The following is a 57,671-nucleotide window of genomic DNA, read 5'->3' as shown; positions in this document are numbered from 1 at the left end:
CAATACTTCGCATGCATATTTATTTCATTTTCGTCTACAATGTAGTGCGTCACATTGTCTTTATATTGAACGAAACTATACTCTGCTGTATCCACTAATGTCACACTTTCAAAATAATCTTTATTCAATTGAGATAGGATACTAGATACAATTTGTTTTCCCATACTATCATCTACACTATAAATCATTAAATGATCATTCACCGCAATATCATGAGCTACTACTTCTACATTTGCAAAATCAAGCCCCATTGGAATTCTTCCTGCTTGTAGAGCTTTTGTAACGTCTTTATTTTTACGATACGTAGCAATATCAATCACTTCTGGCATCATTGGAATTGCCTTCGGACGTTCTCCATCCCATTCTCGATCCATATCATTTGCTTCTTGTTGTAATAATTGAATTTGTTGTAGTTCATCTTCTGCTTTCGTAGGTAATGCAGCCTGGAATAATGTAGGAGATTCTAATTTTATTAACGCTCTTCCTGCTGTTTCTTCCACTTTTATATCAGATCTCCCTACAATACTAGCTACTTCACTCTGATCAATCATATATAGACAAGTTTGGATTTTAATATTATTGTACAATTGAATTCTAAGTGCGTTTTGTCGTCCTGCACTTATTAAAGTATGAATTCCTAAACTAGCACCATCTCGGACAATTTGCATAATTAGCATTTCAAAGCTCTCATAGAATTTTGCTTCTTTTACTGCATCATAATTATCGATTGCAATAATAATATGTGGTATTTCTTTCCCACTTGCCTTTTCATACATTTCAATACTCGCAACGTCATATTCACTTAATAATCGTTTACGATTTTTCAGTTCTTGAGTTAATCTTTCAACAAACTTTAAACATTTTTCTGATTCGTCAATTGTAATCGTATCCGCTACATGAGGTAATCCTTTTAAAGGTAGAAGACCATTTGTTCCAAGGTCCACTAAATACACATGCAAATGCTCCGGACTATGCTGACGAGCTACATCCATAATGACTGATTGTAAGAATGTTGATTTTCCGTAGCCTGGGCTTGAGAAGACCGCTACGTGTCCGTCTTTACTAATATCTAATGTTAATGGTGTTTGTGATTGTAATTCAGGCTGATCTAGTAGACCAACTGTTGCTTTTAATGGTTTCTTTTCTTTCGTCCATGCTTCTTTGAACTGAATAGCGTGTAAGTCTTGTAAATATACGCTTTCTGGAAGTGGTGGTAACCACGGTCTAGCTAACGCTTCAATTTCATTTACTTCTGCGTAATCATGAATGTAGTCAATAACAGCATCCAGTTCAGATGGTACGCTTATTACTTCTTTACTACTACCAAGTCCACTTAAATCTTCACTTAATATTTCATATTGTCCTAGATCATTTATTGCATAGATTGTTGCGTCTAAATGTTCTTTATCCTCTTTGTTTTCTACATAGTCTGCTCCGCTCCAAGCCGATTGGAATAGTTCATAAATTTCATTATTCCCAACTTGTAAGTAAGCACGTCCAGGTAATGTAATTTCAGCAGCATCTGGTGTTTTTAAAATTTCATTACTATCCGACGTATTTTGAACTTTTAGTGCTAGTTTGAATTTCGAGTTACTCCAAATTTGATCATCTACAACACCACTCGGTTTTTGAGTAGCTAAAATTAAATGAATTCCGAGTGAACGCCCAATACGAGCTGTTGAAACTAACTCTTTCATAAATTCTGGTTGTTCTGACTTCAATTCCGCGAATTCATCACTAATTAAAAATAGATGTGGCATTGGTTCACTTACTAAGCCTTCTTTATACAGTTTTTGATACTGATTAATATGGTTGACATCATTTTCTCCAAATAATCGTTGTCTTTTTTGTAATTCGGCTTTAATTGATGCGAGCGCTCTCATACTTTGTGCTCCATCTAAGTTTGTAATTGTTCCTAATAAATGCGGTAAGTTTTTAAATAAATTCGCCATACCGCCACCTTTATAGTCAATTAGTAAAAAGGCAACTTCGTAAGGATGGAAATTGACTGCTAGAGATAAAATATACGATTGTATAATTTCCGACTTACCTGAACCGGTTGTACCTGCTATTAAGCCATGTGGCCCGTGAGCTTTTTCATGTAAGTTTAAGTTTACGATATCTTCTTTACCACGTAATCCAAGTGGCACAGCTAAAGATTTATGTGCTGCATTTTTCTCCCAGCGCTTTGTGATATTCAGTTCTTTTATTTTTTCAACACCGTACATTTCTAAAAATGTTACGCTTTCTGGAATACTATTTTTTAAGTTTTGCAAATGATTTAACGGTGCTAGCGCTCGTGAAACATCTTCTAAATTGAAACCTTTCGGTACGTGATTTAGTTTAAATTGACGGTTAACAAGCTCTCCTTGTTCTAATATGATGTTTCCTTGCTTTGCATCTCTTATATCTATTACCGTTTTCACGTGTTCCGGTAAACTTTGCATAACATCTTGTACGAAAACAAGTGATACACCTAATTGACTCGGATCATCATTAAAGAATTCCATAACAACATGGTCTAGTATTAGTTTTTCATCTGTAATGAGAACGACATAGTGCGGTGCAAAATACATTTTTTCATTAGTTGAACTCTTTTCGTCTAGTTTTAATTTTCGTTCTTTCAATATTTGATATAAACTATTTAACACTTGATCACGACTACGATCATGATATACAAATCCACGTACATTTATATCGCGAACACTTCCATGAGGTAACCAGCGCATCCAATCCCATTTTTCTTTTTCTTCTTCAGGAAAAATAGTAATAAACTGCAAGTCATAATAACTATGGAATATCGCCGTTTGTGCAACTAATAATTGTAATTGCTCTAACACTAAAGAGCGTTGGCCAATATAACCCACTGGTCCATTCATTAAATCTGTTACAACTGGTACATCTTCCAATGAAAGATAACGTTGTCTTAGTTCACGTGCTATATCAATTAATTCATCTTTCGTTTGACTAAATTCTTCTTCATTAAACTGAATTTCAAAACTCGTATTAGCTTGCCCTGTACCAACGCTAAATGTTAAGAAATCATGATGTTGCATTGTTTTTTCATAAATACGTGGATTTACTTGAACAGCCATATTACGTATAACCTCAACATTTGGATTATGATAATGTAATGCATGACGCTGTTTTTCACTTTCTGCATGTAAATCTTTCGTTTTTTGTTTTATATACTCTCTATAGCTTTTATCACGTTCAACGATGTCGATTTTATATTGCTTTAAATTTTTTATATAAGATGTGACAGAAACAATGATCGTTACTAATGTCATTGCAATGGATGCGATAATAAACATTCCATATTTCATAAAGATAGCAAGTAATACTGTTACGACAATCATGACAAGGGCAGGTGCAATAATTCTCGCCAAATGCTCAGTCGGTTTTGACGGCATGCTTGAAGGTTTTGCAATTGTCATTTTCTCTTCTGGTTCACGGTAAATAATACGTGGTGAACGATGATAGTCTGGATAACCACTTTGATAATTCGTTTCTGATTCTACTAAAATAGGTAACGTAGATTTCACTTTATCTTCTGAAGACAATACTTGAATATCTTCACTGCCTATCTCCACTAAAACGCCATCAAAATATAATTGGTCTCCTGCTTCTAACATAGCGCTATCTTTTAGCCTTGTATAATTATGAAATACTTCCCCGTCGTATACGTTCACTTTAAATGAATCGTGCAGCGTTTCACGAGATAGCATTATATCTACACTACTACCGGTAATAGAAATATCATCATAACTGTTTTGACTGAATGTAAGAGAATGCTTTCTTCCGATATCAAACACTTTAGTTGTGCCAACAATAGATATAAAGATTTTCAAGCTCACATCTTTCGTTTTTCCAATCTCAAATTCCTTATTGAATTCTATTAATTGATTTTGTATCATCCAAGCGTTTACTTCATTATTCCACTTTAACTCTACTTCTTGTTCTAAACTTGGATTCGTAATATCATTTGTCCACTCTTTTCCAATCGACACTATTGATTGCTCAGTTGGATGTAATGTGCACTTATATATTTTGTCTCCATAAGTCAATACTAATAGTTGCTCCATGCGTGTTCACTGCTCCTTTTCAACTGTCTCATCAAGTGCTTTCTTACTCTTTTTTCTCTGTGTCCGACAAATTTTTATCGCTGGATGTATTGCCATATTTCTTTTCATATTCATTTAATTGTTGTTCATATGTTTTTTTCTTTTGATCACGCTCTTCTCCTGACAAGTCCGGATTATTTTTCAACGCATCCATTTGTTGAAGAAGGCCGTACATAATAAGCTGCGGATCATCAAGGGTTTTAGCTAAATCTAATGATTTATCAAAATCACCTTTTCCGTTATACATCCAATAAAGTAAATACTTTTCATCACTTTTCAAACTAATGTTTTTCATAACCGCCTTCTTTTGATTTTCAGGCATTTTTTCAGCTGTAATGTATGCAAATGCTAACTCATATTTAGATGCAATTGGTAATGATTCAAATTCTTCTTCATTTAATTGCGTAATTACTTTGTCATAATCAGTTGCTATGAAATTCGCATTTGCTTCTAATAATTTATTTTGATAAGGAATTTTTATAAAAGTGAAATATATTAAAGGAGCAGCTAAAACAACTGTCGCCGCTATGAAGGAAAAAGCTAAATATTTAAATGATTTGTAGCTCTTTTTATGTACTAACTGCATATTTTTTTCTGTTTTTGTTTGTTCCTTCTCAAAGCTGTCATCAAGAAATTGCAGTAATGCATCTATACTTTCCATTTGAGAAACTGTCTGTTCAAATGTTGTTTCTTTTGCATCTTTTAGTAACCCAGCATACAAATCATCAAAATTGTGCTTTTGGGAGAATAAAGCGATAATTAGACACTTATATTGTGTTAAAAATTGCTCTTCTAACAACGGGGTTGGTGGAACAATATCTCGAATTCCTCTATGTATAATACTTGGCATTAAATTAGCATTAAAAACTATATTGTCTGGATGTAAAAAGAACGTGATTCTTTTATTTAAATATTTATGAAACTGCGCAACATTTCGAAGTAGTCTTAATTTCTCATTTCTTCCAAAACGGCTAAGATTGTCCCACTTATATAATTTTTTATCTACTTGATATAGAAACGTAAACATATCATCCGTTTCTTCTATTGTTAATGGTACAAATTCAGATGATACGCCCGTAATTATATCGAATTGACGGAAGTCTTTTATACGTGTTTGAGATTTGGTCATCTCCAATTTCCAATTTTCTTTTTCTATTTGAAATTGATAGTTCATTGCATCAATTTGAATTATTTTTTCCGTCATGTTTATCCTCTTCTCCTTTTCTTTATAACCCGTAATAACTTATTTTCAAATAAATATAAGTAAAAAAATTTTTTATAAAACTTGTAAAATATCTCCATTTGTTATTTGGTGATCGATTAAACGATCATTATCTGTTAAAACAATTGACTTATTCTTTACTTTAATTACAAAATGTGAACCTTCATGATTCTCCACATTTAGCGTATCTAATAAATTTTTCAATAAATATTTAATAGATTGATGATTCGGAATACGTAAATCATATGTATTTCCATTCCATTTACTAAAATCTACCGTTACATTAATATGCGTTTGTATCGCCATTACTTTACCTCCAACTTTTGCGAAGAACCGTATAAATACCGATGCAAATAAGTACAATGCCACCACCAAATAATAATATGATTGTTGTACCAATTGGCTTTTCGTTCATTGTTTCATTACTCGCTACTTCATCTGCACTTTTTCTCACAACGTATTCACTGCTAAACAAACTATTTTTCATATCTTTCACACTATTATTTTCTTTTTGTTTTATAAAAAGAGAATCTCGTAAAGCTTCCATATCTTTTTGTTCTTTCTTTTTCTTTTTCTGAATTTCTTCTTCTATGTCTTTGCTAAATAACTCAATTGATGCTTTATCTAATTCTGTTTCCTTATGTTCTTCTTTATTTTTTTCTTGGTCGCTTTCTTCAATTCTATCCACTTTAAACTTAATCTTCCCATCATCACCAAGATAACTGTCCGCCGCGCTCCTTATCGGTAGCGCGACAAACAGTAAAAGGATAGAGAGAAATGATAACTTAGCTACTATGCTCCATTGTTTGATCATTTACTTCTTTTTCCTCCCATTTCTTATGCCATACAAATAGATTACTAACTAACCCTATAATGGCAATTACAAACAATACGATAAAAATAACTTTCCCCGTATCTTTACCGCTAATAAAATCATTTAGAAAACTTTCTATATACTGAAGCGGTGAAAATTGACGTACCTTTCCAACTGACGACATTTGATCTACTTTACTTCCAACTGCTTCAGTTAAAAATAGGTACATACTTAAAAATACTAATAGGATAAACATCCCTACCATTTTTATTTGTCGCAATAAGTATGTTGAAACCAATACAAACGCCATCATAATAATTGTGATAAACGCAATCCATAGTAAACTTTGATCCTGACCAAACTGTAAAAGACGTCCAGAAATGATACCTATACTAATTCCTTCCACAATTGATATACCGAATGCTACTACTGTAGTTGGTACATTCATATCAATTAATGAGAATTTCTCTTCAAAATGATCTGATTGCGTTCGTTTCTTTTCTTGATTCGCAATTGCGTATGCTGTAAATAACGCAACAATAAAACAAGTTAATACGATTAAATATGGTGTAAAAGCATTACCAGCTACAATGACTCCATCATTTTGTTTTTGAACTGGGCTAGATAAAAATTGATATAACATTTCATTTTGGCGATCACCAATTCGGCTATTAGCCAAAATTTTAGTAAAGTTTTTGGAGAATGTTTTATCATCTTCCATTTTCTTTGTAAAGTCATTTAATAATGAATCAGCTTTTGAAACAATTGTCGTTCCGCTGTCTTGAATTTCTTTTGCTTGTCCATTAATTTGATCAAATGTTTTATAAACATCGTCTGAAGTTGCTAAACTATGCTTCGAACTCTCGACCAATGATTGACTTTGTGACATTAATGATTTAATACCAGAATCTAACGATAAAACAGCTGTTTGCTCACCAGTATTATTTGTTGTTAGCACTTGCTGTTCTTCAACTAGCTTTAAGCTACTCTCACGCCATTTCGCTAAACCTTTTAAATATTCCCCTAAATTTTCATTCATACTAGTTGCTTGTTGCGTCGTTACATTTAATTTCTCTGCTAGTAACATTGAATTTTGATCCGCACTCGTAATGAATTGTTGATAAGAGTCTATTTTTTGCTTTAAACCTGTCATATCTTGCTTAACTTCTGCCGTAATACCTGATGAAACAAGGTTTGAAATTAAATCAATTAAGCTTTGTTTATTTAATACATAGTACAAAGATTGTTCAGTTGCAATTGTATCTAAACTTCCCTCTTCTAGCTTAGGACCTACATCTTGCGTTCTTAAATCAATCCCATAATACATTTCGTATAAACTAATTAAACTTTGATAACTTTCAACTGTATCTACTGCTTCTTTTATTAATACACTAGATATATTTTTTGTTAATTCTTCTGATTTTTGATGTACAACTTGATTCGTTGTACTTTCAATAACTTTACCGTTATCTGTTCCCGGTTCGCCTCCTGGATTTCCTCCGGTTCCGTTGTCTGTCCCCGTTCCGCCTCCTGGGTTTCCTCCAGTTCCGTTATCTGTTCCCGTTCCGCCTCCTGGGTTTCCTCCGGTTCCGTTATCTGTTCCCGTTCCGCCTCCTGGGTTTCCTCCAGTTCCGTTACCTGTTCCCGTTCCGTCTCCTGGGCTTCCTCCGGTTCCGTTATCTTTCCCTGTTCCGCCTCCTGGGTTTCCACCATTATTCCCTGTTGTGTTTTCCATTTTTTTGATAATAGGCTTTTTAGCATTGTGTACTAACGGCATTATGCCATACTGTGATTTATGAACCACATTTTCCACCTTGCTGTTTTCAGTTTGTGTTCCTTTATCTTCTTTTTCAGGACTAGTTTCTTTTTTATGAGTCCCATTCAATTCCCACTGCCACATTACAGGAGAGAAAACATCTATATTGATGTTTGGATCTTTTAACTTTACATGCAAGCTAATCTTTATATCCCCTTCATTACGAGGAGGTATTGTAATTTCTCCTAATTCGCTTTGAAGAAATTCACTTGTACGATCCACATCATCAATATACAAAGCTCCTGTACTTCCATCTAGTTTAAATTCTTCTGGAATATTTATCTTCAAAGTTTGTGAAGATTCCATTTTAATTATTTTCGCCGTATCACTAAATGTAATTCCCTCTGTATAAAGTTTATCCTTTACTTCTTTAATAGCGTTTCCTAAAGAAATTTTATTTACAGGATCATAATTAAAGTTATTTTCTTTATTATATTTATTTGTAAATTGGATTACATTTTGCAGTTGTAATTTCGTTGTATCTGGCAAATCACTTTGAACGATTTCTTCCATGTTTAAACTAGGTAATTTTACAATTAAATTTTCGATTTGTTTCTTTATTCGAGCGTCTGGTTGTTTCATTAATGTATTTATAAAGATCTCTTGCTTTCCATCGTTCGACATAGATTGCTTTAACTTTTTAATTACAGTCTCTTGAATATCACTTTCTAACTTTCCTGCAAGTTCTGTATCATATTCTGACACTTGTTTTTTTACATCTGTTAAATGTTTTTGAATTGCTGAAGCATCAGCTAAAATATTTGGTTCTTTCTCTGAAAGCGTAAATTGATTTGCAATCACTTTATTAGCAGATTCCAATGCACCTAACTGCTTTAAAACATCGCCTGTATTCAATTCACTCATGTATTGATTAAATTGACTCGTAAAATTATTCGCTAACAGATTGTTATCAGTTTGCATTTTTTGGAAGTTGTTAAACCCTTCTAAGTAAGTATTGTTAGATTTATTCCCTTCCTCTAACACTTGACCGAAACCTTTTAAAACATCTTGAAATCCTTTAAAACTATTAACAGAAACCCCAGTATAATCTTGCACTGTTTTAAATTGATTTGTGTAATTTGCTAAAGGACTATGTACATCTTTTTTGTACATAGTTGTTTGAACGTTTCCTTTTTCAATTATTTTACCTATATTATCTTGTGCACCTTGCAACTTAATGATAATACTTGCAAAATAAACGTCGATGATTTGCTTGTTGAAATCTTCTAAAATTGTAGACGCCGTATTCTCAGCCTCAGCTTTCAAATCGTTATTCCCAGTTGCATTTACTTTGTAGTTTAACGTTAATTTCTCTGGTAGTTCTGAATCAATCGCAACTGCTTTCCTAGAAAAATCGTTTGGTATAACAATCATCATGTTGTAATTATTATTTTTCAAACCATTTTCTGCTACTCCGCGACTAACTACGTACCATTCTTGTTTCGTATTTTTATTTACATTTTTAACAAATTGATCTCCAAACGCTATTTTATTGCCCTCAAATACAGTGCCCTGATCTTCATTTACCAACGCAACTGTCATTTTTGGTGTAGTATTCTCATTAGCTTTCTTAACATTTTGATTTAATGCTAAATAGGAGACCCCTGTTGATAGTACAAGAGCTAAAATAATAAACAACAAGATGCTCCATCTGAACTTTTTCACTACTTATCACTCCTGCGACCTCGAGTCTATTAATTGAAAGACTTCGTATCTTACTCTAGTTTTAAAGTAATTTAGCCATACAACGTATGGTTGCATGGCTAAATTATATATTTCTTTTTATCTGTCTTATTGTAGACCGAAATTACGAGAAAGATCTTCGTCATGTCTAGCAACAGCCTCTGCAGTTTTATTAAGCTGCATATTAATTTCTTGTAATAGCTGTGCGAAGTTTTGTACTTTTGGTTTTAATTGATTGAACTGTTGGTCAAAACCTTCAAAAGCACGACCTTCCCATTCTCCTCTTAATTCATTTTGTAAGTTTTGTAGCTGACGTAAAATGTCCTCAATTTGATTTGCACCTTGTCCATATCGAGTCGCTTTTGATTTAAGCTCCTCTGGTGACATACGAATTTGTCCTGCCATTATTAAATCCCCCTTAAAATTTAAAAATAGTAAAATTAACCAATAATCAATTCTACAAATTGATTATATCAATAATTTAAAAATTTCTAAACAAAAAAATGATATTTTTCCAAAATTTCTCTTTTAATATAATAACGATATATTGTATAATATAAATTTATTATTTTTTAAGAAACTACTATTACTTGAAAATAAAAATCAATTAAACAAATTCTACAAATGTTATTCTTAACAATAGAAAAAAAGATTACCTAACATGAATGCGTATATTTTCCATTAAAAAGTTTGATTAAAATTCTATTAAAATTCTTTAATTAAAAGAAATACAGCCTCGCAATTTTTCTCACTTCAAAGTCATAATTACCTGTCTTTCAACAAACCCAAGTTCTTCGTACATCTCTTTCGCAAAATTCCCAGCAAATACATTCAACCGAATTTCTGAATACTTCTCCTTTAATTCCTTAATACCAGCTTCCATCAGTTCTCGCGATAATCCTCTCCCTCGATACTCTGGAAAAACGTATAGCTCATATATAAATCCAAGTTTTTCACGAGAAAAATAGTCAGTATTTTCCCCTATTAATATCCACCCTAATATTTTATTTTCTTCTTTAATGACTAAATAACATGCCCCCTTTTCTACTATTGGTTTTGTAATTTCAATCGCTTCCTCTGTACTTAATTGGCAATTCCCTCTCGTCCCTTCAAAAAGCGATTGGGCTGCATATTTTAATATTTTACTTGTATCTTCTTGATTCGCCTTTATTATCATTTTTCACAACCCCCATCCTTAATAGGCATTACTATCGATTGTTCAAGATTCTCCGCTTCCATAATAATTGCCAATAATCCATGTTCTGTACTCGTCTCATGAAACTCTCCTTTCTCCCAAAACACAGCTTGTCCAGCTCTTATCTTTACTTTTTCTTTATCTGCCCCACACACATATCCTTCTCCGTCCATAATAAGAAGCAGTTGTGATACAACTGCTTCATGATATCCAATTATTCCATTCTCTTGTAAATGCATAGCACCGATATGTACATTCCCTTGGTGGTTTACTATTTTCGACATTATGAAATTAGATTAAAATACTGATATGCGCTTTCCCGCTTTTTCACTAAAATCAAAAATCTTCACTTCTAGTCCTCCTTATATGTATAAAACCATCCTTACTGTCTGCATCAAATGTCCTTCAAAGTCTTCTTCAAATTGCTCTAATTCAGCAAAACCTTTCGCTTCATAAAAACGTTTACCTTTTTCATTTGCTGCTTCTACATGTATGTACAGTTTCCGTATCCCTTTTAACGCCTTAATCCCTCTTTGTAATAAAGCACTTCCTATTCCTTTCCCTTGCTGATCTGGTAACAAATAAATCGCACCTAATTCTGCTTCGTTTTGCAATCTAACTGGTGAAAAATTAGCAAATCCTATTACTTCTCCCTCTTCCTCTGCAACGAATAAATGTGTATTTTTAAGACGATATTTCATTTTTTCATCAGAATATGCCTCGTCTAAAAAACTGTCTTGAATCTTTCTCGGAATAATGCCTTCATATGTATCATGCCAAGCTACTTTCGCTACTGTTTGTACAGCATGAATATCTTCTTGCTTCATCTCTCTAATTACATATGTCATCTCGATGTCTCCATTCTCTTTAAATTATATTCTGCTACTATACTAGAAGAAACGGCAGAACCATTTTCATAATTTACCTTAATTAATTTTAACTTTTCAATCGAAGCTGTTTTAACATCAAAATTCCCATATATATACTCCATTGCGCTTAAAAACTGAGTCGAGTTCAAATGATTCGCTATCGTACAATGCGGAACCCATTTGCCCGGTACATAATATGAATTTGGATTATCATGAAAAGCTTGGAAATGATCATGATAAGAATGATGAAGTGTTAACAATTCATCGGTAAGAGTCGGCGCTAGAAAAATCGTTCCGTTTGTAGGAAAAGTTCCAACAGAAGAAAAATTCACTGCAGCCATTTTCTCTTGAATAGCTACAAACTCCTCTAATTTCTTAGTATATAAATTAACATCTAACTCCTTATAGTCCGCAAGTGTGATATGCGGTTCTACTCCAGCTAATTGATTTGACTCTATTATATTCGTTAGTTCATTTTGCAATTCTATAATCTTATTAGTAAACACACTATCAAATGTTGCAATAATAGCGTACATGCGTCCTCACCCCTTCGTTACATATATTGCTTCCCATTCTTCACGAATCATTCCCATTCGAATAGAATCATAGTATGTTCCGTTATAATATCGGCATTTGCGCATTCTACCTTCTAAAGTCATTCCTATTTTCTCAGCTACTTTCATCATTCGTTCATTACCAGACCACGTCGTGAGCCCTACTCTACCAATCTCCATCTTTTCAAATAATAAATCTCGATATAATGTTAATGCTTCTGTACCGTAGCCACCATTCCAGTATGTTGGATCATAAATAACAATTCCCATCTCCAACCAACGCGTCGGTTTATGTTCCCAATAAAATCCGACTGTACCTATAACTTGACCGTTATTTTCTATAATTAAATTTGATAGAGGTTCTTCTTGTAAACGAGTTAACATCTTTTCTTTATAAGGTGCATATTCTTGCATTGAGAAAGGGAAATATGGCGCGTCCCACTTCTTCCATTCTGGATTTTCTTCTTTAAATACGAGGCTCCATAATGTTTTTATATTTGATTCTTCAATTGTACGAATTGTAACTTTGTTCCCCTTTTTTATAACGTTTTGCATAATTTCCTCCTACATTCCTCTTTATTTCATATATAATTATAATATTTTTTCAGAAAAATCAAAACAAAACTCTATAATATATTGTTTCATTTTGTTATTTGGCACCTATTATTTATAAAGAAAATAGTCTTCTAACCTTTAATCTCACCATATTCCAGGAGGAATTTATTTTTGAACAAGTTCAAGGGATGTATCAACGATTTCAAGAAGATATGAAACGGAATGCCAGAAGATAAATCCTCCATAATAGCTAAAGATGACATACGTGACCGTAACGCAGTTAATAAAAAATAGGAGGTTACATCCCTCCTATTTCAGCTCAATATTTTACTTTCCTTCTTATTTATCTCAAGTAGAATCCCTTTCTCTATCCAGCCTTCTACTCCATTTTTTTTAATTAAATCATACCCTGCGCAGCTACCATCAATGAGAGAAACAATATCCCCTTTTCTAACACCTATTTGCGCACAAGAAATATCGGTTTTCACTGTGTATTCACCTGACTCACGTTGCCTAATATATTCATTTTTCACATTGAGTAATTTATTCGTTTCCTTTTGCTTGCATATTGTGTAATCTCGCCTCTTCTCCACCGGCTCTATGTAATAATACGGATATGTAACCCCTCCCTGCATTGTTGCATCAGCATTAAATTCTGCTGTTGCTTCATAAATTGGAAAATAGTCTACATATGTATAAGAAAACGTATCACCTGTTAGTTTCCTCTGAATGATAAATGCATTTAATTGCCCTGCTTCTTTAATCGCATTCCCGCCGTCAATTGCAATAATTTTTTTCTCCTTATCAATAACTGGATTGTTAGACGGGGCTTCTTCAGAATAGTTCACAACAGGCCAATGCCCAACAACTACATACTTATTAGCTCTATGCGATTTATTAAAAAACTCTGGCATTGCTATCGCATTTTTGCGCGCTGTTTCTTTCCAATCTACTCTATCTTCCAGTCCAGCATGTACAAAAATATAATCTTCTGTTTCAATCGCTGTTGGCAGCTCATTTAGCCAATTTATTTCTTTTGAAAAGTGACTTAATAGTACTTCCTTCACTTCCTGAATTGAAGTATCTTCCTGAATAGAAAAATGTAATTGTTCTAACCATTCATTAAAAATCGAATGCTTTCTCGTACATAAATAATTAATGAGACCTGGATTTTCATTTAGAAGAGCATCAACTAAAACTTCACAATTCCCTTCAACAACGTGAACATTTAAATTACTCTCTACAAGATCCATTACATAGTCTACTACGCCGATGCTATCGCTTCCTTTCTCACAAAGGTCTCCATTAATAATTAAATAATCTTCATTCTTAAAGTTAACTTTATGTAGTAATTCTTTTAAAAGGTTCAATTCTCCATGAATATCAGACATTATGATAACTCTAGCATTATTAGGGATAGATAGTTTCTTTATTTTCTCCAAGTATAAACGCTCCAATCATTTTCTTTATTTATACAAAATAAATTATAAACCTTTCTAAATGAAATAGGTTCTATATTATGTCATATAGAACCTATCTTTCTTTATAATTTTTTATGAAAAGAATAACTTACCTTATCATACCCTTCCCTTTCATAAAAACGATGAGCATCAATTCTAGGAAACGCTGATGTTAAGTCGATAGACTCACATCCATTTTCCTTTCCCCAGTTCTCTATATAAGAAAGTAATACATTCCCATATCCTTTTGAACGATGTGCTTCTGCTGTTACAAGGTCATATACGAAAACGTGCTTCTTATTATAAAAGTTCGTACAAATTGCTACACCGGCAAGGCCAACAACTTCATCATCTTCATTACGTAACGAAAATAGTTTATAATTTTCTTCTTTCATTTTTCGAAATAAAAAGCCTGCTTCCTCTTCAGAAAGCTGTGTTCGTAATTGCTGTAAAACAGGTAATACTTCATGTAATTGTGCTTCTGTTACTACTTCTTTAACATTCATTTGAACTCTCCCCTAACAATTTGTATAATTTTCTAAATGTTATATCATTATTATAGGGAGTGTCTGCCCTTCACTTAAGTGACAGTTTAATTATTTTTTATAAGGCCAGTTTTAAAGGAGAGTTCTTACTATGGATTTTACTATCCCATTGCAATTAGAAAGCAATACACCTATTTACTTACAAATTTACGAATTTATAAAATATGAAATTATACAGGGAACTATTTCTGTTGGTACATGTCTTCCCTCACATAGAAACTTAGCGTCACAACTTAATATTAGCCGCATTACTGTTGAATCAGCTTATCAACAATTATTAGCTGAAGGTTATGTAGAAAGTAAACCGAAGCGTGGTATTTTTGTTGCAAATGTCGATATTGACGTTATCCCGAATAAAAAATTAAATATGGCAAAGGAAAAGAGCAATTTAATAGAAGATCCGTTTGAATATGATTGTAGCCAAGGTCTTATTGATCAAACTGCTTTTCCGATTACAAACTGGAAAAGAGCGTTACAAGAAGCAATACTAAAGTACGAAAATGCGTTATTTGCTAAAGAAGACCCACAAGGTGAGTTCGTTCTTCGAGAACATATTTCAACATATTTATATCATGCGCGCGGTGTATATTCTTCACCTGATCAAATTGTGATTGGTGCCGGAACACAGCCACTTCTTTGGCTACTAATTCAACTGCTTGGTCCTACAAAAGAGTACGGCATTGAAAACCCTGGATTTCACCGTATACATGCAATTGTTAAAAGCTGCAATCAACAAATTCATCCCATTCCATTAGACGAAAAAGGGATTCATATTTCTAACTTATACAATACAAATTCCAATGTCGCATACGTTACGCCATCACATCAATTTCCGCTTGGAATGATTATGCCTTTATCTAGAAGATTGGAATTGTTAAAATGGGCCAATGATCGCGATGGATATATTATTGAAGATGACTATGATGGGGAGTTCCGTTACGCAGGTAAACCAATTCCGTCTTTACAAAGTCTTGACTCAAATGAACGTGTTATTTATATGGGGACTTTCTCAAAATCTTTTTTACCTTCTTTACGAATGGGATATGTTGTTTTACCACCGCATCTTTTAAAAACGTATGAAGCGTTGCAAGGTATTTTTAAACAAACAGTCTCTACTACACAACAACTTGCTTTCGCTAATTTTATACAAAGTGGAAATTGGGAACGTCATATTAACCGCAGTCGTACGTTGTATAAAAGAAAACATCATACATTAGTAAAATTCATTGTGAAAGAAATGGGTACTAATGTTCAAATTCTTGGTGAACAATCAGGTCTTCATATTGTTCTACGTATCCATAACAATATGAATGAACAAGAACTTATTGAATCAGCTAAGAAACAAAGTATTAAGTTATATCCACTTTCTCCCTATGATTTTGTAAATGATTTACGCAAAGAATCTTACGTATTACTCGGTTTCGGTAGTATTCCCGAAAATAAAATTGAAACGGTAGTAAACTTATTGAATGAAGCTTGGTTTCCTAGTTAAAAGAGAATTTGCTAACGCTGAGTTTAACTCGTAATACAATAAAAATTCAACAAAACAAAAAAGAAGATTGTCCAAAATAGCTTTTTGGACAATCTTCTTTTAGTTAATCACCTGATCGGGCAGTCCTTCCCGGACGCTTCACACCAGTTGTTTCTGTTGAATAAGAAGCTTCAATTATAGCAGTTGGATCTACAGAGAGAACGAGATCTTTCATTTTCGGATAAATGAAACGGTTTGTAATACAATAAATGATTCTCTTATGCTCTCCTAAAAAACCACCTTCTCCATGTAGATACGTAACGGATAATTGCAATTCTTTCATAAGTAGATCGCCTATTTCTTTATTCTTACCAGAAATAATCATGACGCTCTTCCCTTGATTAATGCCATCTAATATGAAATCAATCATCTTCGTAACAATATAGAAAATTGCTAATGAGAACATCGCTTGTTCGATTGAAAATAAAATGGCCACAAAAATGAAAATGACTGCATTTACAGCAAGTAAAAATGTGCTAATCGGTACCTTAAAATGTTTGTTCATCCAAACTGCTAACATTTCTGAGCCATCTATTGCTCCGCCCATTTTCACTACAATCCCTACACCAATTCCAAACAGTACGCCACCATAAAGTACAATTAATAGTTCAGAAGTTGTAATCGCTGGAAATGGTTTTAAATAAATCAATCCGAGTGTTGTAACGACATTCGCATACGATGTACGTATAAAAAACTTCTTCCCCATTACTTTTGCAGTAAATAGTAAAATAGGAATATTAAGTCCTAAAAACACACCATACAGCGGTAATCCTGCAACTTTATTTGCCATAATAGCAATAGCCGTTACCCCGCCATCTACTAGTCCATTAGGTGCTAAAATAAGCTCTAGTGAACCCGCTACAATAATGGAGCCAATTGTTAATAATACGTATTCAAATACTCTCTTCATTCATTACCCCCAAAACTTATATATTTTCTTAGTATTATTTTAACGTAATCTTACTACTAATACAAAGATATCAGTTTATATACACAGAAGTTTCACCTTTACAGTGATTTTTATGTAATTGATTTAAAGCCAAATAGAAGAAACACACTTACATATTACAATAAGTGTGTTTTAAGCGTTTATTCTGCTATTCGCGAGCAGTAGACTCCCGTTTCAAATTTCAAGCTGAAACAAAGAATCGGCTACCCAAAAACGCCCGATTCGTGTGAGCTAACAATCAGTTGTAGATGAACAAAGTCCACACTGATTAAAGTTTCACTTTATTTAAGCTTTAAATATGAATTCATTTTCATTTTAAATATTTCATCAACTGCTCTCTCATACCCACCACTATTTCGAAGTGACTTTCCAACTTTACGACTATTTTCCTTAAACGTTACATCATCCATTACTTCCTTTACAGTCTCACGTAACAATTCAGAAGTTAATTCTTTACGATTAAGCCTTTTTCCAGCCCCTACTTCAGTCACTCGTTTCGCAACTAAAGGCTGATCTCCTGTTACCGGAATTACAACTAACGGGACACCGTAATATAACGCTTCACTCGAGCTGTTCATACCACCATGTGTCACGAATACATCAGCATGCTGTAATACTTCTAATTGCGGCACATAATTATACAACTTAAAGTTATTCGGAATATTTTCAAATTGACTTATATTTATTTTCTTACCAACAACTAATATGACTTTCGCTTCTACATCTTTAAACGCTTCAAAACATTTTTCATACAGGGCAGGTTGTTCATTAAAAACTGTTCCCATAGAAATAAAAATCACTTTTTCATCTTTTAAATCTTTAATAGGAAAACTGTTCACTTCTTTTCGAGTAGCAATTGATGGACCGACAAATTTATACGATTCATCAAATACATCCGAATGTGGCTGATATTCTTTTGAAGTGTATACAATCGTAATATCGCCAGGATGATTCATAATATCATACAAACTTTTACATTTCATTCCATACTGCTCTTTCCATCTTTCCATTCCCACTACACAAGATTGGTATAATGGATTGGTCTCATCTATTGGGCTCGATTCTTGCTCATCATTAAAAGTAATGTACTGATTAAAAGCAAAGGTTGTACAAGAAGAAACGCTTCGCAACTGTAGAATATTCGCTATAATACGTCCAACCGGAAAATGATTATCGTATATTAAGTAATCGTACTTTTCTCCTTTTGTTTCTTCTACAATTTTAGTAACAATACGTTCTGATGCTTCAATCATATGGGACAGCATCGTCAAAGGACTACCACCCTCATTAACTCGTTCCATAATATTAATTTGCGAAAGAAAATTCTCAAATGATCGAAATTCAGCGCCTGTTGCTTCAACCTTGTTTTTGTAATCTTCAATACAATATGATACAACTGTTTCCCCACGTCGAATTAACTCATTAACAACTGCTATCGTCGGATTAATATGACCTTCTCCAGGGAAATTTATTACGAGTACGTTCGCCATACCATTCTCTCCTTTCGATTCAACACACATTAATTAATACTAAATCATGTTAATTAATTTAAATCTATTATATAGGAATCTATTCTCCTTCTTCCTATCTTTCTCTTCATTTTATTATTGAGAAATATTGTCTAAAGCCCGCACTATTACGAGTACAGAACCTTATAAATAGGCACTTCATTCCCCTTTTACTTTTCATATCTCGTATCATACGAACTTTACATTCGAGCATTTTTCACGTTTATCATTCGAAAACATTATTTTGATAATTCATACAAAACTAGAAAAATATAATTTCCATGCTGATTTCTCACTATAAATTTATGTATGCTCTATATTGTCCCCTATCATGATCCACGGGGTACATATTCTGTTATATAATGAATTTATAGAATTTACAGAAAAAATGAGGGAATTTCATGTTACAACAACTATTCACTTCACCTATTCTATCCATCCGAGCTTTACATCCAGGCTATGAAGATCATGCAAGTGACGTTTTTCTCATTCAAACAGCAGATGCAGAAGTTATCGTTCGTTCTTCTAAAATGAATGAAGAGCCAAATAATGATTTTTGGTGGGGATGCAAAAATCTCTTTGGAATTGATCCAAGGAACGTACATCATTTAGAAACGGTACATGCATTGCTGCAAAAACATACAAATCTTCCTATCCCAACAATTTTAGAAAAACATATTTTAGATGGCCGAGAATTCATTGTGGCTGAAAAATTAGTAGGTAATACAGTTCAATCTTTTATTGGGCAACCAGATTCTATTTTATTCAGCCTAGGAAAAGGACTAGCACAAATACATAAGTATACAGCCCATTTCGTAGGAAATCCGTCACGTACACTCCAAGTTCCACTAGCGGAATTCCAGCCACACATTTTAAAAGTGAGTAAAGAACTTGTGAATAGGTTTTATTCCGATAACGAGAGCATATATAACACATTTCATACTTTTGAGTCACAACTTTCTACCTTACCAACACCAAAGGAATCTACACTCGTCTTAATTGATATGGATCCTACTCAGTTTTTATCAGATGGTATAACTATTACTGGTTTAGTAGATACAGAAGCTTATGCAGTTGCCCCGCGAGAGTTTGATTTTATCGGATTAGAATATGTACTTTCAGAAAAAGAGGCTCATGCCTTTAAAAGTGGTTACGAAACAATTATGTCTATTCCTCATCTTGAGGAATGTAGACAGCCTTATCGTTATTTGTACCGACTGTTATCTGTTCAAGGTAGTGTGGAATTAAAGAAATGGTTAAGTTACCCATCCTATTTTTAAAAACGATTGCGAGGGATTATGAAATGAACATTGAAAAAAAGAAATCTTTAACAGCAAACGAAATTCAGCAAATGAAAGATTTAGCTCATATTTGCGGACAATACGATCAAATTGATTACTCATCAGATTTACATGTTAACTTTTTAACTGCTCGTAATAAAAAAGAAATCAATGATTTTCTATTTTTTGATGATACCCAATTAATTGGTGCATTAAGTATGTACGACTTTGAAAGACCGACTAAACTGGAGTTAATAGGATTCGTGCACCCAAACTATAGAAAACAACATATAGGCACTACCCTTTTACAAACTGCCATGAACGAAATACAAAAAAGAGACATAGACGAAGCTCTTCTCATCATTAACGGAGATTCCTCATCTGGGAAAGCATTTGCAAATCAAATGAAATTACCTTATCTATACAGCGAGTATAATATGACGTGTAAATCAAATAAAAAACGAGAAACAATGAAGAATACTATTAAACTTTCCATCGCATCTTCAGAATTACTTCCTGATCTCATAGAAATCTCTAGTAAAGCTTTCGGGGATTCTGTAGCAAATACATCCACATGGTTACAAAAAATGATGAAGTCACCTTCTCATCAAGTTTACGTTGCTCTTATGAATGAAAAATCAATTGGAACGATTACAGTTACTCACCAAGAGCGATCTACTACACTTTCAGGCTTCGCAGTCCATCCTTCTTATCAAGGTAAAGGATATGGTAAAGATATTCTAAGTTATATGGTACATACACTCATTACAGAAGGAGTTTCAACGATTGAATTAGACGTCGAAACGAAAAATAACAATGCTTTACAGTTATATACACATTGTGGCTTTGAAATTATAATGAAGCATAATTATTATGACTTGTTCAAAAAACATCAATAGCCCAATTTTCATTTACGAAAAGTAAAGAAAAAACTGAATCATATCGATTCAGTTTTTTCTTAATATATTTACAACCGCAGTCGTTTCATTATGTTCTTTATAAACACGAGGAATTCTTCTGTCTAACATACATGTAACTTCATAATTAATTGTGCCTAACATATCCGCTACTTCTTCTACAGCAATTTCTTCTTCACCTTGTTTGCCGTAAAATACCACGTCGTCCCCTACTTGTACTGGCATCGCTTTTGTAACGTCCAGCATAAGCTGATCCATACAAACACGACCAATAACCGGCACTCGAACTCCATTAATTAATGCATACCCTTTATTAGATAACTGGCGATTATAGCCATCAGCATAACCAATCGGCACAGTCGCAATCCATTCTTCACCCGTTGTTACATACGTATTTCCATAACTAACACCACGATTTTTCGTCGCATGTTTAACATGAGCTACTTTTGATTTTAATGACAATGCAGGCTGTAAGGAAACGACTGTATGATCCACTTCTTTCGAAGGATACATGCCGTAAACCCCAATACCAACGCGAACCATATTTTGAAATGTATTGCTTAGTTCCATTGACCCTGCACTATTTGAACTATGAATGTATGGTATTTGCATCCCTAATTCATTTGCTGTATTTACAGCTTTCTCAAATAAACTTGTTTGCATATTCGTATACGATTTATCAATTTCATCTGCCGTAGAGTAATGTGTAAACATCCCTACTACCTCTACATACTCCATACGGTTTAATTCTTCTAAAAATGGTTTAACTTCTTCTTCTTGCAAACCGATACGGCTCATTCCTGTATCGATTTTCACTTGAATACGTGCTTTATTTTGAAGACGTTGTGCAATTTCATTTATGCCTTGTAAATCTTCTATTCTATAGACTGTCATCATAACGTCATATTGAATTGCGGATTCCGCAGCTGCAACTGATGTATAACCCAATATTAAGATCGGTACAGTGATTCCAGCTTCTCTTAATTCGATCGCTTCATCGACAAATGCAACTGCAAGCTGGTTCACCCCTGCTTCAATCGCAGCTTTCGCAACTTCAACTGCCCCATGGCCATACCCATTCGCTTTTACAGCAGCCATCATTGCAATATTTTCATCGTTTACATGTTTTTTAAATTCTTTTACATTATGTTTTACAGCATTTAAGTCAACTTCAACAATTGTATCTCTTCCATATTTCAAACTCATTGGTCTAACTCCTAACTCAATAATTGCATTCCATTCTATTTCACGTTTCATATGACCTTTTACAATATAATACGTTTCACTATGCTAGTCAAACTACTAGAATTTTCGGAATTTTAAGTATGATATAATACCCTTAAGAATTTATTATATATGGAGATGAGGAGAATTACAATGTTTGTACAATCTGCGTTGCATCAACTAAAAGTTGCTGTTGATACTTCTATCCAAATACTGAATCAATATAATGAAAGTGATTTGAAAATAACACTGATTGAATCAAAGCGGTCATTATTTGAAATGTGTACACATCTTTCCCTTATTTGCCACGCTGATTTACTCATCTTAAATGGTATTTCGGAAAAAGAGTTACATACCTTTTATATAGAACAAACACCCGAAACAATTGCTCAAATGCAACAAATGATGATACAAGGGTACGATTTACTTTCTAAAACTTTTTTATCCTATTCCAATGAAGAATTAGCGGAAATTATGACTGCTTATTGGGATATTGCTTATTCTCGATTCGAATGGTTACTTGAAATCGTCGCTCACTTTTATCATCATCGCAGTCAAATTCACATTTTACTAGTTGAGCATGTTAAAGATCCTTGCATTCCTTTATTTGAATGAAAAGAGTGGAAACAAAGCCAATAAAGAGTATGACTCCTAATAAAATAAACGTCTGAGCATAGTCCCCTATTTTCATAAGATAAATAGAAATAATAGGTCCTATACTAGTTCCTAAAAATAAAACGAAAGTATAAATAGAAACCGCTATTCCCCTTGCTCTCCCTCCTAATTGGCCGACAAGAGAAACTAAAGATGGAACCGATATAGCAATACCTATTACGAAGCAGACGCTCATCATTACAAGTAACGGCAGTGTCGAAATAAATCCCATTGAACTTAGACTAAAAATAGCAACTAACAATCCTCCTTGAAGAACTTTCTTTACTTCGAACCTCTTTGTTAAACGACCTGCAAGTGGTGATAGTAACATACCAAATAACCCTGCTAGGCGAAAATATAGAATTTGTTCTGCTGTTAAATTGTAAGTAGAAGAGCTCAAATAATTCCCTAAAACAGTATACATATTAACAAAAGCCATTAATAAAACAAACGCAACCATATAGCTCCATACTAAGCTTTTATGTGTAAAAACTTTCCCCATCTGTTTCATTGGCCCCAAAATATCCGTATAAGCTTGAGACGTTTCCCCTTTCGGAAGAGAATAATGAACCCATACAGCAGTAATGATATAGACAAAGCTAAGAAGAAAGAACACCATATGCCATCCAAAATGCTGACTAACAGCAGTACTTATTACCTGCCCTGCAATTCCAGCTACTAAAAAACCGGTACTAACAAACCCTATCGTTGTAACTTTTTTCTCTACTGGAAACATTTCTACAACGTAAGCTAACGCCACTGGAGAAAATGTAGCTGCTGCTATTCCCTGTAACCCTCGAAGAATAATAAGCCAAAATAAGCTATCCACAAACCCTAAGAAAAAAGAAACAATCGACAGTGCAAGCAATCCAATAAAAATCACTTTTTTTCGCCCATATTTATCAGAGATTGCCCCAAATAACAAACAACCTATAGCAAAACCTACCGAAAATATACTGCCTGTAGCCGCAGATTGCGCTAATGAAACTTTAAAAATGTCTGAAAATAGAGCGATTAAAGGAATCGTCACATATAGGCTGGACATAACTACCATACCTGCCCAACATAACACCGCTGTCATTACTGTATAATTCCTCCCACTATTTACTTCTTTTGATATTTCCATCATAAAATCTCCCCCTTACATTGATTTTCCTCATCGATTGAAAACTTATAAAGTAAATGACTCAAAATAAAATCCCTTCAACACTCACTTAATTCGTTTACGTTAATAAATACATTATCGCCCTTTAAATTAGCTAAACATATAATAAGGTAACCTAATTATATGTTTAAATAAAAAAGTTGACTCTCACAATCAACTTATTTACCTACCTTCGCCTAATTTCATCTGCATAATTACTTGCATTTTATTTAATAGCTTCTCTAACACTTGACGCTCTTCTTGATTAAAGTCATTAACTAACGAAGCGCAAGATGACCAAAAAGTCGGTAAAGAATGTGTAACTAGTTCTTTTCCTTTCGGAGTAATTTTCACCTTTAATCTTCTTCGATCTTCAGAATGATGGAACCTTACGATTAACTCTCGTTTCTCCATCCAATCTAATAAGCCGGTGACAGAAGCACGTGTAATCCCTAATCGACTCGCTATATCCGACGGACTCATGTTCACTTCTTCTCCATTCGATTCCATTTCACGCAAAATAAATAACAATAAAAAATCTAATTTGCTTTCCGAAATACCAAGCGGAGCTAAATCTACGTCAACAGCATCAAGAACATTATCAGACGTCCATAACATTAACAAACCAAGTTTTGCTGCGATTGGATCTGTTTCCGCTGATGCTGTCTTTTTTATTAACTCTGCATATGGATCAATCCCTAAAGGAAGAGCACCTTTTTTTGAATCCATTCATTTTCACTCTCCTTCCCCCTATTTAATTAGCTTACCTAACTACTTTTATATTATACTCATTTCCTTCCTTTTATTGCAAGAGTATTGTTAGAAAAAAATTCTATTATGAAAACAGGATTTTTTTCACTTACTAATTATTTTTTCAAATGATCCTAAACTCTTTTAAAGCAAACGAAATGCCACCTTCACTTGATTTCTTTGTAACGAAATCAGCTTTTGTTTTTAACTCTTCTCCACCATTCCCCATCGCAATTCCTAAACCTACATACTGTAGCATTTCAATATCATTTCCACCATCTCCGAATGCCATTGCTCCTGACTTACAAATATTTAAATGTTCCAATACCTTTTGGATTGCAGTTAGCTTCGATACTTTATTATCTTCCAGCACATTCATAACATAACCATGAAAACGTTCAAACGTAAGCATTGGATATCTTTCAAAAAATTTTTGAGCTTCCATTTCATCAGCATACAGACATATACAATACATCTCTTCTGATAAGTTTCTAACTTTATCAGGATACCGCTCTAAATTTAAAGTTTCGTTTAATGCTCGTATTACACGTTCATCTTTTGAGGCTATACCATTCATAGAAAATTCTTCTGTAAAGTAAGAAACACTATGACCATGTAATTCAGCGAAATTTGAAATATCATGAACAATTTCACTTGAAAGTATCGATTTATGAATAACTTCTTCCTTACACTTTATATGTCCACCATTTGCAGAAATAAATGTGTCTATGCCTAGTTCTTTAAATTGTGAGCATAAACTATATGGTCTCCCTGTTGTAACAACTACGTGAATCCCTTTATCTATTAACCTTCTTATCACTTCTTTTGTACTTTCGTGCATACTTCTATCAATCTCACTTAAAAGCGTACCGTCAACATCGAAAAATACAACTTTATACATAAGTCTCTACATCCCGCCTAAATGATTCGTATCATTAATGAAATGTACCGTTTTTTGTTCACCATCAATTTCAATTAAACTTATTCCCGTATCTCCTATTTTAAAGTAATAATCCATTGAAATTGGCATTTGGAAAAATGCTCGTAATAGACTATTTATTACACCACCGTGTGCAACGATTGCTATCTGATCATATGTATTCTCTGTCACGATTTTAGAAAAGATTCCTTCTATTCTCATTCTAAATTCAATAAATGATTCTCCATTTTCAAAACGGTCATGAAGAAACTTTGGCTCAGGATATTTTTTCGCTTCTTCAAAAGATAAACCGGCTTGCACCCCATTATTAAACTCCATTAATTCCTCTTCTAATTGAATTGGACAACCAATTGCTTCCGCTAATGTTTCACCAGTTTCACGGGCACGTTTTAATGTACTTGCCCAAATGAAATCTGGTGGAAAGTCAGCCTTCACTTTCTGTATAAGTCTTTGTACTTGCTGTCTTCCCTTTTCTGTTAATTCAAAGTCAGCTCTTCCTTCATGTACATTCAGGATGTCCGCTTCGGATTCTCCGTGTCGTATTAATAGTATTTGCATTCGTTCCCCCACTCCCTGATTTAATGTTCAGAAGATTACATTATATCATATTTTTAACTTTTCATAATAAAAAAGGAACGGTCTCCCGTCCCTCACCCATTTACCTTCTCCGCATCATTCCAATAATACTTACTAAGTGCTTCCGTTAATACATCAATTGTGTTATATAATTCATCTAACGTATTATCCACACCACCAACTTCAATTAACATCGCGTTTTTAGATAAATCTTGGTTATAAACGCCGTTTCCATCTTTTTTATACTTCGGAAAAATCCCTCTACTTAATCCGTAATAGTTTTCATCTAAATAACTATTGATTGCTCTTGCAATTTTTTCGTTTTCAGTACGTCCTTCATTTTCCATCCCAATTATAAAATATAATCTTGCATACGATTTCCCGTTAATTACTTTTGTAGTTACTTTCTTGCGCTGATCATCACGGTGTATATCAATTGGAAAAGTAATTTTATTATTTTGTGCTAATGCTTCCTTTACATATCCATGAGATGCTGTATACGATTGATACCATTTCCATTTTTTACTTGCCAGTAAATCACCCATATTCGTTTTATCATGAACTACTGGAATTCCTTGCTCTTCAAGTTGCTCCTTCATACGTTTTCCTAATAAGGACACATTTACATCTGGACTCGATGGATCGGTAGCTCCTGGTAATAAAGGAAAGAAGGATTCCCAACTATGTGTATGGTAAATGTATACTGCATTTTCACCTTTTTTCGTTCCGTTCTTTTTCTGCACCGGATTATTCTTTTCTGCTTCTGTAACTTTATCTTTTGCTACCTCTCGCTCTTTCGTTACTTCTTCAATCGGTACACTAGATTCATTCGGGATATTCGTAAAGTTTGTCCCTTCCCCAGCTACGATAATGTTAGAGTAATACTTTGACATACCAGGTACTTCTTTACCGACAAATGTTCTTAAATCTTTAATTTTCAAATCTGTCGCAATAGAGAACATCAAATTCCCAACAGACTCCCGTTTATTCTGCTTAAAATAATCAAATCCATAATAGTGATTCTCACTTTCTATCATTTGAACAAAACCTTGCATAGACACTTTTCCAAACCATTGATTCGCATAACTTGATTTCATTGTATGTAAAAGCGACGTCAAAATTGACGCGATAATTATTACTATTAGCGCATATAAAAAAAGTAACGAGATTAGTTTTTTCCCATGTATACGAGTTGCATACTTTTTCACTGTATCACCTTCTTTATACATGGATATGTACAAGCCTTTCGTAATATACGCACAAAAAAGAGAAATGGCATCCCATTCCTCTTCCTCACTCTTATTGTTCTTTACCTGTATCATTTGAAGGCAATTTCTTCGCTTGTTTTTCTTTAAAGATTTCTCCGATTGCCCCAAGAGTACCAAGTGTTTCAATTGCATTAGATGGAATAAAGACTTTATTTGCTGGTCCTTTTGCAACCTCAATCAATGATTCAAATGATTTATAAGCAAGTACGCGTTCATCTAAATCTGCTGCACGAAGTAATTCAATTCGGTTTTGTTCTGCTTTTGCGATTTCTTCAATTGCTCTTGCTTCCCCTTGCGCTTCTAATTCTTTGGCTTCTTTTAAACCTTCAGCTTCTCGAATACGTGCTTCTTTATCCCCTTCGGCCATCAAGATTTTACTTTGTTTTTCCCCTTCCGCACGAAGAACTTTATCTTGTTTTGCTGCTTCAGCTTCTAAAATAATCGCACGTTTATTACGTTCTGCTTTCATTTGTTTTTCCATCGATGCTTGCACATCTTTTGGCGGGTTAATGTCTACTACTTCAACACGCTCAATACGAACGCCCCATTTTTCTGTTGCTTCATCAAGCGCTAAGCGAATTTCTGTTGAAATTTTTTCACGACCAGATAACGTTTCATCAAGTTCCATTTTACCGATAATTTGACGCATCGTTGCAGAAGTAATGTTACGAACACCATATTCATAGTTTGAGATACCATATGTCGCAAGTTCAGGTTCGACAATTTGATAGAAAATAATTGTATCAATTTCTACTTGTACGTTATCTTTCGTAATTACCTTTTGTGGTGGTACATTCGTTTGTTGAATACGTAAGTCGTGATATACACGAACGCGATCTACAATTGGGATTAATATATTTAATCCTGGGTGCATAATACGCTGAAACTTACCAAATCTTTCAACAACCCCAACTTTTTGCTGAGGAATAATTTTAATTGTTAATGCGATAAATGTAACTACAATTAGCGCGAATACAATTGTTAACGTTAATGCTATCATATTTATTCACTCTCCTTTTTTACTTGTAATATAGTACTATGCCTCTTTATAACAACGACTTTTTCTCCAGTGTCAATCGGAACATCTGCAATAGCTGTCCAAGTATCTCCATCCACCTTCACAATACCGTTCGTTTCATTTGTAATCGCTTGCACAACAATTCCTTTTTTACCGACAAGCATATCTACTGTATCCGTAAAACCTTTTGCTTCTCGAAAGTTTTTTGAAATTCTTTTCGTAAAGAATGTCAATGTTAAACTTACAATCGCACCAACAGTAACTTGTAACAATAGTGCATCCGGAGCAAATAAAGCAATAAGACCTCCGACAACAGCTCCAATTCCAAGCCAAAGCATATAAAACGTTATCGACAACATTTCCGCGATAAATAAAATACCCGCTATAATAAACCAAATCACCCAACCAGCCATATGCAACCCTCACTTTCTTTCTCATTTTCTATATGTATATGAAGAAAAGAATGGTTTATCCGCCCTTTCTCATACTTGGGCGTTTACTGCAAGCTATCGTACATATTCGCTGTTACAATAAGTATTAATAAAATACTATATCAATATATTCTTCATTATACATGAAAATTCCTTTCAAAAAATGACAAAAAATTTAATTCTTTTAAAATTATTTTTTTCAGTTTATAATAATTCTAACTCGAATTTGTATTTTTTTGGAAGGTGATATCCTTAATGTGGAATCATTCAATATCATACTATTTAGGATCAAAAATCTGTATTACTCTTGCTGACATCGTTTACATAATGATTATTACAACTCATATCTATATATCAACTAAATCAGCTACTATTACTGCCCTTTTTCCATTATTACAAGTTATCACAAATTTGATCGCAAACATATCTGCACCACTTATAATGAATCGTTTTTCATCTTATTCAGTACTTTTTATATTACAATGGACAAAAACTGCCCTATTCATGTTATTAACGCTATTATTTCCGGTCCTTTCCAAAAACATTGTAACTCTATTAACTTTCATTTTTTTCATTTCTTTATGTAGTGGGTGGAGTGCTCCATTACTATACAGTATTGTTCCACGCCTAACACCAAAAGAAAGATTAGTAAAAGTAAATAGTATCTTTTCCTTTTCATCACAAATTGTACAAGCGGCAGCTTATTCATTTACAAGTATTATCGTTCTGCTCATTGGCGCTACTTCTACATTCATGATTACTATTATTTTAATGATTTTCGGATGTATTGCATTGCATATTTCATTACATTCCATCCATACCGAACGAGTAACAGAGCCTTCTTCTTCAAAAAACACAGCTTTATTTGAAGGCTGGAAACTATTATTTCATCATCCTTCTTTGCGCACAGTTACATTAATGGACTTAATTGAAACTTTCGCAGGGACGATATGGATTGGCGCTATTACGATGGCATATGTAACGACTGTTCTGCATAAAGGAGAAGAATGGTGGGGATATATTAACACAAGTTATTATGTGGGCACGTTAATTGGTGGTCTATTAGCGTGGAAAATAAGTACATATATTCAAAAAAATTTAATACGCTCCATGGCGATAGGATCACTTATATTTAGTATTCTTACATTTTTATATGGTATAACAAGCAGTGGATTTATTGCGCTTTTCCTATGTGTTCTAATGGGACCATGTTATCAAATTAGAGATATTTCTCAAACGACGGTTTTACAATCTAGTGTCGCCCCTTCTCTATTATCGAAAATGTATACAGCACACGGCGCCCTTCTTTCAACAGCTTCTGGTCTTTCTATGCTTAGCGTTGGCATTATTACTGATATGTTCGGTGTTCGTACGATTTATATGATTGCTTCTTTTCTTATTTTATGTTCTGCCTGTTTATCTTTTAGCCTATTAAAATATCATAAGACAGAGCAGAAAGATATTTCACTTTAATCAATAAATCAAAAAGGACAGGAAATTCCTGTCCTTTTGTACATTCTATTCATGACAAGTTGGGAATTTCTCTATGCTTTGTCGCTTGTTCAAAAGCGTACGCTAGTTTAATTAATATTCCTTCACGAAAAGCAGTACTTGCAATCGTAATTCCAAAAGGTCTCCCGTTTTCCATATACCCTGCTGGTATTGCTATAGACGGATAACCTGCTTTCGCACATATAGTAGAGCCTATATAAGACGGAAATAGTATCGCATCAAGATTATATTTTTCCAATGCAAAATCAATACCTTGTTTTTGCGAAAAATATATATCTTCTAATCTTGCATGTAAATATTCTGGATTTCTTAACGTATTAGGATAATCTTTTCTTCCCTCCAACTTAGTTTGTCCATATTTTAAAGCTCTTTCTGCTATGTTTTTATTAAACGCCATTAATTCTGAAATAGAATGTACGGGAATAGTAGAAGGTAATTTTGAAAGATAGTTATCTAAACTATGCTTCAGCTCATAAAGCGGAACTCCCCAGCTCCATTCTCTATGAAAGGAAGGAATATCAATATTTTCTACTACTGTCGCTCCCTCACTACGTAATACTTGGATCGTGTCCTCAAACAAATTTTCATCATACTCACCATTTTCGTAATAATCTTTTGGAGCATTACTATAAACACCAATCTTCGCTCCCTTTAAACCATTAACATCAAGATAAGATGTATAATCTTCATATGCCATACCTTCACTTTTATGAGTAGCTACATCTTTCTCATCCACTCCAGTTAAACTCCCTAGTAAAATAGCGGCATCTGTTACTGTTCTAGCAAATGGTCCCGCTGTATCTTGTGAATAAGTGAACGGAATAATTCCTCTACGACTAATTAGACCGACAGTTGGTTTAATGCCTACTACAGAGCTTTGAACAGCTGGACTCAAAATAGAGGCATCCGTTTCTGTCCCAACAGATAATACTGTAAAATTAGCGGCAACTGCTATTGCGGCCCCTGTACTAGAGCCACCAACAAACATATCATCCGTGCCCGTTCCATATGGATTGATTGTTTGACCACCTCTTGCACTATATCCAGCCCACATTTCAAAAGACATTGCATTTGCTAACTCTGTCATATTCGTTTTACCTATTATCACCGCTCCTTCCTCTCGCAGTTTTGTAACGAGAAATGCATCTTCGCTACTTATATTTTGTTCTAGGGCAATCGTACCTGCACTTGTATGCATGGAATCATTCGTTTCAATATTGTCCTTTAGCAAAACAGGTATACCATGCAATGGTCCCCTTACACCTTTTATCTTCCTTTCATAATCTAACGCTTCTGCAATAAAAATAGCATCCGGGTTTATTTCTAAAATAGAATTAATTTTCGGTCCACCTTGATCATATTGTGCAATTCTATAAAGATAATATATAACTAATTCTTTGGAAGATAACGTCCCTTCTTCCATTGCGGTCTGTATATCATGAATTGTTAATTCTTTTTTTAATACTGGATTAAACTGAATTTCCATTTATATTCTCCTTTATATCCCTTTTAGTTTTTACGAATACTTCTTACTTTTTCATTTTTTCACCTCAGCCTATTCCAAATTAATATCCCTTTAAAAAGTTTCAACTTACTTTTTAATACACCTTTAATTTCCCGAAAAATAAAAAGAGTCTGAAACGATTCATCCTTCGCTTCAAACTCTTTTTATTACTGTGCATATACCACATCTAACAAATGTAAAAACTCTCCCTGTTTTCCTGCTAATTCAGGGCATTTTGCAATATCAATCCATTCGTAGCAAAATACTAAACCTTCATCTTCCTCACCGGCACTTACTATATGTTCCCAAGTATCTTTTACATTCGTTAGTAATGTTACGTGGAAAAAGTGGCGTTTTTGATATTCCTGTTTTTCCTTCACGTGTATGATGTAATCTGCTAGGAAACGCTCTATACATAAATGACGTAATCCAGATTCTTCTTGTACTTCACGTAAAACTGCTGCTTCTAACGTTTCTCCTTCATCAACTGTTCCCCCTGGCACTTGGATACCAGCTTCAGGTATATCACGATGTTTAAAAACAAGTAATTGCTTCATCCCTTCTTTTTCTCTTGTAATATATGCATGTACTTTTTTCTTATATAACATCGTCATTATATTTCTCTCCCCTCAATTGTTCACTCTGTTACTTCTTCAAGCGTCAGTTGATTTTCATATAAATATGTAGCTTGTGGATTTCCCACATACCTTACGTGCCATGGTTCAAACCGATAGCCCGTAATTGATTCTTTTTCTTTTGTATATCGAATCACAAAACCAAATTTATGGGCATTTTCAGAAAGCCACTGCCCCTCTTTCGTCTCCCCAAAAACTGTCTCTAACTGAAATTTAGCAGATTGCGATGTAATATCCATAGCTAGTCCAGTTTGATGTTCACTCGTACCAGGAATCGCGCTAGACATCGCAGTTTTCGCTTCTCCATCTTGTTTTTTATACATCGTATTTAATGCCTTTTGTCGATCAAAAGATCTAAATCCAGAGACTGCAAAAAGGAAAATACGCTCTTTATCAGCTTGTTGAAACATGTCCTCAAGCGCACTAGCTGCCTCTTTCCTCATTTTTTTCTTTTCTTGATCACCTTCACTAGAGTAACGTACTTTCGGAATAACTAAATCTGGCGGTCTATACCCATCTGGTAAACGCCTACTTTTATTCACAAGTACAAGCGTCGAATTTGGATTACTAATTACCGCAATATCCCCATCCATATTCGCAATCGTTTCTTTCGCTTTCGGAAATATGTTATTTACATTCACTTCCTGTGCCTGCTTATCCTTATACATTTTATAATTGATTCCTGCTACTCCAACAATGAGTATCGCCGCTACGATACCAAGTAGTGTCCATCTTTTTTTCATATAACGACCTCTTATTTTAATAATTTGGCCATTTCATACTCATCAATGTTTTGTCCATCGATAATAAGAGCAGCTTTTTTGACACCCTCTTTCTCAAAGCCTTCTTTTCTATATAGTGCCTGAGCTCTTGTATTGTGGGCCATTACCGTTAATTCTAAACGCCATACATCATGTAATCTTGCCCACTTCTCAACCTCTTTAAACAAGCTCGTTCCAATACCACGCCCACTACACTCTTGCAATATACCAATTACAATGGCTGCAACATGTCTCTTTCTTTGTATGTTATTTCCATTCACTAAAATAAATCCTACTATTTTCTCTTCTTCAATCGCTACAAATATTGTTGCTTTTTCATTCTGTATAAATCGATGAATCATTTGCTCTTGTTGCTCAACTGTAGTTTTTCTTTCTCCTGGCTCGTATAACATAAATTTCGTTTCTTCATCTAATTGCTTACTTAATTGCAAAAATGGGGCTGCATCTTCTACTTTGATCTCCCTAATCACTTAAATCACCCTACCTATTTCATTGTGAAAAATTTTCCTTGTAAAAAGATTTTCTCCATTATTGCGAAAATCCCTTTCTAATTCCCCTATTATAAATAGACAAATTTCGATATTACTATAGCAATTATAAATTATGTCTATAATGTGACATCTTATCATCCTCGTTTCATGACAAACAAAAAACGTAAGCTTTACACTTACGTTTTCCCCTAATTGATGTAGGCTGATAACCATTGGCAATGCCCACCACTCATTCAAATTTCACTTTATCCATTCACTTTTTCCGCTTGCCAAAAATATTCACCAAATGCCTTAGCAAGTGCATCAATTGATCGATTTAGTTCTTCCTCTGTATTATCTACCCCGCCAACTTCAATTAATATCGCTTGTCCTGATAGGTCTTGATTGTAAACTCCATTCCCTGTTTGGAATCCTTTTTGAATTACACCACGGCTCATTCCCGGATATTTCTTACTAATCGTCTCGTGTAACGCAGTTGCTAATTGTAAGTTTTTTTCATAGTTTTTGTTACCTTTCCCAATTACAAAAGCAAGCTTAGCATACGATTTATCTCCAATTGTTTTTGTTGTTACATTTTTCCGTGCACTATCACGGTGTAAATCGAAGAAGTATTGTAATTCTTTATTACCAGCCATCGCTTCTTGTACAATTTCCCGTGACATTTTGTAAGAACTATTACTATTTAACCCTTTACTAATTAACCTTTGACCAACGTCAGTCTTATCGTTAGTAGATCCGATTCCTTCGCTTTCTAATTGTTCACGAAATCGGTCGCCGACTATGGAAATATTCGTTACAGAACTTGTCGCTTTATTCGGGTTTGGATCATTCGTTAAGTTCAGTAACGGCAAATAAGATTCCCAGCTATGCGAATGATATATAAATGCAACTTGTCTTTTTCCAGTTGTTTGAGCTGGTTGTTTTTTCTCTTTATTCGTATCAGGCTTTGGCGCTTGTCCACCTTCTCCAGTCCGTTCTTTCACTACTTCTTCAAGAGGAACACTCGACTCTATCGGTAAGTTAGAATAATTTGTTCCCTCACCTGCGATAACGATTTCTGTATCGTACTTACCAAAGCCAGGAAGCTCTTTTCCGACAAAACTACGTACATCGTTAAAACGAATATTCGTAGCCATAGAAAAGAGAAACGAAGAGATTGAAAAATCTTGATTCAAATTTCGATACTCTTGTGTAAAATAATGATTTTCTTTTCCAAGAACATACATGTAGCCATTCATCGATAACTCATTTAACCAATTATATAAATACGTTGACTTTGTCTCTTTCATAGAGGTTACCATCATACTAATAAGAAAAAAAGTCGCTAGTACCGTAGTAATAATAAATAAAACTAACTTACGTACACTTGTAAACTTCACATAAAAAAAGCCTCGATTCATACTATCACCCTCTCTATTTCAAGTTATGTACAAGCTCTAGAGAATAGACCGTTTAAATTCCGGCTATATTGTTAATGAGGTGAAATGAATTGAAGCTATTAATAGGAATATTACCAATCGCTCTATCATTCATTTTTTATTTGTCCGCTAAACATCCAAAAGTCTCTATTGTGTTACATATTTCTGCGTATTTAGCACTGTATGTACTCGGTACAATTATTTCCATTAATATATACGATGTTTTAATACAAGATTTAGTTTTCATGACGAGCATTCATGGAATTTTACTGAATCCATTTTTCCTTATTGCAGGAGCGTATATAGGAACATACACTTTGTACCTACTTTTGTCTCACATTATTATGAAAATAAAAAATGGAGCGTAACGAAATGCAGCCACCGTTCATTTGTCATACATGTAGAAAAAGAATTACACGAAAGAAAGACCTTATTACCACTACACGGTACTTCCATTTTTATTTATTTCACAACAGTTGTTTTAAGCAGCAACAACTTTTCATCCCACGTTTTATCCCTATGAATACACTTTTTTGTTTCTTTCTAATTATATACGGCCTTATTGTTGGTAGCATTCTTATGCTTACGGAGCCGTCTATCATTTGGCTTATTTTTTTGCTTCCTATTTTATATCGATTTCTTTCATATTATTATGTTGAACGTTTTTTCTCTACATAACGAGTGGACTGTCCTCTCGGAATACTTAAACATTCCCACTCATTTTCTTTTAACATTTTACCGATGTAAATAATCTGTCCAATATGCAAAGCATAATGAGAAATTTGCCTTTCAATTGCTTGCAGGACCGTATGTGCTTCACCACGAATGTATACCGTCTTCAATAGATCTTCCGGCATTATAGTATTCATCGTATTAAAAACATATTCCCATCCTTCTTGCCACGCTGCAAGGGCTTCTTCCTTTGAAGAATAGCCTCCTTCAAATTCACCATCTCGGTCACGATCAACTTTTTCACCATCAGATGCTAAAAAATCCGTCCATCTGGAACGCATATTACCGTGCAAATGTTTCATTATAATCGCTATGCTATTTGTTTCTTCATGAGAAGACCATTGTATTTGTTCGTATGATAATTGAGAAAGTGCCCGTTCTCCTTGCTGTTTTGTTGTTTTGAAATTAGAAATGACACATTGTAAATATTCTCGTCCGATATCCATATTGTCCCCTACCCTCACACTAACTAATTTTCGTTCCATTTGGCAGTTCCATATTAGGCTGAAGCAACACAACATCACCAGCTTCAGGAACTCCTCCTAATACAAGCACTTCCGATTTAAATCCAGCTACACGCTTTGGCGGAAAATTTACAACAGCAACAATTTGCTGACCAATTAAGTCTTCTGGATTATATCTCTTCGTAATTTGAGCACTTGACTGCTTGACCCCAAGCTCCCCAAAATCAATTTCTAGTTTAATCGCTGGTACTCTCGCTTCTTTAAATTCCTCTGCCTGTGTTACTGTTCCAATTCTTACATCAAAAGTTAAAAAATCTTCAAAATTAGCCATTTTATCATTCCTCCCAATTATTACTTAGACAAAATACAAAAATCCCCTTTAAAAAAAGAAAGGCGCCTAAGCACCTTTCTTTTGTAATTCACTTGATTCATTTGATTTATAGAAGAAGAAACCAAGAATTCCGCCAATACATGATGGGATTAACCATCCTATTCCTTCTTTATATAATGGTAACATTTGAAGTACATTAGAAATCGCATCAATTTTAATGTTCGCACTTTCTAAACCGTTAAAGAAACTAATTAACAACGCACCTAAAATCGCCCCAATGTAAATTGTATTACGCTTCCCTATCCATTTATGGAAATATGAAAGAACGATTAATACAATTGCAACTGGATAAATGATCATTAACACTGGTAATGTTACTGTGATTAATTGTGTTAACCCTAGGTTAGATACAATTAAACTAAATACACATACCATAGTTACAATCGTTTTATGCGAAAGTCTTGGGAATAAGTTTGTGAAGAAGCCAGCACACGCAGATGTTAATCCAACAGAAGTTGTTAAACAAGCGAGTATAATTACAAGTCCTAATAAAATTTTGCCACTTGTTCCATACAACTCATTTACAACATTCGTCAAAATAAGACCACCGTTCTCCGACACACCAAGTGATGTACTTGTAGATCCGAGATATGCAAGTGATAAATATATTAACGTTAAGCCTAATACAGCAATAATCCCTGATACAACTGTTATTTTTGCGATTTGTCCGCTCTCTTTTATCCCTTTTGAGCGAATAACTTGTACTACAACAATCCCAAACACAAGTGCACTAATCGCATCCATCGTTAAATATCCTTGAATAAATCCACCAAAGAAAGCATTCTCTTTATAAGCAGCTAAAGGTGCAGCCGGTTCTCCAATTGGATCAATAATTGCTTTCCCGACAATAACAGCAACAATTAATACTAATAATGGTGTAAGAAATTTTCCAAACCAATCGACTAATTTAGATGGATTTAATGATAAATACCACGTTATTCCGAAGAAAAATATAGTGAAAAGAAATAGCATGTACCACTCTGAAACCATTGCATCTGATAAAAACGGCTTCATACCCATTTCAAACGAAACGGCTCCCGTACGCGGGATTGCGAAAAATGGTCCAATTGCTAAATAACTAACCAATGGGAAAATAAACGCAAATATAGGGTGAACTCTAGAAGATAGCGCTTTCAAGTCCCCCTCTACAAACGCGACAGCTGTTACAGCTAATAGGGGTAATCCGACTCCCGTTACAAGGAATCCTATCGTAGCAATCCAAACATTCTCTCCTGCTTGTTGACCTAAAACTGGCGGGAAAATTAAATTTCCTGCTCCTAAAAATAATGCAAATAGCATTAAACCAATTGCTACCGTATCACCTGGCCTCAATCGTCCCTTCATACTCTTCATTTGCATAGCACTTTTTCATTGTTTATCTTTATTTTCACAATATGCTATGCATCCTCCTCTCTGCTCAAGATGATAAAATATGCCCCTTACAAAGCAGTGTCTTTCTCCATAATTTCTCCATTCCCCTTATTATTACTCTAATTATTAATCTCGTCATTATTTTTTGTTTTTGATTTTTGATTTTTTTGAATATTTAAATCATTAGAGTGTTATTACGTGGAGTATAGTTGTCAGACCTCTTTGTTTTTATCACACATATAGTAACATATTTAGTTGAAAAATAAAAACATATTTTCAAATTGATTTTTTTGAAAATCAAAATTATCTACATTTTATATTCTTTCACACAAATGTTATTCGAGCACTAGACTCATTCTATATTATTATTTTAAAATAATTCCAAAAGCCATCTAACATATGTTAGATGGCTTTTGCATGTTACTCTATCGTTTCTACTTCACGTGGATTATTCATCTCTTCTACATACACAACTCTAAATCCATGATCTTCTAAATCTTTTTGAAGTGTTTCTAATTCACCATCTTCAAACTCTTCTCCTAATGTAAACATAATTCTACGAACTAATAGAGCATCATTATCAAAAGTCATTAAACTTTGAATACCAGTGTATTTCTTCAAAACTGTCGATAACTTTTGGATCGCTCCATTATAGTCTTGCGTTCCAATCATGACAGAATATTTACTAGAATGAACGCCCCATGCATCTTCTAATAACTCAAAAACTTTTTTATGCGTTAAAATTCCAAGGAAAATTCCTTTTTCGTCAACTACTGATAAATAAGGTAATTTTTTTATTGTAAAAAATACTTTAAAGAAAGATGAATCTTCTCTCACAAATCCTTCTTTATCGTTCAATAATTGTATTACACTTTCGTCAAGTGATCCTTTATATTCTAAAATATCTACTTTATATATATTCCCTAAAAATTTCTCTTTTTTTTCATCTAAAACTGGTACACAACGATACCCTGTTTTATTTAAATGCTCCAATGCTTCTCCTATCGTAATCGAACTTGAGCACAGTAAAACTTCCCTTTTCGGCACGTAATTCCCTTTAATCCTCATAAAAAGCCTCCTTATGTTAAAATACTTTCTGTGCCATAACTATATTATATATTCAGAAAAAAATAAATAATTTATTTTATTTTTCTGAAAATTATTCATTTTCTTGTCATAATTTATTCATGAATCCTTCACTTGCATATCTTCACTAGGAAAGCCTCTCTCTGAATGACTTAATGAAAAAGATATTGTAACTTTATTAGAAAAACGCTAAAATAAGAATAAGAATTTTCTGAATATTCAAAGAGTAGGTGGTTATATGTCTTTGTTACGCTCGCATATATGCAAATTTATAATTGGTGTCATTGTTATTTTTCTCATAAGTCCTATCCCAGCTCTTTTTATTACACATAATTATTCTTATCAAAATGGCTTAATAAGTATTTTCCAAAACTTCGATCAACTTTCTTCTATATCAATTCCAAAAATTGATTGGATGCATGAATCTATTTTTTTCTCAGCAAATCAGATGATACATACTTCTACTCATTCAACACCACTATTCCCTTACATATGGGAAATATATTTTTTATCAATTGTTCGTTTCACTTTCACTCTTGCAATTGGCTTCTTTATAAGTTTAGGAATCGGTCATCTATTTTTAAAAGCACCAAATTCAATTAAAAAGATCACTACTTTCCTACACTGGATACCGTACTCTTTTTGCACTGTATTTTTACAATGTTCTATCTTACTACTTCTTCTCTATATTGCAAACTTTATAAAGTTTTCTTATTTCTCATCTTTGATCATCGTATGTAGTACCTCTATGATTATCGTTATGCAAGCAATAAAGAAATGGCTCCCTTTCCTGTATAACACAAGTGAATATGAAATGAAAAATTCTGCTTTCCTTGTTGATACATTATTTTTAGCACTTACTTCGAATCATAAATCTATTTTAAGTTCTATTATTTTTTCCTTTTTAATTATGGAATGTACTTTTCACTCGAGCGGATTATTACAATTTATCGTTCAATTTGGTGGTACTGCACCTGTAATTGTCACAATCGGTTTACTACTATTGTATATCCCATACAGCGTCTTATCTTTTCTCCAAGCACTTTGGACAACAAACTACTCTAAACAACAAACATACACTATAACACGAAGTATCCCAAAACCGTAAAGTTACATAGCCCTCTATATTCTGAAAGTAGAGGGTTATTCCTTTTGTATCGAGGACAAAATAACAACAAACTCTAAAACTACACTATAAACATGCCAATATTTACCCTTTTCCTTTGACTATTCTTTTCATTTGGATTTATTATAAAAGTATAACATAATTGCAGGAGGTGACATCTTTATTTCAAACTTTGGAATAGAGAACACACTTGGACATATTAAATATTTTTCTCATCTTTGTACTTATTCTTATTTCGGGCTTTTTCGTTGCATCAGAATTCGCTGTTGTAAAAGTACGAAAAAGCCGAATTGACCAACTTGCAAATGAAGGTAATAAACAAGCTTTAGCTGCAAGAAGTGTCCTATCTAATTTAGATGTTTATTTATCTGCTTGTCAGCTCGGGATTACGATTACTTCTTTAGGGCTTGGTTGGCTTGGTGAACCGACTGTGGAACATATATTACGACCGCTTTTTGAAAAAATCAACATGACTGGAACAATGGCTAACACGTTATCTTTTATTATTGCTTTTAGCGTTATTACATTTTTCCACGTTGTATTAGGTGAATTAGTTCCAAAGTCTTTCGCAATTCAAAAAGCAGAAGCAATCACACTCAAATTTGCCAAACCACTTATTTTATTTGATAAAATTATGTATCCGTTCATTTGGCTACTCAATAGTGCAGCTATATTTTTCACAAAACTACTCGGTTTAGAGCCAGCGAAAGAAAATGAACTTGCTCATTCAGAAGAGGAATTACGACTCATTTTAGGTGAGAGTTTTAAAAGCGGAGAAATAAACCAAACCGAATATAAATATGTAAATAATATTTTTGAATTTGATGACCGGGTTGCAAAAGAAATCATGGTCCCTCGTACTGAAATGGTTTGCTTATCTACCGAAAATACTTTAGAAGAAAATATGGATATCGTCGCAACTGAAAAATATACACGCTATCCTATAATTGAAAAAGATAAAGATGACATCATCGGGATGATAAATACGAAAGAAATATTTCATGATCAAACGAAAGGTATTTATAAACCACTTGAATCTTATATACATCCCGTACTAACTGTATTTGAAACTGTTCCAATCCGTAAAACATTAGTACATCTTCAAAAGAATCGCGTTCAGATGGCAATCATTATGGATGAATATGGTGGTACTGCTGGGCTTTTAACAATGGAAGATATTCTTGAAGAAATTATTGGAGAAATTCAAGATGAATTTGACGCGGATGAATCACCTATGATTGAAAAGCGTACCCCGAAGCTTACTGTTTTAGATGGAAAAGTACTCATTTCTGAAGTAAATGATATGTTTGGCCTACATATTGATGATAGCGATTTAGATACAATTGGAGGCTGGCTCCTCTCTCAAGCGGTTGACTTAAATATTGAAGCTGGTTATTCTATTGAATATGCTGGGTTTCAATTTAAAGCATTAGAACTTGATGGACATCAAATCAAAAAAATTGCTGTACATAAATTAGATATTAAAAAGGAGTTATAAAGTGACTGTTTTCTTAACAATCTGTATCATTGCCTGTTTCATCATTTCATTTCTCGCCTTTATTTACCCTATTATCCCAGGTATCTTAGCTGTATGGGCTGGATATTTGATTTACCATTTTGGTATAAATGGCGGGGAACTAACAATTACTTTTTGGGTCATTCAAGCCATTTTCACCCTATTCATTTTCGTCGCTGATTTTATTGCTAATGGATATTTCCTAAAAAAATATGGAAGTTCAAAATGGGGCGAACGTGTCGGTATGATTTCTATCATTGTTGGATCGTTCTTCTTCCCACCTTTTGGTTTAATAATTATACCGTTCTTATCGGTATTTTTCACAGAGCTCATGCATAAAAAGACGCCAAAAGACGCCTTTCTAGTAGGAGTTGCTACTGTAGTTGGTTTTTTAAGCAGTACTGTAGCGAAAGCTATTCTCCAAATCATTATGATTATCATTTTCGTATGTTATATCATCTTTTAACCATCCCGCTTTTGGGATGGTTTTTAATATGAAATACCAACTCGACTATTTTCATATATATTTTCATTGCATAAACCCCATGTAAAATGTGCTGTATCACCAACTGTAATTTTCGCTCCATCTTCTGGCAATATATGTTGTTCAGTGCGATATACCCCCGTTATCTCACCGTCTATTAAATGCGTCGGACAAACAATGGTCCAACATAAATCACTATTATGAAGCGCCTTATATGCAGCTAAATGATCCTCTGCTGCTGCTGTCGTTTTCCTTTTTGATTCCGATGATTGGAAACGATATACATTTGGATTTGTTCTCGCTTGTAAAATACCAGCTGTTCCTATCGTAATAATTTTCTTAACGCCTTCTTTTTCCATATACTTTATAATATTTGGCATACTCTTTGCTAATGTCCCATTTCCATCCGTTCCAAGAGCGCTAATTACGATATCACATCCTTCTATCGCTTTCTTTATATCGTTTTCGTTTAATATATTTCCTTCTATAACATGTAACCTGTCATGTTCTATTTCCATTCTATTTAAATCACGAACGAATGCCGTCACTTCGGATGAATCCTTTAATGCTAATTTTATTATTTCCGAACCTACTCTACCTGTCGCTCCCAATACACATACTTTCATTTGTTTACTCCTCTCTCATTCTTTCTCTATTTTTTCAATACTCTCAATCAATATACAACAAAAAAGCTTCCTCATATATAAGAGGAAGCTTTATTATTACTTTATTTCTTTTCTTTAGAATCAGTAGACTTCTCTGTTCCACTTGTTTCTTTATCCTTTTTCTCATCCTGTTGTGTTGTTGTGTCTTCTTCTTTCTTCTTGTCCTCATCTTTACTACAACCTACCATTAATAAAGAACTTGCAAGTGCCATAGCAGTTAATGATTTAACCCATTTGTTCATTTGCGTTTCCTCCCTTTGATAGAATATGTACAATCCCATATTACTCTCTATTTTTAAAGGAAAGATTGAAAAATAGTAAATATACGGTAAATGTTTGTAAATTTTCTAATAATAATTACATTTAGCCCTTTTCTCTGCATGAAAGTAAAAAACTAGGGCGACAACTATTCCGCCTTAGTTTTTTATGCAAATTTCTCGTTTTCATATACATGTGTAATTTTATATTCCTTCTTCACAACATATTGCCACACACTATAAGCGTAACGATTCATTTTCAGGAAACAGTTTTCCAAAAACGAACGAAATTCTGGATTTGCAACTTCCACTGCAACTTGAGCAAACTTCAATGCTAATCGTTTCAAATGTGAAATATAACAGATTGCAATTTGGATATCTCCTGTATATGTATTATCTATTTCCTTTTCCATTTCCATTTCAGACCAATGAAACAAAATTGGTTCACATGTTATATGCTGTACATTTTCTCCTTCTTGAAAATTCACTTGTTCATTATATGCTTGTAACATATACGGTAAATGGTGCTGTATTATATCCTTTAATTCTTCATCCCGGATTTTTTCAGTATACTCTCCTACTTTATAAATTAACATGTAACTATACTTCATTAATTCTTTCATACAGTCCATTGAAGTTCCTCCCTTCTTTTGTCTATATGCTATAAATATGACGCTAAAACATTCGCTATTCTTGCTAAAAACCAATCCCATTTACTAATTCCCTCAAAATCCTGTTCAGAAAATCGTTTTGATTTATGAAAATCCTCCTTTAATCGACTCCATACGTCAGCAACAACTGTTTTGTCATATATGAGACAGTTAGATTCGCAATTTAAATAAAAACTTCTATTATCAAAATTTGCTGTACCGATATCAACAATTTCTCCATCAATGATCGTTACTTTCCCATGAAAAAATCCATTGCGATATTGATAAATTTCCGCTCCAGCATGTAACATGTCTTTCAAATACGGATAAGCAGCTTGTTTTAACAATACGGCATCACTTTTAAATGGCACGAGAATTTTTACATTAACACCGCGATGTAATGCATCTTTTAACTCTTTCATCATTTCTTTACTTGGTACAAAATAAGGTGTAGCAATTATTAAAGACTTTTTAGCCTGCTTTATAAGCACCCCATATTTCTGCCATAAACCTTTTCCATTTGAAAACAAATATTGATATTTTACATTTCCTTTTGCAGGTAAACTTTCATGTGCAGGCATTTTTTCCCCGGTATCTTCTTTCCAATCTTTAGCAAATTTTCTTTCCATATCAGTTGCACCATTCCCAGTGATACGTACATGATAATCACGCCATGGACCAAATTTCGGATTTTGTCCAAGGTATTCCTTTCCGATATTAAAACCACCGACGTATGATACCTTTCCATCTATCGTAACAATGCGTCTATGATTTCGTTGATGCAAAGAATAGAATATATTTTTCAGTTTAGGTTTTTTACTAAATGTGAACTGGACACCTTTTCTTTTTAATTGATTCAGTATCTTTTTCTTCAGCTTATATCCACCTATACGGTCGACTGACAACTTCACTTCTACCCCGCTAGATGCTTTTTTCTCTAATAACTGTAAAAACTCTCTGCTTATTTCATCTTTACCTACAATATAAAAATGAATATATATATACTTTTCCGCATTGTTTATATCCTCAAATAATCTCCTATATAACTCTTCTCCGTTCGTATATAGTTGAAATTCGCCTAATCGAACTTGTCCTAATTCATATTCACTAGCCATTTTTTTCCCCATTTCCACATCGATGTTCATCCATATGAATACACCTATAAAAAAAAGGATTAGAGCGAAAAAGTGCTTCATGGATAATTTCCTTTCTCCACTTACTGTTATTCCTATATCTTCCCTTTTTTTATACATAATCATTCAAGAAAAAATGTCCTTACATGATATATGTCCATATCAAACAACAGCTCATTTGCATATTGTATGTTGTATCTTAAAATAAAAGGAGGAAATAACAATGGGCTTCGCACATGGTAATGGATTTGCGCTTTTAGTCGTATTATTTATCCTCTTAATCATCGTCGGTGCTGCTTGCTTCTGCTAAGTAGTTATTGTCATATGATATGTGGATGAAAAAACTATAAAAGCGGACACCTATTTTTAGGTGTCCGCTTTTTATTTTAAAACCATTATCGTTTGTTATGGTAACCTTAACGACTATATATTCAATTCAAAAAGTTAACAATGTGGCTACTTTCTTACTCTCTGCCTTACGAATATTACGCTGTTCCGCACGTAATACAGCAATACGATGTAATTCTTTTTCTTCTTCTGTTTCAGGAATAACTCGTGGTACAGGAACTGGATTATTTTCCTTACTAAGTGCAACAAATGTAACAAATGACGTTGCAGCTATACGCTTCTCACCTGAAATTAAGTCTTCAGCCACTACCTTCACAAAAACTTCCATTGAAGTTCTTCCCGTCCAAATTACAAAGGATTCATAACTAACGCAATCAGATGAACGAACAGGATGTAAGAAATCAACCCAATCCATAGACGCTGTGACACATTCTTTTCTTGCATGTCTCGTTGCTGAAATAGAAGCAACCATATCCATCTCCGCTAATATTTTCCCACCAAATAGTGTATTATGATCATTTAAATCCGTTGGAAATACTCGGCTCGTTTTAAACACTCTAGACTCATTAGCTGTTTTTCCCTTTACTTCAGTCATTGTTATCGCCCCCTTGATTAATTATCCTGCTATTTGCGGGTAGTAAGACTCCCAGAAGAAATTAGGTGGAAGTCGGGCTGTCCGTATACTTTCAATGAGTTCAACTAATCATGTACTGTTCACTACACTAAATGAACTACACGTTTAATATTAACAACATTCAGAACTTTTAGTCCATAAAAAAGAACCGATGTTATCAATCGGCTCCTCTAAATACATATTGTTCTTTCGGCTGCTCAACTTTATTCCATTTCGTTACTTCTAAAACGGGAATATTGGCATGGAACGGCTGATAAAACTCCGTTGTTATTTCTCCTTCTACTTGGATCCAGTCATCATTATTCCACTCTACCCCTTCTGGTTTTTTCACTAACATACCATATACACCAGAATCCGCTACACAGTGTATAATACCGAAACGGAATAAGAAGTATTGTTCTTTTTTAGAAGAATCATCTCTGAACACAAACCCTTTAAAAGATAATTTTTTCCCAGTAAACTCGCCAGGATAGTTATAAATCGTCTCCATACCCTTTAAGAAATCTTCATCTTTTAAAGTAATACTGTCTTTCGTAACAAACTCTTTCTTCCCTTTTTCCATTACACCACGGTATCCTTCTTTCCCGTAATAAATGCTCGTATCAGGTCTTAGAAATTGCCTTGTCATAAATGGATCTTTACTTTCTGCTTGCGCCACTGGAAAATGGAATCCCTTCGCCTTAACAATATCGGAATCTAATGTTGCAATTGGGAAAAACAATCCTGTAATGATTGGAAAACAGAATAATGTGTAAGAAAACACTTTTTTCCACCATGTATTCTCATCTTTCGAATGATCATGCCCGCAGTGACTATGATCGCAACCACAATTGTGCTGATCTTTTTCTTTTTGATGTTCTTTTTGGAAAACGATAATAATTTGAACAATCGTTAAAAACCCTAAAATAATGGCTGCTGTTGTTGATAAGTAGGCATACTTCATATTGATATACTTCGTAATATTACCAGAAATATGAAGCTGCGCAATTAATATTGTAAAACCTAATAATATATATGCTCGAAACATAACCTACCACCCCATCGCATAAATGAGTAGTGAGCTTGCATAAACAACAAGTGTAACTGTAACTATAACGACAATTACAAATTTTGTTTTAAACGTCGCAAGCATCATAAACATATTTTTAATATCCACCATCGGTCCATATACGAGAAACGCGACGAGTGATGCTGTTGAAAATGTACTTTGGAATGACGAAGCAATAAATGCATCTGCTTCTGAACAAAGTGATAATATAAAGGCAAGTCCCATCATTACAGCTGATGAAGAAAACGGCCCTTGTCCGATAGCAAGAAGTGTTGAAGTTTGTACAAACGTTTGAACCGCTGCTGCAATTAACGCACCTAGTACTAAGTATTTTCCCATTGAGAAGAATTCCTCAACTGCGTGCGTACATACCTCCCACATTTTTTTACGTAACGGACGCTTATGATTCACTTCTGGGAAGTGATCATCTCGTAATTGATGTTCTTTAAACATAAATGATAATATAATTCCAACGATAATTGCTACGATAATCGCTACAATAGAACGATACCATACCATGTGCATACTACTTCCAAAAGCGACATATGTAGCAAATAGTACAACCGGATTAATAATCGGTCCAGTTAACATAAATGCAATCCCTGCGTATGGCGGAACGCCTTTTCCGATTAATCGTCTTACAATCGGAACAATTCCACATTCACATCCTGGAAACATCATGCCTAAAAAAGTAGCTAGTAAAACTGACAGAAATCGGTTCTTCGGCATCCATTTTGCCACCATATCTTCTGTCACAAACATTTGAATGAATCCTGAAATAAATACACCAATTAGCACAAACGGAAGTGCCTCGATTAATATTGAGATAAAAATTGTATTCATTTGCAGGAATGCTTTCGGTAATTGAAACAATTCCATGATGTATTTCCTCCAACTTTTCTTTAACAATATGTAATTTTAACCCCATTTTATTAATTGGACAAGGCTTATACGGAATTCATAACCTTCATACACATTACATTTCACATGTTATATTCTATTCCAAAATTGAGATTTCATAGCAAAAAAGCTGCTCTAGCGTAGTTTTACAACTATGCTAGAGCAGCTTTTTTATTGTTAAAAGTAACGTTTCTTCCAAAAAACAAATGCCAATGTGAACGATAAAGTTACACATATAATGAGTACAATTACAAAACCATACGCTTCACCTTCAAATGGAACCTTTACGTTCATTCCAAAGAAACTAGAAACCATTGTTGGTAAAGATAAAATAATTGTAATAGACGTTAACAGTTTCATAACACTATTTAAATTATTTGATATAACGGAACTAAATGTATTCATCATTCCACTTAAAATGTGACTATATATTTCCGCCATTTCAATAGCCTGTTTATTTTCAATTAATACATCTTCTAATAGATCTTGATCGTCTTCATACATTTTTAAAAATGTACTGTTTCGCATTAATTTTTGAATTACAATTTTATTAGCCTTTAGTGACGTTGTAAAGTAAACTAAACTTTTTTCAAGGCCTAACAATGTAAAAATTTCTTTGTTTTTCATTGATTTATTTAATTGGTGCTCTAAATCGATTGTTTTTCGATTTATTTGCTTTAAGTATCTTAAATAATAAGTAGAAATCGTATATAAGAGCTGCAGTGCAAAGCGTGTCTTTTTAAACGTATAAAATTCTTTAATACGTTGATTAATAAAACGTTCAAAAATTGGATTCTCTTCTAAGCAAATTGTAACGAAACAATCTGGCATTACAATCATACCTATTGGAATCGTGTCATAAATCGAATTCCCCTCTTCATCATGCCTAACTGTCGGAATATCGACGATGATTAAGGTATTATTGTCTTCCTTTTCAATACGAGAGCGTTCTTCATCATCCAAAGGGTCTTTAATGAAATCTAAGTCTACATTTAAAGTTTGTACTAAATACTGAATTTCTTCTTCAGTTGGATGAAGTACATTAATCCAGCAACCCTTTTGCATTTCCTCAATCTCTTGTAGTTTTCCGTTTCGGTCTGTTAAATACATATTTAACATACTATCACCCCGATTCTTTTTACATGTAGGAATCTACCTCTCTTACATAACAGTTTTTGAACCGCCATTCTCAGCATATGAAACATACGTTTAAATTTCAATAGAAAAATTATTTTGAAAACGCTTTTACGTGAAAAATATTATAAACGTAGAAAAAGACAGAGGATTCTCTGCCTTAAAAAGCTTATGTTGCCTTTATAACATATTTAGAAAGCATCCACAAGTTAAAACCAACTGAAATCGTATAGCCAGCGTAAGTTGAAATGATAAAACTTACATAATCGAAATACGGAAGCAATACAATATTTAATATTATCTTTACAATAATTCCGATTACTAAACCTAATACTGTTTTCTGTTGTTGATTAATTCCTTGCAGCATGGCAGCCGTTACAGTAAAGAGTGAAAATAGTATACACGCAGGAGCATAATATTGTAGAATAACACTCCCTATCTCCGGATCATTCCCCGTACTAAACAAAAGCGTATATATTGGTTTTGCTAACACCATCATTCCAATCGCCGCTGGTACCGTAATCCCTACTACTAATAGATTCGTCTTTGTAAAATGTTTATATAGTAACTTCGTATTCCCTGCTGTATAAGCTTTCGTCATCTCTGGAACGAGAGACATACTAAAAGCAGTCGCAACTGAAACTGGGATAAGTACAACCATTTGAACAAGACCAATAATCGCATTGATTTTTTCCGCTTCTCCTTGCATATATCCAATTTGTATAAGTAGTTTATTAATTGTAAATGTATCTATAGTCTGATACAAAGGAATAGCTAAACCAACCACGACGAAAGGAATAGAATATGTAAAGAGCTCCTTATACAACGAGAAGAAAGATTTCGTCGTTTGCGGTATACTTGTCATCTCTTTTTTCTTTAAATGCCTTCTCCTTCTTACATAATACGCAGTTAAAACAGCTAATCCACCTATTGCTCCCATGAAAGCACCAAACGTTGAAATACCAACTGCTAGCGATACAGAAGCTTTTAAAACATATAATACGACAAAACTTCCTATCAATATAGTTAAGACCCGAAAGAATTGCTCTACAACTACACTTAATGCAGAAGGGCCCATCGACTGAAATCCTTGAAAGAAGCCTCTTAATAAACTCATTACTGGTACAAGTATTAACGCAAAACTTACAATTTGAATGTTAGTAGCGACAGCAGTTACACTATTCCCCGTTTGATCACTTCCATCAACTACAAGTTCAGCTAAATGCGGGGCTAATACATACAGTGTGACACACGATACAACTCCCATTATTAACATAAAAACGATACCACTCTTTAGTACTCTTTTAACTGTATGATAATCATTTAGTTGATCATATTTTGATACCATCTTTGAAACAGCGAGCGGTAACCCCATCGTCGCTATACTCAGCATAATCGTATAAGGACGATATGCATACGCGTATAGAACGTACCCACTCGTACCAACCATTGCTGTAAATGGTATAATATATATAAACCCTAACATTTTAGATATCATCGTTGCCATCGTTAAAAATATCGTTCCACGTATAAACGGTGACCCTTTCATCACATTCCTCCGCTACGCTTTATTATTACACATTATGGACAACTCCTTTTGTTTAGAACCGAAACAAATAAAAAAGCCAATGAATCATCATTGACTTTAACGTGTTGTTTTTTTCTTTTTCAAATACTTTAAACCGAAGTATAGTGCAATAAAGAGCACAGCTCCTATAATTATGTAATGTGTATAATCAGATGCATACTCTTTAATATGACGCCAATTCCCACCAAGTTTTTCACCTAAGTATATAAATAGAATTGACCACGGAATAATCGCTACAACCGTATAAAGTGTAAATAGTTTTAATGGCATCTTAGCTAGTCCTGCTGGAATAGAGATCGCATGACGTACTACTGGAATAAAGCGTGCAGAAAATATTACGCCTGCTCCGTAACGTTTAAACCAACCTTCCGCTATGTCTAAATGGTGTTTATTAATAAGTAGATATTTCCCATATTTCTCTACAACCGGACGCCCTCCGTAGTATCCAAGCCAGTATAAAAAGATTTGCGCTAAAGTACCACCAATCGTTCCGGCGATAACTGCCCCCACAAAACTAATTTTACCATCCGCTACTAAAAAGCCAGCATACGAAAGTACAATTTCACTTGGGATTACTTCAATCATTAAAGCAAGAGCTACTCCAAAGTACCCTAAGCTTGCAAAAAATTGCAATAACTGATCTATTATATTTGCTAACATGTTCTTTTCTATCTCCTTTTTTCTTCACATACCATCCCATTATCACATAAAGATTGCAATCTGCCAATATCTTCATTTTAACAATATGTACAATTCAAGCAGCATTAATCTATTATTTTTTCTTTCTGTGGGTCTTTCATATAAGCAAACATTTCTTTAATTTGCTCTTCTGTATTTCTAGCAATTGATAAATCCGGCAATTCATCTTCACCAAAAAACTCTATTTCTTCTGTTTCAATACTAACCTTCTTTTCCCCACCAACAATATTACAACCAATAAAAATCTTATATACATGCGTTGCTGAAGGCGATGGTTGATGCTTTTCTTTATCAAATATAGCTATTAGCTTAAAACGATCTACTTCATATCCTGTCTCTTCGAAAACCTCTTTTGCTGCTACTTCTGTTGGCGTATAACCAACATCAGCCCATCCACCTGGCAATGCCCATTTCCCATCACTTTTTTCCTTCACAAATAATAGCTTTTCATTTTGACAAACAACTGCTCGTATATCAACTTTTGGTGTTTGATAGCCCGTCTCACTTGCAAATAGTTTCGCTACTACTTCCCAATCTGTTTTTGTGTAATGTGACATCATCGAAATCGAAATGTCTCGTAATTGTTGGAAACGTTCTATATCGTACACATCTTTAGAATACGTTAAACCCGCTTGGGCTATAGATTGTATTTGTTTTACCCAATCAATCCATTTAATCGTCATCTCTACACAACCCCATTCTCTATCAAATACATATCATTTCACTTTTTTGGTACACCTTTATTATACAAAAAAAGAGATTGATAATGTTCCAATCTCTTTCAAAATTAATCCAATTCATGTAAGTGGTCTTGTATATACTTCCTTCTTTTATTTATATATTCATAAATCATATCAGCCTCTTGATCAAACGTTTCTAATTTTTCTTTCATATATGGATCTTGTAGTAAATATGGACGAATCAATTCACACAACGCTTCTACTTTCGGCCTCATAAACGAAACTGTAAATTGGTCTTCTAATATTTCTTCTAAAATACTTCGATACTGCTTTCTAAATACAGGTATGTCTAACAATCTTGCACTTAACGTGTTATACCCTTGAATGCGAATATATTCATGATTAAGCGGTCTCCCTTGTACATCTCGCCCCCAAGTTGCATCATAATCCCACGGTATAACTTCAAATAAATTTGTCTCATCGTTATGGTATAGTGCATAGTTATGAACGAAACCGTCAAAGTTTTGCGTGAAAATTACTCCAGCTAACCATCGTAAATATTTATCTACATGTAGAAACTTCCCAATTTCTTTTTCATAATCTTCCCTCGACAAAGTATTCGCTTGAAATACAAATTCACTTAGTTGTTCTTCACTATTTTTATTCGAATATTTAAATTCATAACCCGCAAAGAGCTCTGTCTTAACATCTTTATCTCGCTCACTCATTAATGAAAAATTCGCATCATCATCTATCGCATAATAAATAGAACCACTCGGTAATCCTCTATTTTTCAAAAAGTTTTCATCAACTGATTCTAACTGTAAATATACACCTTGAATTTGACCATTGATTTTTATAAATACATGTTGTGATTTTGGCGAAAGTACACCAATATCATGAAAAAAATCTAAAGATAATTTATTTCGTATGAGTGACGGATCCATAAACTCAGAATTCAAATGAAACTCTTTCGCGCCTTGAAATTTTTTCGGTTTATAAAATACAACATGATAAGACTTTTTCTCAAATTCGCGAATATGAGCACCCCGGTATACGATATCAATGTCATACTTCTTTTTTCCATAAGTTAATTTTGCTGGCACTGGACTATCTGACCAAATATCTTTTTTCAATTCCACTAAGTACATTGGATGAACAAAAAAATCATATGAAGGCAGCATGTTTTCTCATCCCTTCTCAGTTCTCTTCATTCAATGTATGCGCCTTGTCTTGTCCATACATCCGCTATCATCTATTTATATAAAATTACACTCTTGTCCTGTTCAGAACGTCGTCATATCTCATATCATGTTAAGGAAAAAGAATACCTTTTCACTTTAATACATGATAAGGAGGATTTCTATGAAACGTGATATTAGAAAAGCTGTTGAAGAAATCAAAAGTGCAGGGATGGAGGATTTCTTACACCAAGATCCAAGTACTTTTGAGTGCGATGATGATCATCATAAATGTACAACAGGGTGTAAATGTACAACAGGGCGTAGATGTACAACAGGGCGTAGATGTACAACAGGGAATAAATGTCCAAGAACAAGATGTACTCGCGTGAAACATTGTACTTTCGTTACAAAATGTACTCATGTAAAAAAATGGACTTTCGTTACAAAATGTACTCGTGTACGCGTTCAAAAATGGACTTTTGTTACAAAAGTTACTCGTAGAAAAGAATGCGTTATAGTTACAAAACGTACTCGCGTGAAAAAATGCACTTTCGTTACAAAATGCGTTCGTTTTGAAAAGAAATGTTTCTGGACAAAACGATGTTTCTGTAAAAAATGTGTATTTTTCCCTCATAGCCATCATGGTTCTTGTGATGATTCGTGGGATCATGGTAAGGACTGTCACGATGACGGACACAAATGGAATGATTGCAAAGATAGCAGACACAAGTCTTCTTCTTGCAAGAATAAAAAATTCGATCACTTCTGGTATAAAAAACGTAATTGCTAGTTTTTTATGTCCACCAAAAAAGGCCGCGTTGCGGCCTTTTTTACGTTTACTGAAAATGACTTATATCTGCAAATTGTTTTACTTTACCAAGATCTTCATCAAATTCAATTACACTAAGACTCGCGCTATGCATAAATGGCTCTCCCCATACATGTTCAATTTCAAGACCTGCAAAATGTCCTACAAGTAGTTTCGCTGCTGCAGCATGAGTAACTATTAAAATGTTTTCTCCTTTATGCTTTTCTAAAAGAAAGTGTATCCCTTCAATTACTCTTTTATAAACGGCCGCAAAGTTTTCCCCTGATGTTGACTGAAAAAGATGTGGTTCATTCCAAAATAAATGTACTTCTTCTGGATATTGCATTTCCAAATCAGCAATTGTTTGTCCTTCCCATATCCCCATATTTATTTCATAGAAACGTTCATCTTCTATAATTGGAATATCGCGTTCCCCTTTAATCAATTCAGCAGTATGACGTGTTCTTTCGCTTGGACTACTATATATGGCATGGAGTGGTAAATCCTTCATACGCTCCCCTAATTGTTTCGCTTGTAACATACCATTTTCAGTTAAAGCTGAATTTTTCCGTCCTTGCATTCGCTTCGCTACATTCCATTCTGTTTCACCGTGCCTTGTTACATATACAGTTGTTTTCATTTCCCATTCCCCCTTATCAATTTGGTCGTAATTCCCATGGTTCTATTTGCCCCACAATCCATTCATTGCAATTACTTTCAATCCCATTAATTACTCCATCTGATATTTCTTGATGAGTAAGCCACCTTCCGAATGTATCTTCTAAAATAAAACCTAATATAATTCTATGATACAGGCAAAGCGTACCACCTATTTTCCCTGTATTCATACGCGATACTTTACTGCCTAAAATATGAAATAAACTGTATGTCTCAGACGAAAATTCTATCTCCTTACAAATGAGTGATAACGCATACTTTGCACTTGAATGTATCCATGCCACAACTAATGTTATGGGACCATTTCTCTCAATTGTACCTTTAATAGCTATCTTTACTTCGTCATTATTATGATAATCTAACGGAAGGCATGTGATATTTTCTGGTGCAGAACTTGCTCTCTTCACATATTCTAATTTCACTTCATCTCGTCCAATAATAGAAACATGGAATCCTTGCTCACAAAGCCACATAGAAACTTTCTTTAACATCCCTGTTCCCCCGATTACAAGTGCATGCAAATACTCTTCCTCCCTAGTAAAATGTCATATGTGGTTTTTCTTCCCTATAATAATTTAAACGGTCTTGCAGTGTCCCTGAATGAAACTCGAACTTGTGACCGTCAGGATCAACAAAATATATAGACTCACAATCTCTCACATTACGTTCTCTTCCTTGTAAAATATGAACATTATTTTCTTCTAACCGATGTAACAGGCGTTCAAAATCTTTTTGTTCAACAGAAAATGCGAGGTGCGTATAAGATTGATAAATCTCCTTTCTTGGAATATGTGCCTCTTCGTTCAGTGCTATCCATACTCCACATATATTGAAATATGCAAGTTTTCTCCCTTTAACTAATAGTTCTCCTTCTAGCACTCTTTCATAAAACAGAATAGAGTTTTCTAAATTTGATACTGAAAAACAAAGATGATTGATTCCTTTCAACACTCCACGTTCCTCCTTAAACAAATAAAAGATGAGCGAAAATTCACTCATCTTTTATTATACTATTTTTTTGTAATATATGCCCATTTATAACTGAAGTCGCCACCGAACGTATGGTTAGCAATACCATTTACATACGTCTTCTCTAAGTAAGCTGTACTTTGTTGGTACGTAGGAGAGATTGCAACATCTTGACCAATTAAGATTTTTTCAGCTTCTGCAAGTGCTTTCCAGCGTGCTGCGTCATCTTTTAGTAGTTCTCCTTTTGATTTCGCTACTAAATTATCATACTTCGGATTTGAATAATCCATTTCATTAAATGAACTTCCAGTAACGAACATATCAATATATGTCATTGGGTCTGGATAATCTGGACTCCATGCAGATAATGAGAATTCATATTGAAATTTCTTTTCTAAATCTAACTTCTGCTTATATGGTTGTTGCTTCAAATTCACTTTAATACCTGGTAAGTTTTTCTCTAATTCTTCTTTAATAAAGTCGCCCACTTTTTTACGACTACCGTTATCATCATTTAGTAATTCTACTGTAATTGTATCTTGACCAAGTTCTTTCTTCGCTTCTTCCCACAGTTTTTTTGCTTTCGCAGCATTATCTTTACTGTCACGGAAATTTTTATTTACAGTACGGAAGTCTTTTCCATCTGGTCCTGTCGTAAACTTTTCAGGTACTAAGAAATACGCTGGCAATGATCCATCATTCAAAATTACATCCGCAATTCCTTTTTTATCGTACGCTAAATCAATCGCCTCACGAACCTTTTGATTTTTAAACGTTGCATTTTTTTGATTAAAACGTAGGAAATACATACGTGGGTCTAGCTTCGTTTTAAATTCATCTGGTTTATTCTTTTTATATTTGTCTACAAACTCAGAACTTAAAATGACACGGTCTGCTTGATCACTATCATATAAATTTACCCCAGTACTTGTCTCTTTTACTATACCCACATTAATTTCTTGTAATTTTACAGCATCTTTATCCCAATAATTTGGGTTTTTCTTTAACTGGTAACTTTGTTCATGTTTCCATTCACTCATTGTAAATGGTCCATTGTACAATAATTTATCTGCTTCTAATCCATATTTATCCCCTTGTTCTTTTACATACTTTTCATTTAATGGGAAGAATGTAGGGAACGAAGTAAGCTCAAGGAAATAAGGTGCTGGTTGCTCTAATTCTACTACCAACGTTTTATCATCCTTCGCTTTAACACCTAATTGATCCGACGGTACTTCTCCTTTATTTACTTTCTGTGCATTTTTCACATCAAATAAAATAAATGCATATTCTGCTGCTATTGCTTTATCTAATGTACGTTGCCATGCATATACAAAATCTTGCGCTCGAACTGGATCACCATTTGACCATTTTGCATCACGTAATTCAAATGTATATGTCTTTTTATCTTCACTAATCTTCACATCTTTGGCCATACCTGGAGTTGGTTTATTATCTTTATCTAGACGATATAATCCTTCCATTGCATTTACAAATACACGGAAAGATACAGAATCTGTTGATTTAGATGTATCCATTGAAGGAATTTCAGCTGTTTCTAGCAAATTTAAAACTTGTTTATCTGCCATTCCCTTACTTGATTCTTTCTTCGTTGTCGAAGCCTTCTCCCCATTCCCACATCCCGCAACCAGTACACTAGTCGATAACGCAAGTGCAGCAATTGTTGTTGTCTTTCTCTTCATTCTTCCTTCCCCCAATCTATATGTATAAGTTAAAACTTGTATAATATATTTTAT

Annotated in this window: 59 protein-coding genes and 1 pseudogene (1 of these 60 only partly in view); 12 read left to right on the top strand and 48 right to left on the bottom strand. The window is 33.9% G+C overall.

The window, feature by feature from the left end; translation table 11 throughout:
- From essC to JDS98_RS08295, 13 genes and pseudogenes are all read right to left on the bottom strand, one after another.
- A protein-coding gene (gene essC, locus JDS98_RS08355) for a type VII secretion protein EssC (protein WP_199633777.1) crosses the window boundary here: on the bottom strand, positions 1–4,085 show its 5' portion. The gene continues 421 nt to the left of window position 1, outside the view; 4,085 of the gene's 4,506 nt are visible here — the first part of the coding sequence; it begins with the start codon at positions 4,083–4,085; its stop codon lies beyond the left edge, outside the window.
- Between the two features lie 43 nt (positions 4,086–4,128).
- Positions 4,129–5,328 (bottom strand): type VII secretion protein EssB, encoded by a 1,200-nt coding sequence (gene essB / locus JDS98_RS08350; protein ID WP_199633776.1) that lies wholly within the window; start codon positions 5,326–5,328, stop codon positions 4,129–4,131.
- A 72-nt stretch (positions 5,329–5,400) separates the two neighbouring features.
- Positions 5,401–5,652: an EsaB/YukD family protein gene (locus JDS98_RS08345; protein ID WP_097956891.1), complete on the bottom strand. Its 252-nt coding sequence runs from the start codon at positions 5,650–5,652 to the stop codon at positions 5,401–5,403.
- Between the two features lie 4 nt (positions 5,653–5,656).
- On the bottom strand, positions 5,657–6,160 hold the full coding sequence (gene essA / locus JDS98_RS08340; RefSeq protein ID WP_000595649.1) for a type VII secretion protein EssA: 504 nt from the start codon (positions 6,158–6,160) through the stop codon (positions 5,657–5,659).
- Positions 6,132–9,641: a type VII secretion protein EsaA gene (gene esaA, locus JDS98_RS08335; RefSeq protein ID WP_307838287.1), complete on the bottom strand. Its 3,510-nt coding sequence runs from the start codon at positions 9,639–9,641 to the stop codon at positions 6,132–6,134. Before esaA ends, essA begins: the two co-directional genes overlap by 29 nt.
- Before the next feature lie 126 nt (positions 9,642–9,767).
- Positions 9,768–10,064, bottom strand: a complete 297-nt coding sequence (locus JDS98_RS08330; protein ID WP_000918601.1) for a WXG100 family type VII secretion target — start codon at positions 10,062–10,064, stop codon at positions 9,768–9,770.
- Positions 10,065–10,407: 343 nt separating this feature from the next.
- Positions 10,408–10,836, bottom strand: coding sequence for a GNAT family N-acetyltransferase (locus JDS98_RS08325; protein ID WP_000584250.1), 429 nt, complete (start codon positions 10,834–10,836; stop codon positions 10,408–10,410).
- A pseudogene (locus tag JDS98_RS08320) lies at positions 10,833–11,204 on the bottom strand (cupin). Before JDS98_RS08320 ends, JDS98_RS08325 begins: the two are co-directional and overlap by 4 nt.
- A gap of 12 nt (positions 11,205–11,216) precedes the next feature.
- Complete coding sequence (locus tag JDS98_RS08315) at positions 11,217–11,702, bottom strand: GNAT family N-acetyltransferase (RefSeq protein WP_000222834.1); 486 nt, start codon at positions 11,700–11,702, stop codon at positions 11,217–11,219.
- Complete coding sequence (locus JDS98_RS08310) at positions 11,699–12,259, bottom strand: 2'-5' RNA ligase family protein (protein WP_098226397.1); 561 nt, start codon at positions 12,257–12,259, stop codon at positions 11,699–11,701. The genes JDS98_RS08315 and JDS98_RS08310 overlap by 4 nt, the downstream gene beginning before the upstream one ends.
- Before the next feature lie 6 nt (positions 12,260–12,265).
- Positions 12,266–12,832 carry a GNAT family N-acetyltransferase gene (locus JDS98_RS08305; protein ID WP_001181781.1) on the bottom strand — a complete coding sequence of 189 codons (567 nt, stop codon included), beginning with the start codon at positions 12,830–12,832 and terminating at the stop codon, positions 12,266–12,268.
- 314 nt (positions 12,833–13,146) lie between these two features.
- Complete coding sequence (locus JDS98_RS08300; RefSeq protein ID WP_002105355.1) at positions 13,147–14,274, bottom strand: metallophosphoesterase; 1,128 nt, start codon at positions 14,272–14,274, stop codon at positions 13,147–13,149.
- A gap of 101 nt (positions 14,275–14,375) precedes the next feature.
- Positions 14,376–14,798: a GNAT family N-acetyltransferase gene (locus JDS98_RS08295; RefSeq protein WP_001101105.1), complete on the bottom strand. Its 423-nt coding sequence runs from the start codon at positions 14,796–14,798 to the stop codon at positions 14,376–14,378.
- A 130-nt stretch (positions 14,799–14,928) separates the two neighbouring features.
- On the opposite strand from JDS98_RS08295, the gene pdxR reads away from it, so the two are divergent.
- Positions 14,929–16,329, top strand: coding sequence for a MocR-like pyridoxine biosynthesis transcription factor PdxR (pdxR, locus tag JDS98_RS08290; protein WP_098184065.1), 1,401 nt, complete (start codon positions 14,929–14,931; stop codon positions 16,327–16,329).
- Positions 16,330–16,432: 103 nt separating this feature from the next.
- Here pdxR and JDS98_RS08285 read toward each other — a convergent pair whose 3' ends face one another.
- Both JDS98_RS08285 and JDS98_RS08280 read right to left on the bottom strand, forming a co-directional pair.
- On the bottom strand, positions 16,433–17,278 hold the full coding sequence (locus JDS98_RS08285; RefSeq protein WP_000831972.1) for a YitT family protein: 846 nt from the start codon (positions 17,276–17,278) through the stop codon (positions 16,433–16,435).
- A 320-nt stretch (positions 17,279–17,598) separates the two neighbouring features.
- Complete coding sequence (locus JDS98_RS08280) at positions 17,599–18,807, bottom strand: macrolide family glycosyltransferase (protein ID WP_098820995.1); 1,209 nt, start codon at positions 18,805–18,807, stop codon at positions 17,599–17,601.
- A 419-nt stretch (positions 18,808–19,226) separates the two neighbouring features.
- Here JDS98_RS08280 and JDS98_RS08275 point away from each other — a divergent pair, with 419 nt between their 5' ends.
- Both JDS98_RS08275 and JDS98_RS08270 read left to right on the top strand, forming a co-directional pair.
- Positions 19,227–20,105: a protein kinase family protein gene (locus JDS98_RS08275; RefSeq protein WP_098226401.1), complete on the top strand. Its 879-nt coding sequence runs from the start codon at positions 19,227–19,229 to the stop codon at positions 20,103–20,105.
- A gap of 23 nt (positions 20,106–20,128) precedes the next feature.
- Positions 20,129–21,004 (top strand): GNAT family N-acetyltransferase, encoded by an 876-nt coding sequence (locus JDS98_RS08270; protein ID WP_098000891.1) that lies wholly within the window; start codon positions 20,129–20,131, stop codon positions 21,002–21,004.
- Positions 21,005–21,052: 48 nt separating this feature from the next.
- Here the strand turns inward: JDS98_RS08270 and alr are convergent, their stop codons facing one another.
- The gene (alr, locus tag JDS98_RS08265) at positions 21,053–22,228 is read right to left on the bottom strand and encodes an alanine racemase (RefSeq protein WP_087970111.1); all 1,176 of its coding nucleotides are present in this window, start codon (positions 22,226–22,228) and stop codon (positions 21,053–21,055) included.
- Between the two features lie 171 nt (positions 22,229–22,399).
- On the opposite strand from alr, the gene JDS98_RS08260 reads away from it, so the two are divergent.
- On the top strand, positions 22,400–22,861 hold the full coding sequence (locus JDS98_RS08260; RefSeq protein ID WP_199633775.1) for a DinB family protein: 462 nt from the start codon (positions 22,400–22,402) through the stop codon (positions 22,859–22,861).
- Here the strand turns inward: JDS98_RS08260 and JDS98_RS08255 are convergent.
- The 7 genes from JDS98_RS08255 to JDS98_RS08225 form a co-directional block, all read right to left on the bottom strand.
- The gene (locus tag JDS98_RS08255; protein WP_199633823.1) at positions 22,830–24,026 is read right to left on the bottom strand and encodes an MFS transporter; all 1,197 of its coding nucleotides are present in this window, start codon (positions 24,024–24,026) and stop codon (positions 22,830–22,832) included. The two genes, JDS98_RS08260 and JDS98_RS08255, sit on opposite strands and share 32 nt — an antisense overlap.
- A gap of 201 nt (positions 24,027–24,227) precedes the next feature.
- Positions 24,228–24,773 (bottom strand): MarR family winged helix-turn-helix transcriptional regulator, encoded by a 546-nt coding sequence (locus JDS98_RS08250; RefSeq protein WP_000377478.1) that lies wholly within the window; start codon positions 24,771–24,773, stop codon positions 24,228–24,230.
- A gap of 145 nt (positions 24,774–24,918) precedes the next feature.
- A complete protein-coding gene (locus tag JDS98_RS08245) occupies positions 24,919–25,695 on the bottom strand; it encodes a Cof-type HAD-IIB family hydrolase (protein ID WP_087970096.1) in 777 nt (258 codons plus the stop codon).
- A 6-nt stretch (positions 25,696–25,701) separates the two neighbouring features.
- On the bottom strand, positions 25,702–26,292 hold the full coding sequence (locus JDS98_RS08240) for a histidine phosphatase family protein (protein WP_199633774.1): 591 nt from the start codon (positions 26,290–26,292) through the stop codon (positions 25,702–25,704).
- 92 nt (positions 26,293–26,384) lie between these two features.
- The gene (gene spoIIP, locus JDS98_RS08235) at positions 26,385–27,632 is read right to left on the bottom strand and encodes a stage II sporulation protein P (protein ID WP_306472800.1); all 1,248 of its coding nucleotides are present in this window, start codon (positions 27,630–27,632) and stop codon (positions 26,385–26,387) included.
- Positions 27,610–28,578 carry an SPFH domain-containing protein gene (locus JDS98_RS08230; protein ID WP_199631387.1) on the bottom strand — a complete coding sequence of 323 codons (969 nt, stop codon included), beginning with the start codon at positions 28,576–28,578 and terminating at the stop codon, positions 27,610–27,612. The genes spoIIP (JDS98_RS08235) and JDS98_RS08230 overlap by 23 nt, the downstream gene beginning before the upstream one ends.
- Positions 28,579–28,580: 2 nt before the next feature.
- Positions 28,581–29,009, bottom strand: a complete 429-nt coding sequence (locus JDS98_RS08225) for an NfeD family protein (protein ID WP_000929499.1) — start codon at positions 29,007–29,009, stop codon at positions 28,581–28,583.
- Positions 29,010–29,282: 273 nt separating this feature from the next.
- Here JDS98_RS08225 and JDS98_RS08220 point away from each other — a divergent pair, with 273 nt between their 5' ends.
- Complete coding sequence (locus tag JDS98_RS08220; RefSeq protein WP_199631386.1) at positions 29,283–30,500, top strand: MFS transporter; 1,218 nt, start codon at positions 29,283–29,285, stop codon at positions 30,498–30,500.
- A 49-nt stretch (positions 30,501–30,549) separates the two neighbouring features.
- Here JDS98_RS08220 and JDS98_RS08215 read toward each other — a convergent pair whose 3' ends face one another.
- From JDS98_RS08215 to spoIIP (JDS98_RS08195), 5 genes are all read right to left on the bottom strand, one after another.
- Positions 30,550–32,025, bottom strand: coding sequence for an amidase family protein (locus tag JDS98_RS08215; protein WP_199631385.1), 1,476 nt, complete (start codon positions 32,023–32,025; stop codon positions 30,550–30,552).
- A 185-nt stretch (positions 32,026–32,210) separates the two neighbouring features.
- Entirely contained in the window at positions 32,211–32,657 is a 447-nt protein-coding gene (locus JDS98_RS08210; protein WP_097854932.1) for an NUDIX hydrolase, read from the bottom strand.
- Positions 32,658–32,680: 23 nt separating this feature from the next.
- Positions 32,681–33,421: a M15 family metallopeptidase gene (locus JDS98_RS08205; RefSeq protein WP_016091007.1), complete on the bottom strand. Its 741-nt coding sequence runs from the start codon at positions 33,419–33,421 to the stop codon at positions 32,681–32,683.
- A gap of 11 nt (positions 33,422–33,432) precedes the next feature.
- Entirely contained in the window at positions 33,433–33,930 is a 498-nt protein-coding gene (locus tag JDS98_RS08200) for a GNAT family N-acetyltransferase (protein ID WP_199631384.1), read from the bottom strand.
- Positions 33,931–34,196: 266 nt separating this feature from the next.
- Positions 34,197–35,351, bottom strand: coding sequence for a stage II sporulation protein SpoIIP (gene spoIIP, locus JDS98_RS08195; protein ID WP_001079305.1), 1,155 nt, complete (start codon positions 35,349–35,351; stop codon positions 34,197–34,199).
- An 89-nt stretch (positions 35,352–35,440) separates the two neighbouring features.
- Here spoIIP (JDS98_RS08195) and JDS98_RS08190 point away from each other — a divergent pair, with 89 nt between their 5' ends.
- Positions 35,441–35,737, top strand: a complete 297-nt coding sequence (locus JDS98_RS08190; protein WP_000770731.1) for a hypothetical protein — start codon at positions 35,441–35,443, stop codon at positions 35,735–35,737.
- Positions 35,738–35,741: 4 nt separating this feature from the next.
- Positions 35,742–36,047 carry a hypothetical protein gene (locus JDS98_RS08185; RefSeq protein WP_044810160.1) on the top strand — a complete coding sequence of 102 codons (306 nt, stop codon included), beginning with the start codon at positions 35,742–35,744 and terminating at the stop codon, positions 36,045–36,047.
- Here JDS98_RS08185 and JDS98_RS08180 read toward each other — a convergent pair.
- From JDS98_RS08180 to cbpA, 4 genes are all read right to left on the bottom strand, one after another.
- The gene (locus JDS98_RS08180) at positions 36,020–36,586 is read right to left on the bottom strand and encodes a DUF1572 domain-containing protein (RefSeq protein ID WP_199631383.1); all 567 of its coding nucleotides are present in this window, start codon (positions 36,584–36,586) and stop codon (positions 36,020–36,022) included. The genes JDS98_RS08185 and JDS98_RS08180 overlap by 28 nt on opposite strands.
- The gene (csaA, locus tag JDS98_RS08175) at positions 36,567–36,896 is read right to left on the bottom strand and encodes a chaperone CsaA (protein WP_001263027.1); all 330 of its coding nucleotides are present in this window, start codon (positions 36,894–36,896) and stop codon (positions 36,567–36,569) included. The genes JDS98_RS08180 and csaA overlap by 20 nt, the downstream gene beginning before the upstream one ends.
- A 66-nt stretch (positions 36,897–36,962) precedes the next feature.
- Positions 36,963–38,300, bottom strand: a complete 1,338-nt coding sequence (gene brnQ4, locus JDS98_RS08170; RefSeq protein WP_395935011.1) for a branched-chain amino acid transport system II carrier protein BrnQ4 — start codon at positions 38,298–38,300, stop codon at positions 36,963–36,965.
- A gap of 447 nt (positions 38,301–38,747) precedes the next feature.
- Positions 38,748–39,395 (bottom strand): cyclic di-AMP binding protein CbpA, encoded by a 648-nt coding sequence (gene cbpA, locus JDS98_RS08165; RefSeq protein WP_001220521.1) that lies wholly within the window; start codon positions 39,393–39,395, stop codon positions 38,748–38,750.
- A gap of 256 nt (positions 39,396–39,651) precedes the next feature.
- Between cbpA and JDS98_RS08160 the strand changes: the two genes are divergently transcribed.
- From JDS98_RS08160 to JDS98_RS08150, 3 genes are all read left to right on the top strand, one after another.
- A complete protein-coding gene (locus JDS98_RS08160) occupies positions 39,652–40,521 on the top strand; it encodes a hypothetical protein (protein WP_199631382.1) in 870 nt (289 codons plus the stop codon).
- 208 nt (positions 40,522–40,729) lie between these two features.
- Positions 40,730–42,037 carry a hemolysin family protein gene (locus tag JDS98_RS08155; RefSeq protein WP_000353739.1) on the top strand — a complete coding sequence of 436 codons (1,308 nt, stop codon included), beginning with the start codon at positions 40,730–40,732 and terminating at the stop codon, positions 42,035–42,037.
- A gap of 1 nt (position 42,038) precedes the next feature.
- Positions 42,039–42,521, top strand: a complete 483-nt coding sequence (locus JDS98_RS08150; protein ID WP_000215663.1) for a DUF456 domain-containing protein — start codon at positions 42,039–42,041, stop codon at positions 42,519–42,521.
- 23 nt (positions 42,522–42,544) lie between these two features.
- Here the strand turns inward: JDS98_RS08150 and JDS98_RS08145 are convergent, their stop codons facing one another.
- The 4 genes from JDS98_RS08145 to cls form a co-directional block, all read right to left on the bottom strand.
- Positions 42,545–43,165 (bottom strand): NAD(P)-dependent oxidoreductase, encoded by a 621-nt coding sequence (locus tag JDS98_RS08145; protein ID WP_097954772.1) that lies wholly within the window; start codon positions 43,163–43,165, stop codon positions 42,545–42,547.
- 101 nt (positions 43,166–43,266) lie between these two features.
- Positions 43,267–43,446, bottom strand: coding sequence for a hypothetical protein (locus tag JDS98_RS08140; RefSeq protein WP_001045958.1), 180 nt, complete (start codon positions 43,444–43,446; stop codon positions 43,267–43,269).
- Positions 43,447–43,628: 182 nt separating this feature from the next.
- A complete protein-coding gene (locus JDS98_RS08135; protein WP_199631381.1) occupies positions 43,629–44,093 on the bottom strand; it encodes a spore coat protein in 465 nt (154 codons plus the stop codon).
- A 29-nt stretch (positions 44,094–44,122) separates the two neighbouring features.
- Entirely contained in the window at positions 44,123–45,307 is a 1,185-nt protein-coding gene (gene cls, locus JDS98_RS08130; protein ID WP_199633773.1) for a cardiolipin synthase, read from the bottom strand.
- Positions 45,308–45,467: 160 nt separating this feature from the next.
- Between cls and JDS98_RS08125 the strand changes: the two genes are divergently transcribed.
- The gene (locus JDS98_RS08125; protein WP_000505094.1) at positions 45,468–45,554 is read left to right on the top strand and encodes a YjcZ family sporulation protein; all 87 of its coding nucleotides are present in this window, start codon (positions 45,468–45,470) and stop codon (positions 45,552–45,554) included.
- A 126-nt stretch (positions 45,555–45,680) separates the two neighbouring features.
- Here JDS98_RS08125 and JDS98_RS08120 read toward each other — a convergent pair whose 3' ends face one another.
- The 8 genes from JDS98_RS08120 to cotH all read right to left on the bottom strand — a co-directional run bounded on the left by JDS98_RS08120 (position 45,681) and on the right by cotH (position 53,459).
- Entirely contained in the window at positions 45,681–46,187 is a 507-nt protein-coding gene (locus tag JDS98_RS08120; protein ID WP_000141169.1) for an acyl-CoA thioesterase, read from the bottom strand.
- Positions 46,188–46,383: 196 nt separating this feature from the next.
- On the bottom strand, positions 46,384–47,253 hold the full coding sequence (locus JDS98_RS08115; protein WP_000488051.1) for a TIGR03943 family putative permease subunit: 870 nt from the start codon (positions 47,251–47,253) through the stop codon (positions 46,384–46,386).
- Positions 47,254–47,256: 3 nt separating this feature from the next.
- The gene (locus tag JDS98_RS08110) at positions 47,257–48,153 is read right to left on the bottom strand and encodes a permease (protein ID WP_087970089.1); all 897 of its coding nucleotides are present in this window, start codon (positions 48,151–48,153) and stop codon (positions 47,257–47,259) included.
- Positions 48,154–48,351: 198 nt separating this feature from the next.
- The gene (locus JDS98_RS08105) at positions 48,352–49,293 is read right to left on the bottom strand and encodes a magnesium transporter CorA family protein (RefSeq protein WP_000933700.1); all 942 of its coding nucleotides are present in this window, start codon (positions 49,291–49,293) and stop codon (positions 48,352–48,354) included.
- Between the two features lie 184 nt (positions 49,294–49,477).
- On the bottom strand, positions 49,478–50,857 hold the full coding sequence (locus tag JDS98_RS08100; protein WP_097959191.1) for a putative polysaccharide biosynthesis protein: 1,380 nt from the start codon (positions 50,855–50,857) through the stop codon (positions 49,478–49,480).
- Positions 50,858–50,953: 96 nt separating this feature from the next.
- Entirely contained in the window at positions 50,954–51,556 is a 603-nt protein-coding gene (uptA, locus tag JDS98_RS08095; RefSeq protein ID WP_000880689.1) for an undecaprenyl phosphate transporter UptA, read from the bottom strand.
- 104 nt (positions 51,557–51,660) lie between these two features.
- Positions 51,661–52,278 (bottom strand): NUDIX hydrolase N-terminal domain-containing protein, encoded by a 618-nt coding sequence (locus tag JDS98_RS08090; protein ID WP_199631379.1) that lies wholly within the window; start codon positions 52,276–52,278, stop codon positions 51,661–51,663.
- 104 nt (positions 52,279–52,382) lie between these two features.
- Entirely contained in the window at positions 52,383–53,459 is a 1,077-nt protein-coding gene (gene cotH, locus JDS98_RS08085) for a spore coat protein CotH (RefSeq protein WP_000938007.1), read from the bottom strand.
- A 181-nt stretch (positions 53,460–53,640) separates the two neighbouring features.
- On the opposite strand from cotH, the gene exsB reads away from it, so the two are divergent.
- Positions 53,641–54,249: an exosporium protein ExsB gene (gene exsB, locus JDS98_RS08080; protein WP_033662989.1), complete on the top strand. Its 609-nt coding sequence runs from the start codon at positions 53,641–53,643 to the stop codon at positions 54,247–54,249.
- Positions 54,250–54,295: 46 nt separating this feature from the next.
- On the opposite strand, the gene JDS98_RS08075 is transcribed toward exsB, so the two are convergent.
- The 4 genes from JDS98_RS08075 to JDS98_RS08060 are packed head-to-tail and all read right to left on the bottom strand — an operon-like array spanning position 54,296 to position 57,617.
- Positions 54,296–54,907, bottom strand: a complete 612-nt coding sequence (locus tag JDS98_RS08075; RefSeq protein WP_000859191.1) for a phosphoserine phosphatase 1 — start codon at positions 54,905–54,907, stop codon at positions 54,296–54,298.
- A gap of 16 nt (positions 54,908–54,923) precedes the next feature.
- Positions 54,924–55,466 carry a short-chain dehydrogenase gene (locus tag JDS98_RS08070; protein WP_097959189.1) on the bottom strand — a complete coding sequence of 181 codons (543 nt, stop codon included), beginning with the start codon at positions 55,464–55,466 and terminating at the stop codon, positions 54,924–54,926.
- A gap of 13 nt (positions 55,467–55,479) precedes the next feature.
- Complete coding sequence (gene fosB / locus JDS98_RS08065; RefSeq protein ID WP_097959188.1) at positions 55,480–55,896, bottom strand: FosBx1 family fosfomycin resistance bacillithiol transferase; 417 nt, start codon at positions 55,894–55,896, stop codon at positions 55,480–55,482.
- Positions 55,897–55,955: 59 nt separating this feature from the next.
- Positions 55,956–57,617, bottom strand: coding sequence for a peptide ABC transporter substrate-binding protein (locus JDS98_RS08060; protein WP_199633772.1), 1,662 nt, complete (start codon positions 57,615–57,617; stop codon positions 55,956–55,958).
- Positions 57,618–57,671: the final 54 nt, after the last annotated feature.

The organism is Bacillus cereus group sp. N11 (genome assembly GCF_016483605.1).
Lineage (GTDB): Bacteria > Bacillota > Bacilli > Bacillales > Bacillaceae_G > Bacillus_A > Bacillus_A toyonensis.
The sequence above is the reverse complement of the archived record's forward strand: the minus strand, read 5'-3'. Positions and strand labels throughout refer to the sequence as shown.

Bases quoted from the DNA above. Each gene is read 5' to 3' on its own strand.
- essB (WP_199633776.1), bottom strand. From the start codon at position 5,328: ATGACGGAAAAAATAATTCAAATTGATGCAATGAACTATCAATTTCAA.
- JDS98_RS08345 (WP_097956891.1), bottom strand. From the start codon at position 5,652: ATGGCGATACAAACGCATATTAATGTAACGGTAGATTTTAGTAAATGG.
- essA (WP_000595649.1), bottom strand. From the start codon at position 6,160: ATGATCAAACAATGGAGCATAGTAGCTAAGTTATCATTTCTCTCTATC.
- JDS98_RS08330 (WP_000918601.1), bottom strand. From the start codon at position 10,064: ATGGCAGGACAAATTCGTATGTCACCAGAGGAGCTTAAATCAAAAGCG.
- JDS98_RS08325 (WP_000584250.1), bottom strand. From the start codon at position 10,836: ATGATAATAAAGGCGAATCAAGAAGATACAAGTAAAATATTAAAATAT.
- JDS98_RS08315 (WP_000222834.1), bottom strand. From the start codon at position 11,702: ATGACATATGTAATTAGAGAGATGAAGCAAGAAGATATTCATGCTGTA.
- JDS98_RS08310 (WP_098226397.1), bottom strand. From the start codon at position 12,259: ATGTACGCTATTATTGCAACATTTGATAGTGTGTTTACTAATAAGATT.
- JDS98_RS08305 (WP_001181781.1), bottom strand. From the start codon at position 12,832: ATGCAAAACGTTATAAAAAAGGGGAACAAAGTTACAATTCGTACAATT.
- JDS98_RS08295 (WP_001101105.1), bottom strand. From the start codon at position 14,798: ATGAATGTTAAAGAAGTAGTAACAGAAGCACAATTACATGAAGTATTA.
- pdxR (WP_098184065.1), top strand. From the start codon at position 14,929: ATGGATTTTACTATCCCATTGCAATTAGAAAGCAATACACCTATTTAC.
- JDS98_RS08285 (WP_000831972.1), bottom strand. From the start codon at position 17,278: ATGAAGAGAGTATTTGAATACGTATTATTAACAATTGGCTCCATTATT.
- JDS98_RS08280 (WP_098820995.1), bottom strand. From the start codon at position 18,807: ATGGCGAACGTACTCGTAATAAATTTCCCTGGAGAAGGTCATATTAAT.
- JDS98_RS08275 (WP_098226401.1), top strand. From the start codon at position 19,227: ATGTTACAACAACTATTCACTTCACCTATTCTATCCATCCGAGCTTTA.
- JDS98_RS08270 (WP_098000891.1), top strand. From the start codon at position 20,129: ATGAACATTGAAAAAAAGAAATCTTTAACAGCAAACGAAATTCAGCAA.
- alr (WP_087970111.1), bottom strand. From the start codon at position 22,228: ATGAGTTTGAAATATGGAAGAGATACAATTGTTGAAGTTGACTTAAAT.
- JDS98_RS08260 (WP_199633775.1), top strand. From the start codon at position 22,400: ATGTTTGTACAATCTGCGTTGCATCAACTAAAAGTTGCTGTTGATACT.
- JDS98_RS08255 (WP_199633823.1), bottom strand. From the start codon at position 24,026: ATGGAAATATCAAAAGAAGTAAATAGTGGGAGGAATTATACAGTAATG.
- JDS98_RS08250 (WP_000377478.1), bottom strand. From the start codon at position 24,773: ATGGATTCAAAAAAAGGTGCTCTTCCTTTAGGGATTGATCCATATGCA.
- JDS98_RS08245 (WP_087970096.1), bottom strand. From the start codon at position 25,695: ATGTATAAAGTTGTATTTTTCGATGTTGACGGTACGCTTTTAAGTGAG.
- JDS98_RS08240 (WP_199633774.1), bottom strand. From the start codon at position 26,292: ATGCAAATACTATTAATACGACACGGAGAATCCGAAGCGGACATCCTG.
- spoIIP (WP_306472800.1), bottom strand. From the start codon at position 27,632: ATGATACAGGTAAAGAACAATAAGAGTGAGGAAGAGGAATGGGATGCC.
- JDS98_RS08230 (WP_199631387.1), bottom strand. From the start codon at position 28,578: ATGATAGCATTAACGTTAACAATTGTATTCGCGCTAATTGTAGTTACA.
- JDS98_RS08225 (WP_000929499.1), bottom strand. From the start codon at position 29,009: ATGGCTGGTTGGGTGATTTGGTTTATTATAGCGGGTATTTTATTTATC.
- JDS98_RS08220 (WP_199631386.1), top strand. From the start codon at position 29,283: ATGTGGAATCATTCAATATCATACTATTTAGGATCAAAAATCTGTATT.
- JDS98_RS08215 (WP_199631385.1), bottom strand. From the start codon at position 32,025: ATGGAAATTCAGTTTAATCCAGTATTAAAAAAAGAATTAACAATTCAT.
- JDS98_RS08210 (WP_097854932.1), bottom strand. From the start codon at position 32,657: ATGACGATGTTATATAAGAAAAAAGTACATGCATATATTACAAGAGAA.
- JDS98_RS08205 (WP_016091007.1), bottom strand. From the start codon at position 33,421: ATGAAAAAAAGATGGACACTACTTGGTATCGTAGCGGCGATACTCATT.
- spoIIP (WP_001079305.1), bottom strand. From the start codon at position 35,351: ATGAATCGAGGCTTTTTTTATGTGAAGTTTACAAGTGTACGTAAGTTA.
- JDS98_RS08185 (WP_044810160.1), top strand. From the start codon at position 35,742: ATGCAGCCACCGTTCATTTGTCATACATGTAGAAAAAGAATTACACGA.
- JDS98_RS08180 (WP_199631383.1), bottom strand. From the start codon at position 36,586: ATGGAACGAAAATTAGTTAGTGTGAGGGTAGGGGACAATATGGATATC.
- csaA (WP_001263027.1), bottom strand. From the start codon at position 36,896: ATGGCTAATTTTGAAGATTTTTTAACTTTTGATGTAAGAATTGGAACA.
- brnQ4 (WP_395935011.1), bottom strand. From the start codon at position 38,300: ATGAAGGGACGATTGAGGCCAGGTGATACGGTAGCAATTGGTTTAATG.
- cbpA (WP_001220521.1), bottom strand. From the start codon at position 39,395: ATGAGGATTAAAGGGAATTACGTGCCGAAAAGGGAAGTTTTACTGTGC.
- JDS98_RS08160 (WP_199631382.1), top strand. From the start codon at position 39,652: ATGTCTTTGTTACGCTCGCATATATGCAAATTTATAATTGGTGTCATT.
- JDS98_RS08145 (WP_097954772.1), bottom strand. From the start codon at position 43,165: ATGAAAGTATGTGTATTGGGAGCGACAGGTAGAGTAGGTTCGGAAATA.
- JDS98_RS08140 (WP_001045958.1), bottom strand. From the start codon at position 43,446: ATGAACAAATGGGTTAAATCATTAACTGCTATGGCACTTGCAAGTTCT.
- JDS98_RS08135 (WP_199631381.1), bottom strand. From the start codon at position 44,093: ATGGACTGTATGAAAGAATTAATGAAGTATAGTTACATGTTAATTTAT.
- cls (WP_199633773.1), bottom strand. From the start codon at position 45,307: ATGAAGCACTTTTTCGCTCTAATCCTTTTTTTTATAGGTGTATTCATA.
- JDS98_RS08125 (WP_000505094.1), top strand. From the start codon at position 45,468: ATGGGCTTCGCACATGGTAATGGATTTGCGCTTTTAGTCGTATTATTT.
- JDS98_RS08120 (WP_000141169.1), bottom strand. From the start codon at position 46,187: ATGACTGAAGTAAAGGGAAAAACAGCTAATGAGTCTAGAGTGTTTAAA.
- JDS98_RS08115 (WP_000488051.1), bottom strand. From the start codon at position 47,253: ATGTTTCGAGCATATATATTATTAGGTTTTACAATATTAATTGCGCAG.
- JDS98_RS08110 (WP_087970089.1), bottom strand. From the start codon at position 48,153: ATGGAATTGTTTCAATTACCGAAAGCATTCCTGCAAATGAATACAATT.
- JDS98_RS08105 (WP_000933700.1), bottom strand. From the start codon at position 49,293: ATGTTAAATATGTATTTAACAGACCGAAACGGAAAACTACAAGAGATT.
- JDS98_RS08100 (WP_097959191.1), bottom strand. From the start codon at position 50,857: ATGAAAGGGTCACCGTTTATACGTGGAACGATATTTTTAACGATGGCA.
- uptA (WP_000880689.1), bottom strand. From the start codon at position 51,556: ATGTTAGCAAATATAATAGATCAGTTATTGCAATTTTTTGCAAGCTTA.
- JDS98_RS08090 (WP_199631379.1), bottom strand. From the start codon at position 52,278: ATGACGATTAAATGGATTGATTGGGTAAAACAAATACAATCTATAGCC.
- cotH (WP_000938007.1), bottom strand. From the start codon at position 53,459: ATGCTGCCTTCATATGATTTTTTTGTTCATCCAATGTACTTAGTGGAA.
- exsB (WP_033662989.1), top strand. From the start codon at position 53,641: ATGAAACGTGATATTAGAAAAGCTGTTGAAGAAATCAAAAGTGCAGGG.
- JDS98_RS08075 (WP_000859191.1), bottom strand. From the start codon at position 54,907: ATGAAAACAACTGTATATGTAACAAGGCACGGTGAAACAGAATGGAAT.
- JDS98_RS08060 (WP_199633772.1), bottom strand. From the start codon at position 57,617: ATGAAGAGAAAGACAACAACAATTGCTGCACTTGCGTTATCGACTAGT.